The organism is Streptomyces sp. NPDC048392 (assembly GCF_043200575.1).
Taxonomy (GTDB): Bacteria; Actinomycetota; Actinomycetes; order Streptomycetales; family Streptomycetaceae; genus Streptomyces.
Genome location: NZ_JBICYB010000032.1, coordinates 1 through 56249 on the forward strand (window position 1 = coordinate 1; position 56249 = coordinate 56249).

The window sequence follows — 56249 nt, forward strand, 5'->3', positions numbered from 1 at the left end:
GCAGGCACCGATCGCCTACGAACAGCAGTCAGCTCCCCTGACATTTGCCGCATAACGAAACGAACAGGTGTCCACTCATCGGGGACAAGACCCGACCACCACCACCGTGGCCATGGACTTCGGACGGGTCACTCTTGCGGGGCCGGGAGCCGAGCCGGACATCGTGCTGATGCTGTTCGGCACCCCAGGGCAGGACCGGTTCAACAGCATCTGGGACGACCTCTCCCACCGCGCGGCCGGTGCGGTGGTGCTGGTCGACACCCGCCGTCTGGAGGACGCCTTCACGGTCGTGGACTACTTCGAGGCCCGGCACCTGCCCTTCCTCGTCGCGGTGAACCTGTTCGATGCCGCTCCGCGCTACCTGCTCGACGAGGTCCGCCAGGCCCTTCGCCTCGGCGCGCACGTCCCGGTCCTCGCCTGCGACGCCCGCAAGCGCGAGTCCGTCCGCGACGTCCTGTCCGACCTCGTGGCCCATGCCCTGTCCCACCTGCCCGCCTCTGCACACGCCGCCCTCGGAGCCCGCCCATGATTCCCGCCCTCGGCACCCCACCAGCCGACGCCCGCATACACCTGCTGAACCAGCTCGGCATGGACCGACCCGACCCGCAACTGGACGCCCTGGCGACCGAGTTGGCCACCGAGGCCGGAGCGCCGTACGCCATCGTCAACGCGTTCAACCCGGCCACCGGCCACCAGGAGTTCGTCGGCCTGTCGACGCCCCCCGGCAACGGGCTGCCGCAGGTGGAGCGGTCGATGGCCCCCGACTGGGGCTACTGCCCCGAGGTCGCCCGCCGCACCACCGCCCTGGTGCTGCCCGATGTCTTCGCCAAGCCGCGCTTCGCCGTGAACCCCGTCGTCGACCAGCTCGGCATCCGCACCTACGCCGGCGCCCCTCTCATCCACACGCATCCGGACGGGTCGGGCGGCGAAGTCTTCGGCACCGTCTGCTTCGTCGGGCTGGAGCGGATGGACCGGTCCACCGGACAGGCATCCCTCGTGCTCATCAAGCAATACCGCGACCGCGTACAGCAGCTGGTCTACCAGCGCTCCGGCATACCGCTTCCGTAGCCACCGCTTCGCCGACGACACCCGGCCAGGGTGTCCCTTTGGAGGGGAATTCAGTGTCCGAGTCGTTCCTGACCGACCACCACCTGCAGCTCCGAGACGAAGTGCGCGCGTTCGCCGACGAGGTCGTCGCGCCCCGCGTTGCGGACATGGAAGCCAGCCGCGAGATCGAGCACGACCTTGCGGGCGAGATCGCCCGCCGCGGCTGGGTCGGCGCCACGATCGGCAAGGAGCACGGCGGGATGGCGGTCGGCCACCTCGCCAAAACCGTCATCATCACGGAACTCTCCCGAGTGAGCGCCGCGATGGGCGCGATGGTGCAGGCCTCGCAGCTCGGCACCGCGAAGATCGTGCACTTCGGAACCCGCGAGCAGAAGGACACCTGGCTGCCGCGGATCGCCGCCGGAACGTGCCTGCCCACCATCGCGGTCACCGAGGAGATCTCCGGCAGCCACGTACTGGGCATGCAGATGACCGCAGTGCGCGACGGAGACGACTACGTCCTCAACGGCACCAAGGTCTACGTCGGCAACTCCCATGTCGGCGACCTGCACGGGGTGGTGGCCCGCACCGGTGACGGTTCCCGGGGGCTGACCGCCTTCCTCGTGGAGTCCGACCGTCCCGGCCTGACCCTTTCCCCGCCCCAGCCAACCCTTGGTCTGCACGGGTTCTCCTTCGGCGAGCTGGTCTTCGACAACTGCCGCATCCCCGCCGCCAACCGGCTCGGCGCCGAGGGCGACGGCCGGGACGTCGCCTACTCCTCCAGCATCCTGTACGGCCGGCCCAACCTCACCGCCGTGGCCCTCGGGATACACGAGGCCATCCTGGAGACCACCACGGCCTTCTGCCACGAGCGCATCCGCTACGGCAAGCCCCTGCACGAGCTGCCGACCGTCCGGGCCAAGCTCGGCCAGATCCAGTCGCGGCTGATGACCTCCCGGCTCACCGCCTACCACGCGGCGAGCCTCCTCGACCGCCACCGGCCCGAGGACGACGACCCCGAGGAGCACACTGACCTTCCGGTGTGCGACGCCGAGTTGATGAATGCCAAGTACGTGAACACGGAGTACGCGCTGGACTCCGCGCGCACCGCGATGGAGATCCACGCGGCCGCGGGACTGCACACCGACCGGCCCATGGAGCGCTACCTGCGCGACGCGCACCACATCTACGCGCCCGCCGGCACCTCCGACATCCAGCTGCTGCGGCTGGCCGAGACCGCCCTGGGCCTGGCCAAGGGCGACTACTCCCGCCGCTTCACCGGACCGGAGCCCGCCGCCCCCCACCCCGTGACGGCCGTGCCGGCCTGATCCCGCGCAGGACGCCCACCCCCGCGTCCGTCCCCCATCCCTGGAGACTCCCGATGCCCCCGCACACAGTCGCCCCCAGCAGTTCCCTCAGCCTGTTCGACGAGCGCGTCCTGGCTGACCCCTACCCCACGTACGCGGCGCTGCGCGCCACCGGGCCGGCCGTCCACCTGGAGAAGCACGGGGTGTGGGCCGTGCCCGGCTACGCCGAGGTGCAGGCCGTCCTCCAGGACCCGGACACCTTCACCTCGATGGGCGGGGTGGCGCTCACGGAGCAGGCCAACACCGGGTTCCTCGCCGACTCGGTGGTGTCCCGCGACGGTGAGGAGCATGCCCGGCTGCGGCAGGTCCTGGCCCGGCGGATGGGCCCTCGGGCGATCTCCCAACTGCGCGAAGAGCTCTCCGCTCGTGCCCGGCGCCTGGTTGCGGAGCACACCGAGAGCGGCTCCTTCGATGCCGTCGCGCTGTCGAGGCAGATGGTGTGCGACACCATCGGGCACCTGGTGGGGCTTACCGAGCCCGAGCACACCACCCTGCTGGGCGGCACCTTCGATGTGTTCGGTCCCGACAACGACCGCCTGAGCCAGGCCCTGCCGGAGGCCGCCGCGATGCGCGCCGCCCTGGAGCGGGCGATCAGCCGCGAAGCCGTCGATCCCGGTTCCCTGGCGGGCGCCGCGTACGCGGCAGCAGATCGAGGCCGTCTCACCGAGGCCGAGGCCGTGCGGCTGGTCTGCGACTATGCGGCCGCCAGCGTCGACACCACCGTCCTCGGGCTGGCCGAGACGATCGCCCGGCTCGCGATGGACCCCGTGCAGTGGACCCGGCTGCGCAAGGATCCCAACCGGGCAGAGGCGGCCTTCCACGAGGCGCTGCGTCTGGACGCCCCGATACAAGGACGCGGCCGGATCGTGACCCGCACGACCGACCTGGGCGGCATGCGGATCGAGGCCGGTGAACAGGTGTGGCTGCTCTACGGCTCCACCGGCCTCGATGAGCACAAGTGGACGCGGGCCGACACCTACGACCTGGCCCGCCCGTTCGTCGACCGGCATCTGGCCCTGGGCGGCGGCGCGCACCAGTGCCCGGGGGTGTCACTGGCCCTGATGCAGGCCCGCTGTCTGCTGCGCGCGCTCGCGCACCGGTGCACCCACCTGGAACTGGCCGGCGACCCGGTCCGCGCCGTGCACAACACCGTCCGCGGATACTCCAGCGCGCCGGTCACGGTCGAGACCTCCCCCTACGCCGGGGACGCCACGGCGCCCCACGTCACCTTGAGGAGGCCGCGGTGAACTCCCGCGCTTCGGCCGCCTTACCCCGCGAGGTGGACCTCGCCGACCGTCTGCTGCTCCACAGCGGCGCCGCCTTCCCGACCGGCCACGGCCTTGATGCCGTCGTCGTGCCCGAACCCCTGGCCCACGACGCCCTGGACACCCTCGGCCGCCACCCGCTCGACCCGGTGGGGGCCGTCGCCACCCTCGCAGGCGGCTGGGCGTTCTTCGTCCCCTCGCAGTCGGACGACCCCGGCTGGCCCGAGCCGGTCCGCTACCTGAGCGACGGCTCGACGATCACGCTCCCGCCGCCGCCCGGCACCCTCGCGGCGCACGACGACGCCCGGTGGATCCGCTGGCACCCCTGCGGGCGCGTGTTCACCGCTCCCCTGCTCCTTCAACTCGCCCTGCATGCCCTCGGCAGCCGGATCCTCACTTCCTGACCAGGAGCCTCCCGTGCAACCCCTCAGCCTTCCCACCGCCCCCGGCCGGCCCGCCACCGTAGGACGCCCGGCCTCGGACAGTCCGCTCTACATCGCACCCCGCCAGGGCGAGTTCCTGTGCGATGTCACCGTGCTCTTCGACGAGCACGGGCACGTCTACTACGCGGACGAACGCCCCGAGGATCGCGACGTCGACAACATCCTGTGGGAGCGGTGGGGCGGAGTGGCCTCCGGTCCGGTGGCGATGGCCCACCACCACCCCGTCCGGCAGCGCGAAGTGATGGACGCGGCCTTGAAGTGCGCGGTGTGCAAGGGCGAGCCGGACCGTGATGACCGCGGGGTGCTGTGGCTGCTGCACGTGGACGACAACACCCGGGCGACCCTGACGTTCCCCACCGACATCACGACCGCCACCCCCGCAGTGTGCGCCAAGGACGCCGTCCGCGCCCTGGAGGCGTGCCAGGTCCTGCAGCGGGGCTTCATCGCGGTACGGGTGCGGGAGGCGGAGATCGTCGGGGTGCGCGGCACCGTGTACTCCCCCACCGCGTCGCCCCTGCTCGACCAGGACGTGCGCCTCGACGACGACCGCATCCACAGGGTCGTCGCCCGCCAGTTGCTGCGCCAGCTACGCAACGCCGAACTCGACGAGACCACGCTGTCCACGGCCGGCCTGCCCACGCGCACCAGCACAGGCGGGTGCCCGGTCGACATCCCGGGGCCGGTGTGGGGATGACTACGATGCGACAGACGAGCAAGCACGCGCTGTTCGACCTGGACGACACCCTCACCGACCACACGGCCGCGTTCGCCGCGTGGGCCGGCGAGTTCGCCCACTCCACGGGCATTCCGTTGTCCTGGCTGATGCGGGCCGAGAGCCTGCACGCCGGCGCCCGCCACTCCTTCTTCGCCGACCTCAAGGACACCTTCAAGCTCCGGCGGTCCATCGCCTCCCTGCACGCGGACTACCGGCTGCGTTCGGCCGAGCTCGTGCCGTACCGCCCCGAGGTCTGCTCCGCTCTCCAGCAGCTGGCCGATGACGGGTGGGCGCTGGGCGTGGTCACCAACGGGTCGCCCGACGCGCAACGCCTCAAGCTCGACGTCGCCCGTCTCACGCCGTACTTCGGATCGGTGGTGATCTCCGGCGAGTACGGGGTGCGCAAGCCCGACCCGCCCTGTTCCAGGTGGCCCTGGACGAACTGCAGGCCCCGGGCACCGGCGCGGCCGTCATGGTCGGCGACTCGCTCACCGCCGACGTCGCCGGTGGTCAGCTCGCCGGCCTGCAGACCGTGTGGATCTCCCACGGCCGCACCCGACGCCTCGAAGACCCGGTGCCCACCCGCACCGCGCTCGAGGTGGTGACGGCCGCCAACGCGCTGCGAACCCTGGTGTCTCCGCTCGGCGGGGGCGCCCTGCCTCAGCCGGTGGCGACGCCATGACCGGAAAGAACCTCGCCCGGCTGGGCACCTTCGCCCTCGCCTTCGCGGTGATCGTCCTCGCCGCCCAGCTCCCCGGCCCGCACTAGCCCCGGACCGGCGACGGCGCACCTGCCCGCCGCACGGACTGCACCACCCCCGACCGCACCACCCCCCGCCCCGCGGGCATCGAGCCGCACCAACCACGTATCCACCACGGTCCGCCTGCCCCTGGCAGGCCAAGGACCCCTTTCACAGAACGGACTTCCATGACTGGGCGTATCGAGGACTACGCACTCATCGGCGATCTCCAGACGGGCGCGCTCACCCGCCGCAACGGGACGATCGACTGGTTGTGCCTGCCCCGGCTGGACTCGGAAGCCGTACTCGCCGGACTGCTGGGCACCCCCGACAACGGCTACTGGCACATCGGCCCGTCGGTGCCCGAGACCAGCTCGCGCCCTCCGGCCGACCGCCGCTCCTACCGCGGCGACACGCTGATCGTGGAAATGGAGTGGGACACCCCCACGGGCACGCTGCGCGTCACGGACTTCATGCCGCCACGCACAGGCGCCGACGACACGCCGCGTCTGGTGCGTAGAGCCGAAGCCGTCACCGGAACCGTCGACGTCGATGTCGCCCTGTCCTTGCGCTTCGACTACGGCAAGGTCGTGCCCTGGGTTCAGAAGACCGCCGGCAACCGCACCCGCGCGGTCGCAGGCCCCGACGCGGTCTGGCTGGACACCGACGCAGAAAGCCACGGCGAGTCGCTGACCACACGCTCCCGCCTCACGCTCACCGAGGGCCAACGCACCACCTTCACCCTGAGCTGGCAGCCCTCCTACAAGGGCGCACCCGACAAACTCGACATCGACCAGGCCTTCGAGGACACCGAGAAATTCTGGACCGACTGGGTCTCGCACTGCGCCTACAACGGTCCCTACCGAGCCGCGGTCATTCGCTCGCTGATCACGCTGAAGGCACTGACGAACCCGCTGACCGGAGGGATCGCCGCCGCGCCGACCACCTCGCTGCCGGAAGAGATCCGCGGTGTCCGCAACTGGGACTACCGCTACGTCTGGATCAGGGACGCCGCGAAGATCCTCGCCACCCTCATGCAGGCCGGCTACCTCGACGAAGCCCGCGCCTGGCGGGACTGGCTACTGCGCGCGGTCGCCGGCGACCCGGAGAACCTGCAGATCATGTACGGCATCGCCGGGGAACGCGAGATGCCGGAAACGACGCTGGACTGGCTCGTCGGCTACGAGGAGTCGGCACCGGTGCGCATCGGCAACGGCGCCGCCGGACAGCGCCAGCTCGACGTGTACGGCGAACTGATCGGGACCCTGCACCTGGCTGCCCAGTTCGGTCTGGAACGGGACGAGACCAGCAACACCCTGCTGATCAAGCTCGTGGAGTCGGTCGAGACGCACTGGCGTGAGACTGACGCGGGCATCTGGGAAGGCCGTGGCCCCACCCGGCACTTCGTGCACTCCAAGGTGATGGCCTGGGTCGCGGTCGACCGTGCCGTCAAACTCGTCGAGGACGGCCATGCCGACGGCCCCGTCGAGCAGTGGCGGACTCTGCAGGCGACCATCCACCAGGACGTCTGCACCAACGGCTACGACGCTGAACGCAACGCCTTCACCCAGTTCTACGGCAGCAAGAATGTCGATGCCGCGCTGCTGCTCATCCCCCAGGTGGGCTTCCTGCCGGCAGACGACAAGCGGGTCATCGGCACCATCGAGGCCGTCCAGGAGGAGCTCTCCACCTCCGACGGGTTCGTCCTGCGCTACCTGACCGGCGGTGATGCCATCGGCGTGGACGGGTTGCCGGGTGATGAGGGCGACTTCCTCGTCTGCGCGTTCTGGCTGGCCAAGGACCTGGCGATGATCGGCCGCTATGACGACGCACGCGTCCTGTACGAGCGCCTTCTCGGCCTGAGCAACGACGTCGGACTGCTGGCTGAGGAATGGGACTCGAAGCTGCAGCGGCAGGTCGGGAACTTCCCCCAGGGCTTCAGCCATATCGGCATCGTGGAGGTAGCCCTCGAGCTGGAACGCCTTGAGCAGCAGCAGGCGTTGCTCCCCGCGCTGCCGGGGGTCGCCCGATGAGTCTGAATGCCGTCGCTGAGGGCTTACCCCCACGTGATGACGCTTTCGCCGCGGATTCCGTCGGCGGCACCACCGTGTTCTCCAGGGACGTCGTGGTCGTGACCGCCGACCGCGTGGACCGCACCTGCCATAAGGCTCTGAAGTCCCACTATGAGCGCCATCCCGATGTCCCGGTCGTGCTGGTGGCCGACCTCGTCGGCGCTCACGACATCGTCGCTGTCGCGTCGTACGGCGTGGCAGCGGTGGTGCGCACCGCCGAGCTGTACGACAACCCGGACCTCCTCCAGCGCGTGAAGGACCTGGCCGCCGAAGGCGGTCACCGTCTCCCGCCTGGACTGGGGAGGTGCATTCGGACCGCTGCGGCCGAGCCGACGCGTCAGCAGACGCTCGGGCAGCCCGGCATCCTTCTGAAGCCCTTGGAGGTCGACGTCGTGGTCCTCGTGGCGGAGGGGCTGACGCGTATGGGCATCGCCCGACGGCTCGGCCGGACCCCCGAGCAAGTCCGGTCCACGCTCAAGAACGTCTTCAGCCGACTGGGCGTACACCAGCGTGCGGAGGCAGTCGCCTACGCCGCCCGCGCGGGCCTGCTCGGGGCCATGCCCGGGGAGGCACGGTGAGTACTCTGCCCTCGCAGCCGGTACGCGCCGGCGCTCTCGTTGCCCCTTCCACGGCCCCGGCACCCTCGCTGCGCGGCCACCGCAGCTTCCAGGCGTACTGGCTGGGCGAGTCGACGGCCCTTGTCGGCTCGTCCGTCTCCGCGGTCGCGCTCCCCGTGGTCGCGGCGATGGAACTCGCTGCCACCCCGGGGCAGGTCTCCACGCTCGCCTCCGCCGCCATGGCACCCGGGTTCCTCCTCGCCCTGCCCGCCGGCGTCGCGGGCGACCGCTGTTCCAAGAAGCGGCTGATGGTGGGCACCGATCTGGCGGCGGCCGCGGTGGTCGCGGTGGTCCCCATCTGCTGGGCTGCCGGCACGCTGTCCATGCCGGTCCTGTACGGCGTGGCGTTCCTGCTGGGCGCGCTGACGGTGCTGCACCAGGCCGCAGCGATCGCCATCGTGCCCGAGCTGGTGGAACCGGAACTCGTGCCCGACGCCAACGCACGGGTGATGGCGGCCTTCGCCGTCGCGGGATCCGCCGGCACCTACGTCGGGACCGCCGCGGTCAGTCTGCTCGGTGCCGCCCGCTGCCTGCTCCTGGACTCCGCGTCCTACCTGATCAGCGCCTGGTACGCCTCGCGCATCTCCACCGTCCACGCTGACCGGCGTCCGGCCGGGCCGCGCCCCAAGATGATCACGTCGATCCGTGAGGGCACGGCACACGTGCTGCGGGACCCGCTCCAGCGGCCCCTGGTGCTGACGATGGCCTACCACGCCTTCGCCGAGGGCATCGTCACGACCTACTTCGCGTACTACCTGCTGACCGAGCTCGACTACGGCGACACCGGTCTCGGCCTGGTGCTGGGCGCGGTCGGGGTGGGCAGCCTGGTGGGTGCCCTGATCGCGGGCTGGCTGGTGCGCCGGGTAGGACCCGGCGGAGTCCTACTCGTCGGCTTCGCCGCGTACCCGATGTGCGGGATGCCGCTCCTTCTCGCCCGCTCCGGGCACGAGTGGCTGATCGCTCTGGTGGCAGCCAGCGCCGTCAAGGCGGTCGCGGTCACGGCGGCCGCGTCCACACAGAGGTCGCTCCGCCAGCAGCTGTGCCCGCCCCACCTCCAGTCCCGTGTACAGCAGACATCGGTGTGGCTGGTCGCCGGGGCCCGGCTACTGGCCACCGCGGCGGCGGGCGCCGTCGCCGCCGCGGCCGGTGTGTGGGCCGCGCTGCTGACCGGCACGGTGCTCCTCCTCGGCCCCGTGGCCCTGCTGTGGGTCTCCCCTGTCCGGCAGCTGACGGCCATGCCCGGCACCACTACAGCGCCGCCCGAACAGACCAGCAAACCGCGGCATGAGGGAGGGGACCGTGTCCACTGATCGCGGCCGGCTCGACGCCGCCTCTTCCCTCGTGCGGCAAGGCAGCGGCCTCACCAAGCCCCCTCCATGTCCTGTGTCCTCGCCTTGAAGGAACCTCCCGTGACGATCTCAACCACACCGCCCCGCACCGCCGCGCGGCACCAGCGAACGGCCTCCGATCCGCGGCAACGTCCGCGCGCTCAACACCATGGGGACTTGAAGGCGGCCCTCGCACTGCGCGATCTGCCCCTACGCATATCGGTAGCGGTGGCCGGCCTGTTCCTCGCCGTGCGGGTGCCCCTTCCGGGGCTCGGCCCGACCGGAGCGTACGCCGCCTTCCACGACACCTCCGCACGGTTCTGCCCGGTGCGGCCGTGGGATGAGTTCACCGATACTGGGGGCCTGGCATGACCACTGTGCCAACGGCTTTGCACCGTGACGCCGCAGCGTCATGTCTGGGCTTGCTGCAACGCGCGCAGCTGGAGACGGTCCTGCGAGGTGTAGCGGGCGAGAAGCGGGTCGCTCTCTACGTTCTGGTCGGCTTCCGGCAGGACCCCGCTCCCCGTCTCGCCGACGCGCAGGCCCTCGCGACCTGTCGTGGGTGGACGGTCGCGGACCGCACCTTCGACGTCACGGGACCGACCGACCCGGCTACACGACCCCAGCTCGCCCGGCTGCTCGCCGCAGCCCGACGCCGGGAGATCCACTGCATCCTCGCCGCCTCCCGAGTCGACATCAGCGACGACGACAGGGAGTACGAGGCAATGCTCGAACAGATCCGAACCCTGGGCACCGGACTCGCCCTCGCGCGCGAGGAGAACGTCCTGTGACCTCACCAAGACCGCACGCGGCCGCCGTGACGACGCGGAGCCCGGAGTCGAACCCTGCCCCCGAACTCCTCGACCTGCCCGTCATCAAGACGGGCAGGAAGCTCACCGGTACGGCGCGAGAGGAGTTCGCAACGAAGGTCGTGGCCGCCTACCGCACTACGGGCCGCAGGGTCACCGTCTGGGAGATCTGCGAGACGACGAACCGGTCCTACGGCGCCATCCACTCCATCCTGAGCGCGGCCGGGGCCACCAAGCGCGGGCCCCGCATCTCCGACGCGGAAGAGCAGGTGAATTCGTGAACGAGCCCCACCAGTTCGCCCCGGGCCACCCCGCTCTCGCGAAGGACCTGCTGGACCGCGCGCGGCGAGCCAAGGCGCACTGGCGTACACCCGGCGTCGAACGCCTCGGCATGGCATCGGACGCGCTCGCGGCGCTCGCCCAGACCCAGCACGACAACGCCGCCGGGCTGAAGCGGATCGTCGAACGGCTCGGGCAGTGGCCGGGCCGGAGCACCGTAGGGGCGGACGCCTGCCAGGCCGCCGTGGACATCGCCGTACACAGCGACCACAACCCTGCGTTCCAGCGAACCCTGCTGGGTCTGCTGCAGAAGGCCGTGCAAGCCGACGACGCCACCAGCGCCCAGCTCGCCCACCTGCACGACCGCTGCCTCGTCAACGCCGGGCAGGCACAGCTGTACGGAACCCAGCACTGGTACCGCCCCGACGGGCACCTCGAACCGCACCCGATCACCGATCCCGCCCAGCTCGACACCCGCCGGGCCGGCACGGGCCTACCGCCGTACACCGAACAGGCCCGACATCTGCGCGAACGGCACGGGCCGATCGTCTCCTTATCCACTCCCCCTGCGTTCGAACCCGCTCCTGCGCCCGGCCAACGCGCGGCGTGACCGCCTTGCCCTCCGCCCTGGGAGATGACCACGTGTCCCTTGCACAGCCCACCCTCGACAACGAACTGCGCATCGTGCGCTGGAACATCGAGCACAACGGCCGCGGCCGGCACAGAGGGGAAGACCACCGCGACCTGGCCCGCGACATCCTCGCTTCCATCGAACCGCACGTCGTACTGCGCCAGGAGCTGACCGGCGCGTGGGACCGCGGAAAGGCGGACCTGTACGCCGAGGCCAACCGGCTCGGCGGTCTCACCCCGTTCATGGCCGCGCCGCGGGAAGTACGCAGCCGGAACCCGGGCGGCGTGATGGTCGACCCCGCCAGGTTCGTCGTCGACGGCGAGTTCGAACACGACATGCCGTGGAAGCCGATCTGCAATCCGCGCGTCCGCCTCAAGGGCTGCCCGAAGCCGATCGACCTCGCCTCGGCACACCTGTGCCACTTCGACCCGGACCTGCGCGCGACCGAGGCACGGCGGCTCACCACCCTCGCCGACAGCGCCCGCAGTGCCCTGGTGGGGATGGACGCGAACAGCTACCCGCACCGCACGGACCTGGAATCCGTGGCGCTCCCGGACTGGGACAGGGTCGAGGACCGCGTGCACTACCAGCACCGGACCATCGAGCGCGACGGTCGGCGTGTCTCGGACACCCGGCCGGACGAGATCCTCTCCGGCGGCAACCCGGTCTTCACCGACCTCGGCCTGCACGCCGCCACGGTCCTCGGCCAGCCTGGCGCGCTCGCGGCGACGGCGAGTCTGAAGCGCACCGACCAAGGGCCCGCCCAGCGCATCGACCGCATGTACTGCACCCCCGACCTCGTGCCGGCCCTGACCGCCTTCGAGGTCCTGGCGACCGACGACGTGCGAGCGGTCTCTGACCACGCCCTGATCCTCGCGCGATTCGACCTCGACGTCCTTCGCCGAGCCCTCCTGGACCGGGACACCGTCACCGAGATCCTCAACCACCCGCTCACCCGGGCGGCGTGACCGATGTCCACGATGCGAGGCCCGCGCCTTCCATGCCCCGCTTCCCGCTGGCGCACATCGCCGCTCCGCTCTGCCGCCGCCCCTCACCCGAGGAGTGCGCTGAGGACTACGCCTGGTTCTGGGAACGCCTCGCCGACCCGGACCTCCTTGACGGCGCGGTTGGTGTGAAGGTGGACGGCGCCGTACTCCTTGCGGTGCCCGCCGGCGGCAGCCGCCGTGGCAGCTACGTGTCGGTGGGCACTGTGGCCGATGCCGTGCGCGTCTGGGCGGCCCTGCGGGGCCGGCCAGGATTCCCGCGCGTCCGACTTGGCCTGTCGGCCCATCGAGACACCTGCCACACCGTCAACTGGGGGCCGCGCCAGCCCAGGGATGATGCCGAGCGGGGCAGGCACTTCGGGTACGCGCCGTCCGCCATCGACGCCTTCGTCCGCCGCTCGATCCCCGACCGCCCGGCGGCCCAGGTGGGGCACGACCCGCACCAGGACGACGAGCGGTCCTGGGGCCGGGATCCGCTGAAGTCGACGCTCCGCGATCTCGGCGGCTGCCTCACCGTGATTCTGCTGGGCGTTCTGATCACCCTGCTCGTCTCGGCGGCCAAGGTGCACGCCACCGGCCCCGCCCCTATCTCCCCTCCTCTCTCGACGTGGGCACCAACTCTCCCGGTTGGCACCACTTCGCCCTCTCCACTGACCTCACGACGATGGGCGGCGCGATGACGAAGCCGGGATCAGCGAAGGCGGAGCGCAACGAGGTCTTACTCAAGCATCTGGAGACGCTGGACTGGTCCATCAGCGGCTTCGCCCGCCGGATCGCCGCTCGATGCGAGGCCGTCCACCTGCCCTACACGGTGGTCACGAGCACCGTCTCGCGATGGTGCAAGGGCGCGACCCCCAGCGCCGACCTCGCGGCCGCCGCGTGCCATGTGCTGTCCAAGGCCCTGCACCGGGTAGTGACGCCAGAGAGTCTGGGCTGGCCGTCCGACACCGGCCTGGTCGCGGCGCAGTCGCTGGAGTACCTGGACGTCCCTCACGCTGTGCTGATGCTCTCGAAGCTGTGGGCACTGGACGCCATGCGCCGGCGCAACGTCGTCAAGAGCGCATTCTCACCGAGCGTCTTCGGTCCCGCCTCGAGGGAGGCACTTGTCATGCCGGCCGACGCCGTGATCGGTGGTCAGGGGCAGCACAAGGTGAGCGCGGCGGACATCGACCTCCTTGACGAGCAGACGCGGCTGTTCGGCAAGCTCGACTCCCAGCACGGCGGGGGCAAGTTCCGCGGCGCGTTCGCGTCGATGATGGACACGCACGCCACGCCGATGTTGAACGGGAGCTTCTCCGCCCGGACCGGGCGCCGGCTGTACGGCAGCGTGGTGGACGCCGTCCTCGCGATGGCGTCGATGGCCTACGACGACCAGCTTCCCGGTCTCGCCCAGCGTTACGACCTTCAGGCGATGCGGCTGGCCCAGGCGATCGGCGACCGCGCCCGCATCACCCGGGTCCACATCCACCAGGCCCGGTTGGCGGCGACGCAGGGAGGCCAGGCGGATGTGCTCGCACACGCGCGTAGCGCTGTGCTGGCGGCCCAGGGAGCCCTTCCTTTGGTCAGGGCCTACGCGTACGTGACCGAAGCTCGGGCGTGGGCGCTGAACGGTCAGGCGGACCAGGTTGTGGCAGCGGTGAAGCGGGCCCGCGAGTTCTTCGACCGCGCCCAGAGCAGTGTCAGCCCAGCCTGGCTTGAGTGGTTCGACCTGCGCGAGCTGGAAGGGCAGGCGGCGTGGGCGTTCGCCGTCGCCGGCCTGGCCGAACATGGCGCTCAGGCCTTGAAGGAGGCATCGGCCCTTCCGTCGGACCGGACGCGCGACACGGTGGAACTCCTGATCACGGAGGCCGAGCTGGCCCGGCTGCGCGGTGACGCCGCCGAGCACACAGCGGCGGCGAGACGGGCCTCCCAGGCGTCGCAGCACCTGATGAGCCGACGGCTCTCCGAGCGCCTGGACCGCTTGAACGCGGGCGAGCCGTTGCGCGACTTCTGAGCGCCACGCGGACGCCGCAGTGCACCCTGGTCACCCACAAGCGGGAGACGGATGCCGTCTCCTACCGACGTGCAGATGTCGCCCAACGGCTGGAGTACCAGTACCCCCAGGCGCCACCACCCGCACCCGCCAGCCAAGCCCACGGCGACGGCTGGGCGTTGAGCAACGCGCAGCAGGCGATGGTGAGAAGGGCTACGCCGAGGGCCGGGATGCTTGCGAAGCCCAGACGGGTCGGGCGGTCGAGAGTCGCCATGTTTCTACTCTGTCAGACTCACGCCGGCTTCAAGAGCTGTTGCACGCCCCGGAGACCGGGTAGCCGGTAGTCCGTGAGGTAGGAGGGCTTCCACCCAGTGGCGACCGAGAGACCGACGGACCGGTCAGCCCCCGGAAGAGACCGCGGTCGTGGAGGTCGACGAGTCGGCAGGCTCAGCCGCCTCAAGACCAAGTCATCTTGCCGCGGACGTCGCACGGTGCGCGCATTTTGATGACCTCATACGCCGGCCGCGTCCCGACGTACAGCCAGCCCAGGAGCTGTTCATCGTCGTCGATGCCGAGGTACTTGCGGACCTGGAGCGCCTGGACGGCGCCGCCTGTGCGCCAGATCGACGCGAAGCCGTGGCTGTGCAGGAGAAGCGACAAGGTGGTGACCATGCCAGTGGTGGCGGCCAGTTGCTCCCACTCGGGGATCTTCGGGTGGTTGGGCCTGGGCCGGTGCACGATCGTCAGGAGCAGGGGCGCACGCATGGGCTTGCCAGCGGCGCGGCGGGCTTGTTCCGGTGTGGCGGTGGCTTCTGCGAGCGCGTCGCCGAGTCGGCCCCGCTCGTCGCCGCTTACTGCGACCAGCCGCCAGGGGCGAAGCCGCCCGTGGTCGGGTGCGGTGGCCGCGGCCTGGACGAGGCGCTCCAGGTCGGCGGGGCTGGGGGCGGGCTCGGTCAGGCGGGGCGCGCTGCGCCGGGTGAGGACCGCATCCAGGACCGGGTTCGGGGATCGGGTCATCGGATCGCCTTTCGGGCCGGGGCGCGCTCGGGATCGTCATGCGGTGCTGGCGGGGTCATCCGCGGGTCGTCACCGGCCACGCGGCGGAGGATCGGGGCGGTTGCCGCGGTGGTGATGACGGTCATGATCACCAAGAGGGTGAACAGAGGCTCGGTGATGACGCCGGTCTGCAGGCCGATACCCAGGACGACGAGTTCGGTCAGGCCGCGGCAGTTCATAAGCGTGCCGACTGCGGCCGACCAGCGCCAGTCGGAGCCGGTGAGCCGGGCGGCGCCGGCAGCGCCGCCCCATTTGCCGACCACGGCGACGGCGAGGATGGCCGCGCCCCAGCCCCACTGTCCGGTGGGCAGAGCGGAGAAGTCGGTGTGCAGGCCGGCGTCGACGAAGAACAGCGGCAGCAGGAGCGGCAGGACGACGGCGCGGATGCGCGCGGCGCTGCGCTCGACGACCGGCAGGCCGCGTGGGGCGGCGGCTCCGAACAGGAACGCGCCGAAGGCGGGGTGCACGCCGATCTGGTCGGTGGTGTAGGCGCTGAGGCACAGCCCGGCGAAGAGGAGGGCCAGGACGAGTTCGTCGCCGGTGCGGCCGGCGCGCTCGAGCAGGGTGCGCAGCAGGGGGCGTACGAGGGTGAGGCCGACGGCGAAGGCGGCAGTGAGGGCAAAGGTGGCCAGGGCCGACAGGGCGGTGCCGGTGCTGGCCAGGGCGATGGCGGCGGTGAGCAGACACCAGGCGAGGGCGTCGTCGGTGGCGGCGCAGGCCAGGGCAAAGGTTCCCAGGGGCGTGGTCTCCAGGCCGCGGTCGGCGAGGATCCGTGCGAGGACCGGGAAGGCGGTGATGCTCAGGGCGGCGGCCACGAACAGGGTGAACGGCAGCCGCCCGACGCCGTCTGGGGCGAAGTGCGGGTAGAGGGCGGCGGCCAGTGCGGCGCCGAGGGCCATGGGGAGCAGGAGCCCGGTCAGGCTGACCGCAGCGACAGCGCTGCGGGTGCTGCGCAGGCTGCGCAGGTCGAGTTCCAGTCCGATCAGGAACAGAAACGCCAGGAGGCCGAGGGTGCCCAGGGTGGAGGTGACGGGGAGAACCGAGGGCGGCAGGAGGTACTGCTGGACGGGGGGTGCGAGCCAGCCGAGCAGCGAGGGACCGAGGAGGATTCCGGCCAGGATCTCGCCGATGACCGGCGGCTGTCCGAGCAGCCTGACAGCCCGCCCGCCGGCCTGGCAGGCGAGGACCACGACCGGGACGGCGAGAAGCACGGGCAACAGCGCGTCGGACACGACAGCTCCAGAAGTCGGGCGAGAGACCGCACGGGCGGCGCGGCGGCCTGGCGGGGCGGGAACCGGGGGTGGATCAGGCGCGGATCAGTGGCAGGGTGGTACAGCGCAGCGAGCCGGGGATTCGCGTGACCTCGCTGTAGTCGACGGCGAGGACCTCGAGTCCGCGTGCGGCGAGCTGCCCCGCGATGCGGTCGCTGCCGGCGGTGACGATCACGGTGTCCGGAGCGATCGCCAGGACGTTGGCCTGGACGGCGCGCGCTTCTGCGTCGGTGACGTCCACAAGGTCGAAGTGGTTCTCGAAAAAGCGCTGTTCGGCGTGCGGGAAGACGTCCCGGTGAAGGAGAGCGGTGCCGGGCGCGACGATGGTGAAGTGGTCGTCCAGATGGACGATGCCGCGGGTGGCGAAGCGGACCGGGCGGACCTCACGGTCGACGCCGTGGTGGGACAGCGCCCGCTGCAGTGCTGCCAGACCCGCGGGGGACGTCTCTTCGCCGAGGCCGACGAGGACAGTTCCGGTGTGCAGGGCGACGTCTCCGCCCTCGATGGTGCCCTCGTCCAGGCGGGCGACGTGCGGGGCGCCGGTCAGCAGCGGGGTGAGAGCGTCGGCCTCGGGGCGCCGGTGCGTGGCGTTCAGGCGTGCCATGACCAGGAGGTGGTCGATGACGAAGGCGATGTCGCGGGGGTAGTGCTGGACCGGGCAGCCCGGCGCGGCGCCGAGGAGGGTCACCTCGGTGCCGCGGCTTCGGAGGAGGTCGATCAGGGTGTCCTGCTGGGTACGGACGGTGGCCGGGTCGTACGGCTGCCAGGAGCTGGTGGTCTTCTGGCGGGTCAGGACGGGGTGGATGTCGGGACCGTCGAGGTCGGGGGTGACGTCGCTCGCGTAGCGCATGGCGACGTGGCGCAGGGTGCCGTACTCGCTGGTGGCGTGAGGGGTGAGCACGATGGGTCTCCTGGGCGGGGTGCGGGACGGGCCGTCGGAGGTGAGCCGGACGGGGCGCAGACGGTCCCAGGAGGGTGCGGGTCCGGGGGCCGGCAGGGTCAGGGCTGCTGGCCCCCGGAGGTCTCGCGGGTGTCAGCCGACGGGGCTCTTCTTCTGGGTGTCGGGGACCTGGTCCAGCCAGTGCACGGCGTCGCCGCGGAAGGACTGGTTGACGGGGACGAGGTCGTCCCCGGTGGTGTCGTCCAGGGCGGTGACGACGATGCCGAGCTCGGGGACGTCGCTGTCGATCGCCGCGAGGCGGCTGCCGCAGTTCGGGCAGAAGCCGCGCTGAGCCTCGCCCTCGAACGTGGTGTACCAGGTCGGCTCGACGCCGCCTGTCCAGGTGACGTTCTCGGGAGCGAAGCCCGCCCACCACATCATCGGTCCGCCGCCGAGCTTCTTGCAGTGCGGGCAGCTGCAGGTTTCCCTGTCAAGTCCTTGTGTTCACGACTTGTGCCTCCTCAGCATGGTGGCGCGCGGTGGTGGCTGTGGAAGGGATGGGACGGCCACCCAACGGTCTGGACGAGCGGTTCCTGTCAGGTCGACTGTGCCTTGTTCACCGGCGTGATGTAGGCCGCTTCGATGAAATTGATGAACCTGTTCGCGTTCCCGGCGCCGAGCATGTTCCCGATGCGGCGGAACATGTGGCGGGCGGCTCTCAATTCATCACCGACCCGGTGCTCCACTCACCCAGATTCTTCGTAGCCGCCCGGAATTCTCAACGTCCTGGGATGTGGTCTAACGCTTTCGTCTCGGTAGGCGTCGACGGCCAGAATTCGTCTAGGAAGTAGACCAGCACCTTTCTGGACTCGCTCCGGTTGAGCATCCCCTGGACGTCGTGGACTGCCGCGCGGCACTCGCAGAGTTCTCCGTCGTTGCCGTCGAGTGTGGTGACGGCGGCGCCATCCTTCACGGCGGAATTGCTGGAGCCCGTGGCGGAGTTGGTGGCCGTGGTGTCTGCGCCGCAGGCCGTCAGGGCGAGGGCGAGGGCGAGGGTGAGGGCGGCTGCGGCGGCGACGGCGAGGACCGTACGGCGGGGCGGGCGCGTCATCGGTGGTGCGGGCCTTCCTTGGAGGCCGGGTCCGTGCGGTGGTCCCGGTCGGCCGGAGTGGTGGGGGCGGAGGCAGGCGGGCAGCACGCCTTGCCACGGGTGCGGCGGCGCACGATCACGGTGACGGCCGCGGCGGCCAGGAGCACGGCGGCGGCGATCACCCAGGGGCTGGAGAGCCAGGCGCCGATCCCGGCGAGGGCGCCGGCGGCGATCAGGGCGGGAGCGGCGCAGCAGACGATCACCAGCAGGGCGGCGCCGGTCCCGGCGGCGGCCATGCCGGGGCCGGAGCGGTTCGGATCACGCTGCTTGGGGGGACGGGGAGCGGGCATGGCGGTCTGTCCTTGCTGTTCAGGCACGGTCGGCCGACGGGATGCGCGGGCAGCAGTCCAGCGCGGCGGCATTGTCCGCGGCCAGTGAGCGGGCCAGCAGCACCAGGTCGGCCACGCGCGGGTCGCCGACGGAGTAGCGCAGCTTCTTACCGTCGCGGCGGGCGGTGATGTAGCCGCAGTCCGCGAGGCAGGACAGGTGCACCGAGACCCTCGGCTGGGAGATGCCGGCGTGCTCGACGCAGTCCGCGGAGGTGCGCTCCCCGCGCAGGATGAACTCCAGGAGCTTGAGCCGGGTGGGGTCGGACAGGGCCCTGAAGAAGCGGGCGGTGGTGTCCAGGTGGGTGCACGCGATGTCGGTGTGGGCGGCCGGGCCGAGGGATGCGGGGGCGGGGGTGGATGTCATGGGCAGTCCCTTTCCACATGCTTCTATTCGCCTAACCGCATAGTATGGTGACAGTCTGGTATTCGGCAACCCGCATAGAAAACCTGGGGCCCCGTAGCCCGGCCCGCAACGAGGAGGCAGCACAATGACCGGTACGCGTTCCGGATTCGATCTGGCCGTGATCGGCTCGGGCTCGGCGGCGTTCGCCGCCGCCATTGCCGCCCAGAACAAGGGCAGGAGTGTGGTGCTCGTCGAGCGCGGCACGACCGGCGGCACCTGTGTGAACGTCGGCTGCGTGCCATCCAAGGCATTGCTGGCCGCTGCCGAGGCCCGCCACGGCGCCCAAGCGGCGGACCGGTTTCCCGGCATCGCCGCCGGCGCGGGCCCGGTCGGCTTCCCGGCCCTGATCAGCGGCAAGGATGCGCTGGTGGCCCAGCTGCGGGCGGAGAAGTACACCGACCTCGCGGCCGGGTACGGCTTCGAGATCGTCCACGGCTCCGCCGCCTTCACCGACGGGCCTGCCCTTCAGGTGGCGCTGAACGACGGCGGCACCCAGCGCATCGACGCCGACCACTACCTGATCGCCGCCGGCTCCGCCCCGTGGGCGCCGCCCGTCGACGGCCTGGACGAGGCCGGGTATCTGACCTCCACCACCGCGATGGAGCTGGGCCACCTGCCGGAGTCGATGGTCGTGGTGGGCGGCAACGCGGTCGGCCTGGAGCAGGCCCAGCTCTTCGCCCGCCTCGGCACCCAGGTCACCATCATCGAGGCCCTGGACCGGCTCGCCCCGTTCGAGGAACCCGAGATCTCCGCGGCCCTCGAAGCAGTCCTCGCCGAGGAGGGCATCACCGTGCACACCGGCACGGCCCTGGTCGCCGTGCGCCGCGACGAGACCGGCTACACCCTCACCGCCACCAGAGGCGACAGGCCGGACATCGAGCGGCGGGCCGAGCAGCTGCTGATCGCCACCGGCCGCCGCCCGGTCACCACCGGACTGAACCTGGACGCGGTCGGCGTGAAGACCGGGCCGCGCGGCGAGATCATCGTGGACGAATACCTGCGCACCACCGCCGAGCGGATCTGGGCCGCTGGGGACGTCACCGGCCACCCGCAGTTCGTGTACGTCGCCGCCGCGCACGGCACCCTCGTCGCCGACAACGCCCTGGACGAGGCGGAGCGGACCCTGGACTACACGGCGCTGCCGCGGGTCACCTTCACCAGCCCCGCCATCGCCTCGGTCGGAATGACCGACAACCAAGTGGCCGAGGCCGGCATCCCCTGCGACTGCCGCACCCTGGACCTGGCGTACGTGCCGCGGGCCCTGGCCAACCGGGACACCCGCGGCCTGGTCAAGCTCGTCACCGATGCGCGCACCGGGCGTCTGCTCGGCGCGCACGTGCTCGCCGATGGTGCCGGCGACATCATCACCGCCGCCACCTATGCCATCACGGCGCAGATGACCGTTGACCAGCTCGCCCACACCTGGGCGCCGTACCTGACGATGGCCGAAGGGCTCAAGCTCGCGGCCCAGAGCTTCACCTCGGACGTTGCCAAGCTGTCCTGCTGCGCCGGCTGACAGACCGGAGACTGATCATGAACGTGAAGCGGACGCGGCCGATGACCGTCGGTGAGCTCTCCCGGCGCACCGGTGTCCCGGTCAAGACGCTGCGCGAGTACACCGACCTGGGGCTGATCTACACGCTGGGCCGCAGCCCGGCCAACTACCGGCTGTTCACCGCCGATGCCCTGTGGTGCGTGCGGTGGATCGGCGAACTGCGTGGCCTCGGGCTGACCGTCGCCGAGATCCGCGAACTGACCACCGCCTACCTGGAGCGCACCGGCCAGCCGTTCGGCCCGGCGTTGGCGGAGCGGCTGGAGGCGGCCCGAGAGCGGCTGAGGGCCCGCATCGCCACCGCCGAGCAGAGCCTCGCCAGGATCGATGCGTTCGAGAAGACGCACCGCGCCGACCTTGCGGACGCGGGCGGGAGCGGGGACTGCTGGGCGGGCGACCCGAGGGGAGGCAACATCCGGGCTTGACCCTCACCCCGGGGTCAGACCCTACGGTCCAGGTATCGGACACACCCATCCACAACCCCGGAGGGAACCGCCGTGGACACCGACACCCAGCAGTTCGCCACCCGCTTTGTCGCATCCCTCACCAGCTCCCCCGGCCTGCGGATGTGGCTGGTAAGGCCGCTGCAGACGCTGCTGGCCACCGGCGAGCCGGTCACCATCCCCGCTCTCGCCGATCAGGCCGGCCGCCCCGAAGCCGAGATCCGCGAGGCGCTGGCCGCGATGCCGGACACCGAGTACGACGCGGAGGGCCGCATCATCGGCTTCGGCCTCACCTTCAACCCCACCCCGCACCGCTACGAGACCGGCGGCCACACCTTCTACACCTGGTGCGCGCTGGACACCCTGGCCTTCCCCGCCGTCCTCGGCCACACCGCGAAGGTGACCTCCCCGTGCCGGGCAACCGGAGAACCAGTCCGCCTCACCGCGACGCCCGAGGGACCCATCGACGTGGAGCCGACCACGGCCGTCGTCTCCCTGGTCGCCCCCGACGCGCCGACGACCGTCCGCAGCTCGTTCTGTAACCAGGTCCACTTCTTCGCCAGCGCCGACGCCGCGAAGGACTGGCTGGCCGAGCACCCCGACGCGCGGGTCCTGCCCGTAGCCGATGCCTTCGAGGCCGGGCGACCGGTCATCGAGCAGATCCTGGCCGGCAGTACCTCCGACGGCTGCTGCTGACACCGCCAGTGGGCGTGGCCGGGCAGGTGCCCCACACAGCCGCCCGGCCCATCCCCGTTAGCCCCTGTTGTCGGCCGGCACCTCGGTGGTCCCGATGGCCTGTTTGCCGAGGGCGGTGAACTGCAAGGGATGGCCTCGGCCGGCGCGCCGCTGCGTAGATCAAGGACAGGATCAGCACGACTGCGAGCGAACGATCGGACAGGGGTTCGTCTCACCGTGCTGTGCCGTGGGCCGGACAAAGGCCACCGTCAGGAAGAAAGGGACGGGCGAAAGACGAACCTACACCAGTGGACGGGCGGTCAACCGGCCGTGCTGTGCTCGGTCTCCGGCACCGGGGGCAGCCAGTGCACGGCGTTGTCGCGGAAGGACGCGTGAATCGGCACGAGGTCTGGGCCGGTGGTGTCGTCGAGGGCGGTGACGTTGATGCCGATCTCCGGGATGTCGCTGTCGATCGCCGCCAGGCGGCTGCCGCAGTGGTGGCAGAAGGCGCGCTTCGCCTCGCCCTCGAAGGTCTCGTACCAAGTCGGCTCGCTCTCGCCCGTCCAAGTGACCGTCTCGAACCCCACCCACCACATCACCGGAGTGCCGCCTAGCTTTTGGCAGTGCCCACATGCACAGGTGTGAGGGAAAGTTGCCGGACCTCGGGTGGTGAAACGGATGCGGCCGCACAGGCAGCCGCCGGTACGTGCCTCGGCTCCTTCGGCTCCCTGAGCGTCGGCGGCGGGGGTGGCGTTCATCAGGTGATCTCCCGGGCGCAATGGGCAAGTTGAGCCCATCAGTGTGCCATCGCTTCCATGATCGCCAGGACGCTGTTGGCGGCTCTGGCCGCGGGCGCCGATCGCCGAGGCGTCACAGGCCGGGGCGCCGAAACCGTGGCCGAGAGGCGTCCGAGGGCGCGGACGGTCCATCGGGCATCGCGCCAGGGGCACAGTGCCTGTCCGGACCTCCGGGGTGGCGTGCCGAACCCGACGAACTTGTCCGGAGTCTTGTCAGCAGGCCAACCGATGCCCTGCTCAGTGCAGGAGCTTGAGCCCGACCACTCCAGCCACGATCAGGAACAGACAGCCCAGCCGTGCGAGGGTGGCCGGTTCGCCGAGCACGGTGATGCCGTAAGTGGCGGTCCCCACAGCACCAATTCCCACCCACACCGCATATGCGGTGCCCACCGGGATGGTGCGCACCGCATAGGCCAACCCCGTCATGCTCACCACTACGCCCACCAGGAACACCACGGTGGGCCACAACCGCGTGAAGGTCTGGGACCGCTCCAACGCAGCCGCATAGACGACTTCCACCACACCTGCAATGGCCAACGCGACCCAGGCCACCGAACCTCCTTTGACGGCGCCGGTCACATTCCCAGCTCACGGTCGACCTTTGTCCCGGTAGCCCCGACGAGGGCACTGTATCCGCCTCTATTGCGCCGTCACTGCGAGGAGCCAGCGGCCTCCGTGCGGGGCCCCGGACTGGCAGGCGGAAGGATCTGCGTCCCCCTCTGGTCGCGCCGGCAACGGTAGTTTCCGACCAGGGTTCTCCCTCCACCGTTTCATCTGATGAAAGATTCCATCGGATGAAATCGACGGAGGGTGAGCACGGATGATGTACCGAGACGTCTCCGTGCCGGGGCCGCTAGCCTGCGCCTGTGAGCGGACTGCGTCACACCAGCCCATTGAGCTGCGGCTTCAGGTTGGCGAAGGGTCTGACTGCGTCGGCGTGCACCGCGCCCCGCCGGTGATCGTCACGCCCGGTTCCGCCTACGACAGGCTCGGCCTGCCGAGCGAGGCCGAGCGTCCAGCCTGCCTGGTGTCCTCGCCGCAGGCGACGTCATCGACCACACCTACTGCCAGTCCGTCGCTGCGCCTGTGCCGGTACTCGAACACGGCCGTTGCCTTGGACACGCACGAGTTCGCGAAGGTCGGTGCTTGTTAGGCTGGCGCTTAAGATCGGAGACCATGCAGAGGAGGGGCACGCTTATGCGCGACCGTCCTCCTGTCTCCTTCGCGGGGCAGATCGCCACTCTTGCTCGTGTTGAGCCGCTGGAGCGGCGCCCGATCGGTACGAACGGGTACGTGAGCACGTGGGGCGCGGTCATGAGCGTCTGCCCACCGAAGGGCTGCTGAGCCCACCGCCTTCTTGCGCGGAGGCGCACCACCGGCCGGAGGCCGGTGTGCTGTCAGGCCCCTTCGTCCTGCTGGAGACGTCTCTTTCATGTCTGCTGTTTCGCGGATCACTGCTGCCCTGCGCTCGGATGCGGTCAGCGGTTCGCTCCTGATCGGTGCTGCCGTGCTGGCGCTGGTCTGGGCGAACTCGCCCCTGTCCGGCTCCTACGAGTCGCTGCGCTCCTTGACCTTCGGCCCCTCTGCCCTGCACCTCGATCTGTCCGTGGGGACGTGGGCGGCCGACGGGCTGCTGGCGGTGTTCTTCTTCATCGTCGGCAACGAGCTGAAGCAGGAGCTCGTCCACGGCGAGCTGCGCGACCCGCGCCGGGCCGCGCTGCCGATCGCCGCCGCCATCGGCGGTGTCGCCGTGCCCGCCCTGGTCTTCCTGGCTGTCAACGCCACCGCGGGCGGTGAGGCGGCCGGCGGGTGGGGCATTCCGATGGCCACCGACATCGCCTTCGCCGTGGCCGTCCTCGCCGTGGTCGGCCGCCACCTGCCCACGCCCCTGCGGACGTTCCTCCTCACCCTGGCAACCGTCGACGACATGTGCGCGGTCCTGGTGATCGCCGTCGCCTACACCACCGGCCTCGACTTCACGATGCTCGCGCTCGCCGCCGTCGGCCTGCTCGTCTTCGGCTACCTCCAGAACGGCAAGGGCCGGGCCGTGACCCGGGTGCGGGGCGTGGTGCCGGGGTGGCTGCTGTTCGGCCCGCTGGCCGTGGTGGTCTGGGCCCTGATGCACGCCTCTGGGGTGCACGCCACGATCGCGGGCGTCGCCATGGGCCTGCTGATGCGCACCCGTACCCGCGGCGGGGAGACGGTCTCGCCCTCGCACCGGACGGAAGAGGTCCTGCGGCCGTTCTCCTCCGGGATCGCGCTGCCCGTCTTCGCGCTGATGTCGGCCGGGGTCTCCCTGTCCGGCGCCGGCGGCTTCTTCACCTCCACCATCACCTGGGGAGTCCTCGCCGGGTTGCTGGCCGGGAAGTTCGTCGGGATCTTCGGTGCCACGTGGCTGACGAACCGGTTCACCAGCGCGCACCTCAACCCGCAGCTCGCCTGGCCGGACATCGCCGGGATCGCCGTCCTCGGCGGGATCGGGTTCACTGTTTCCCTGCTGATCGCTGAACTTTCCTATACCAGCGAGGCGCACCTGACCGATGCCAAGGGGGCGATTCTGCTCGCCTCCTTCGCCGCGTGTGTGCTGGCCGCCGTGGTACTGGGACGCCGCAGCCGTCACTACGGGCGCCTCGCCCCGTACCACGTGGACGGACCCGAGGATCAGGCGTGGACGCGGGCCTGATCGCCCCGGCCGTGATCGTCGCGGCCCTGGTCGTGCGCACCGCTGTCGCTGAACTTCGCAGCCCCGGCAGCGCCGGCCGGGCCTTCGCCGCGATCTGGGCCACCGCCGCACTCACCCGCCTCGCCGTGCTCCCGCACGCGGGCGGAGAACCGGAGCGGTCATGAACTGGCTGATGGTCATCCTCGGCGCGATCTTCGGTGCCCCCCTGCGCTACCTCACCGACCGCGCCGTCCAGGCCCGCCACGACACCGTCTTCCCGTGGGGGGACCTTCAGCGTCAACGTCGCCGCCTGCGCCGGCCTCGGCTTCCTCACCGGCGCCACGACCGCCACCACCGTCCCCGAAGCGCTACAGCACCTCATCGGCCCGGGCCTGTGCGCGACGCTCAGCACCTACTCCACCTTCTCCTTCGAGAGCCTGCGCCTGGCGGAAACCGGAGCGAAGTACTTCGCCGCGGCCAACGCGGTCGTCAGCGTTTCCGCCGGCCTGGGCGCAGCCGCCCTCGGCGGCGCACTGGCCGGCTCCTTGCTCCAGTGATCGCAGACCGGGGTCACGCGGAGTGTCGGTGGACAACGATGGGCGGGGCAGCGACGCAGGAGGCGGCCCAGATGTGGGCCTCGGAGAGGGTGACGCTGTGGGTCCGCTGTGTAAAGGAGAGAGGCTGTGCCGGGTGCAGAGCAGCGCCGAGGCTGTCAGTCGTGGCGGGCGAGCTTGACAGCGGAGATGAGCAGGATCACGGCCAGCACGGGCATGAGTACCAGGTCCGGGAACACGCCGAGGAGCAGTCCGCCGAGTACTGCCCCGGCGACGGAGCCTGCGGCCATGACCAGGGTGAAGCGGAGGTTGGCGCCGAGGACGGCGAAGCTGCCGTCGCGGCTGTATCGGGCGAAGGCCACCAGCATCGTCGGCAGTGACACCAGCAGGGAAAGGCTTCCTGCGGTCTTGATGTCCTCGCCGAACAGCAGCACGATCGTGGGGATCAGCAGCTCGCCTCCGGCCACACCCATGATCGCCGCGACCACGCCGATGCCGAAGCCGGCCACGATGCCGCTGGGCACCTGAGCCCACAGGGGCAGTGCGAGTGTCCCCAGGGTGGTGGTGTGCGTGACGACCAGCGCAGCGGCCATCAGCACCATCAGCGCCGCCAGGACCTTGTAGAGGGTGGCGGTGCGCATGCGTACCGCCCAGCTCGCTCCCATCCAGGCACCCGCCAGGCTGCCGGCCAGCAGGTTGACGGCGACGGGCCAGCGTGCGGCCACCTCGGCGGCCGGGACCGCTGCCAGCCGGGCGGGCAGCGCGACCAGGACCACGACGAGACTCATCGCCTTGTTCAGGATGACGGCCGAAAGCGCGGCGAATCCGAAGAGGCCGATCAGCAGCGGCAGGCGGAACTCCGCGCCACCCAGCCCGACCATCCCGCCCAGAACGCCGATGGCCGCTCCCGCACCGAACACCACGGGCGCCGGCTGGGTCGAGCGCAGAGAAGCGACGTTGTGGCCAGTAGTCATGACGGGCATCTTCCCTGGTGGCCGCCCCTGTGGCTACGGCGCGACTCCACCTTCGGGGGAAAGCACCGGGGGCACGCTCAGGGTTCGTCCGGTTCTCTGAAAACCGGCATCGCTCCCGAGCCGTCACGCGTTCACCGCATCGTCCCGTGCTGCCGGCGGTGAATATCTGGCAGGGGTCACCGGCGGCAGGCGGCCGTCCCGTCGGTGGACAACGGCGAGGACCCCGGCCGCGGCCGGGGTCCTCGCTATGCGGTAGCGGGGGGTCAGTGGCTGGTGAGTTCGCCGGTGAGCTTGCCGTGGAGGTCGGCGCTGAGGTTGTTCAGGCCGGTGATCTCCACCGTCTTGCCGCGCTGGGCGTATTTGGTCTCGATGGCGTCGAGTGCGGCGACGGAGGAGGCGTCCCAGATGTGGGCTTCGGAGAGGTCGATGATGACCCTGTCGGGGTCGGCGGCGTAGTTGAACTGGCCGACGAGGTCGTTGGAGGAGGCGAAGAACAGCTCGCCGGTCACGGAGTACACCACCGAGGTGCCGTCGGGGTCGGTGATGGCGGAGACGCGGGCGAGGTGGGCGACGCGCTTGGCGAAGATGACCATCGCGGTGACCGAGCCGACGACGACGCCGATGGCGAGGTTGTCGGTCGCGACGACGCAGATCACGGTGATCACCATGACGGCGATCTCCCCCGTGGGCATCCGCTTCAGTGTCTTGGGGGCGATGGAGTGCCAGTCGAAGGTCGCGAAGGCCACCATGACCATGACGGCGACCAGGGCGGCCATGGGGATGTCGGAGACGACCGGGCCGAAGACGATGCACAGCACCATCAGGAACGAGCCCGCCAGGAACGTGGAGAGGCGGGTGCGGGCGCCGGACACCTTCACGTTGATCATCGTCTGGCCGATCATGGCGCAGCCGCCCATGCCGCCGAGGAATCCGGTGACGATGTTGGCGATGCCCTGGCCGATGGACTCGCGGGTCTTGGAGGAGTGGGTGTCGGTGATGTCGTCGACGAGCTTCGCGGTCATCAGCGATTCCATCAGGCCGACCAGTGCCATCGCGAAGGCGTACGGGGCGATCGTCGTCAGGGTGTCCATGGTGAACGGCACGTCGGGGAGACCTGGGACCGGAAGCGAGGACGGCAGGTCGCCCTTGTCGCCGACGGTGGGCACGGCGATTCCGGCCGCGACCGTGATGACGGTGAGGATGACGATGGAGACGAGCGGTGCCGGGATCACCTTGGTGACCTTCGGGAAGAACACCATGAGCGCCAGGCCGCCGATGATCAGCGGGTATACGGCCCAGGGCACGTCGTGCATCTCCGGCACCTGCGCCATGAAGATCAGGATGGCGAGGGCGTTGACGAAGCCGACCATCACGCTGCGGGGCACGAACCGCATCAGCTTCGCGACGCCGAGCGCGCCGAGCGCGACCTGGATGACACCGGCGAGGATCACGGCGGCGATCATGTAGCCGAGACCGTGCTCATGGTTGAGGGGCGCGATGACGAGGGCGATGGCGCCGGTGGCGGCGGAGATCATCGCGCGCCGTCCGCCGACGATGGAGATGGTGACGGCCATGGTGAACGAGGCGAACAGGCCGACCGCTGGGTCGACCCCGGCGATGATCGAGAACGAGATCGCCTCGGGGATCAGGGCGAGGGCGACGACCAGGCCGGCCAGGACCTCGGTGCGCCAGACCTTCGGATCGTTCAGCCAGTCGGGGCGCAGGCCGCGCAGGCGCGCGGCGGGAGTCACAGCAGCAGAAGACAAGGAGATGCGTACCTGTCGTACTCAGGCACACCCCGCCGGCAGGCTGAGGCGTGCGGGAAGGACGCGCAGGGGCCGGACGGCACCCCGCGGACGACCCGCAGGGCGGGCCGGAAGTCATGGGGAGGACGGATGCCGGGCCTGGCGCGGGGCGCCGTCGGCTCACATCCAGGGGCGAAGGGTCACGGCGGGCAGGCGGCGGCGATGGGCGTCATGGGCTCGCGCACGCTTCTCTCCTGCAAGAATCGGGATCTTCGCCGGGGGCGCCATCGGCCCCGGAACGGCAGTAGCGAGGCAGCTGGGCCGCCCTCGCCATTATCAACTCTACCCTAACGTTAGAGTAGAGGCTGGTGGGGTCGCACAGGACGCGGGCCACTGCGACGCGAAGGGCCAGGCACGGACGTGGACGACAAGCACATGCAGATCGGCGAAGTCGCCGCACGGACAGAGCTGTCTCTGCGCACCATCCGGCACTACGAGGAGACCGGCCTGGTCATCCCCTCCGCCCGCTCCCAGGGCGGCTTCCGCCTCTACACCGAGACCGACGTCGCCCGGCTCATGGTCATCCGCCGCATGAAACCGCTCGGCTTCACCCTCGACCAGATGCGCGACCTCCTGGACGCCACCGATCGCCTCGACAGCGGCGAGGCCCTCGATAGCGACGAGCGCGAGAACCTGCTGGACCGTGTGCGCGTCTACGAGCAGGCTGCAATGGAGCAGGTGGAGAAGCTGCGCGTCCAGCTCGCCCGCGCAGAGGACTTCGCCGCCACCCTCGGCGCCCGCCTGGAGCCGAACAGCCTCGCGGCCCTCCCCGAGCCCATAGCGCTACATATTCCGGCTTGACCTTCGAGTCGGGTCGAAGGTTTACCGTCGGCTGTGTGACGAGCTACCGCATATCGCAGCTGGCCGAGCGCTCCGGCGTTCCGGCTACGACGCTGCGCTTCTACGAGGAAACCGGTTTGCTGCCCGCCGACCGCACGCCGTCCGGGTACCGGATGTACGGCGAGGATGCGGTGGAGCGTCTGGCCTTCATCTCCTCGGCCAAGCTCCTGGGGCTGGCCCTGGAAGAGATCCGCGAACTCCTCGACATTCGCGAGGATGGGGTGTGCGCCTCCGTGCGGGCGCGGATGCTGCCGCTGGTCGCGGGCCGGATCGCTGAGACGGACGGCCGGATCGCCGAGCTGCGCGCGTTCTCCGCTCACCTGGCCGGCGTCCACACCGACTTGTCCGGCCCTGCGCCCGCGGGGGCGTGCGGGCCTGACTGTGGCTGCACCACGACCGGCCCGGCGCCGGCGGCCGGGCCGGTGCCGGCGGCCGGGCCGGTGCCGGCGGCCGGGCCGGTGCCGATCACGTTGTCGCCGACCCGTTTGTCCCCGGACGCCGAGTCGTGGCGGGACGCCCCGGTCGCCTGCACCCTCGGTGGCGCCGAGCTGGGCGAGCGCACCGAGCAGTGGCAGCGGCTGGTGGGCAAGGCCGATCACTGTGAGGAGATCGACGACGGCATGTGCCTGACCTTCCCCGCCGGTGCGGAGCTGGCTGGCGAGCTCGCGGCCCTTGCCGCAGCGGAGCAGGGCTGCTGCGCGTTCTTCGACTTCACCCTGCACCTGACCCCGACCGCTCTCCAGCTGGAGGTGCGGGCGCCCGAGTCCGCCGCCGGGATGCTGGCTGACCTCTTCGGAGCACGCGCATGACCGCCTCCCCTCCTCGTCCATCCCGGCCCTGGGGCACGCTCGGTGCCGGCGCGGCCGCGGTCGCTGCCTGCGCAGTGTGCTGCGCGGGCCCGCTCCTGGCCGTCCTGGGCGCCATCGGCGTCACCTCGGCGCTCGGCGCGCTCTGGATGCCAGCCCTGGTGGTCCTGGCCGTGGCCGCCGGACTCGGCATCCTCGTCGTACGGCACCGCCGCCGCACAGCCTCCTGCAGCACGGCACCGGTGTCGGCCGACCTCGGGATGCCCACCGTGGGCCCGCCACCGGAGACGGGCGGCAGTCAGGCCGCTCGCTGAGCGGGAGCCACGGCCGGGCCGAGGACGGTGGCCTGTGAGGATGAGAGCACGCCGCCACGAGGCGGCGCGGCAAGTACGAAGGAGCAGTTCGAGTGTCGCAGCAGCAACCGCAGGGCCTGGTCGAGCGGATGGAGCACCACCAGGTCGCGAACTATCTGGGGGCGATGGCCGCCGGCGGACTGCTCGGCTGGATGGCGCCCGGGCTCGGGCCGGGGCTGGAACACGCGATCAATCCGGTCCTCGGCGCGCTGCTGTTCGTCACCTTCCTCCAGGTCCCCGCCGCCGAGTTGCGGCGGTCGATGCGTGACGGCCGGTTCCTGTCCGCCGCGGTGGTGGTGAACTTCGTGGTGGTGCCGCTGGTAGTCGCCGCGATGTTCGTATTCCTGCCCGCCGACCAGGCCGTACGGCTCGGGGTCCTGCTGGTGCTGCTGTGCCCGTGCGTGGACTACGTGATCGTCTTCTCCGGACTTGCCGGCGGCTCCAGCCGCCGCCTGCTCGCCGCCACCCCGGTGCTGCTCGTCGCACAGATGCTGCTGCTCCCGGGATTCCTGTACCTGTTCATGGGCTCGGAGCTCGCCGACATCGTCGAGATCGGCCCGTTCGTCGAGGCGTTCATCGTTCTGATCGTCATCCCGCTCGCCCTCGCCTGGGGCCTGCAGGCGTGGGCAGCGCGCCGCCCGGCCGGACAGAAGGTCTCCGACGCGGCGACCACCACGATGGTGCCGCTCATGGCCGCCACGCTGCTGGTCGTGGTCGCCTCACAGGTCCCCAAGCTCGGCGACAGGCTGGCCGACGTCGCCGTCGTCGTTCCCTTCTACGCGGCGTTCCTCGTCGTGATGGCATTCGCCGGCAAGACCGTGGCCCGCCTGTTCCGACTGGACCCGCCCGCGAGCCGGGCGATCGTCTTCACCGGCTCAACCCGCAACTCCCTCGTCGTCCTTCCCCTGGCCCTGGCACTACCCGGCGATCTGGCCGTCGCCGCGGTCGTCGTGGTCACCCAGACCCTGGTCGAGGTCCTCGGCATGGTCGCCTACGTCCGCATCGTGCCGCGCCTGGTGCCCGCGAGTCAGCCGGCCGGGGCCGCCGCCCGCTGACCTACGCGTAGAGACGATGCCTCAGCTGGTGATCTGCGTGGCGCACAGTGCCCGGCAGCGGCCCGCGTCCAGTCGCGCCGCGCCGAGCCGAGGGCTATGTCCGTGAGTTCAACACCGCCTTCGCCCCCTGGCGGCGCGAGCCGGCCGTACGCGAGTTCATCCACCGGACCCGCAAGGAACTCGGCGTTGCCGCGTAACGGCCTGCTCTCCCTAATCGCCGGACGGGCGGAGCGGGATGACGTTGTCGGGGACAGGCTGGTCTTGGCCATCGGGTTGCCGGAGGATGAGAACGGCTGCCGCGAGGGCTATCTGCTCCGCTCGATGCCGGGCCTTGGCCTCGGCGGCCCGGGAGTCCTTGAGAGCTCCCTTCAGGCGGACCACCTCTTGACGAAGCCGCCTTTCGACCTCCGGCGCCTGGTGCGTTTCCATACGTACCCGCGCGTAGAACTCCTCCTTGAGGTCGGCGTGGCGCTTTTGCAGCGCCATGCGGTGGACACCGGCCTCTGCGGCGAGCGCGACCGCCGTGAGGCTGCCGTTGGAGCGGGTGGGCTGGCCGGCCAGGAGGCGGTCCATGGCCGCGCGGATGCGGGAACGCTCGTCCTCGTGCTGCTGGTTCATGAGATGGCTTCCTCGGCGGACTGGGCGGCGAAGTCGTGGGCGTCGGCGAGAGCGCGGAAGCGGTCGGCGGTCAGGCGAAGCCGGTCGCCCAGGGGCTGGGGCATCAGGGCTGCCTTCGCATCGAGTCGATCAGCGTGCTCTCGTGCCGCCTGCGCGTGCCTGTCGGTGCGGACCGCGTTGCCGCAACCGAGCTGGCAGGCGAACTGGTTGGGTGCCGTCGCCCCGGGATCCGGGTCGCACAGGGCGGTGTCGCGCTTGAAGGCGCAGATGAGGAAGGAGTCCGGGTTGTCGAAGAGTACGAGGCCGTCGCGTGCGAGGAACTTGGCGGCGGCCTTCGGGGTGGTCAGGGCGCCTTCGAAGGCGGGGATCGAAGTGGCTCCGATGAGAGCTCGTCGAGCGGCGGGACCGGAGATCTTCTCGCCGGCCGCTGCGGCGTCGCGCAACCGCGCTGCGGTCTGCGCGGCGGCGAGAGCGGTCTCGACGTCGAGTTCCCCGTGGAACCCTCGACGCTCGCGGTTGCCGTAGCCGGTGGAGGTGCGGGCGTCCAGGGCGGTGCGCATGTGTCCGTACTGGATGGCGAGGGCGACCAGACCGCCGGGGCGGCGGGCGATGTGCCAGGCCAGCGTTCTGCGCAGACGGCTCAGTCCCAGGTTTCCGTGCGGGTCCGCCGGCACCACTTGGGCGGGCAGGCCCTGGGCGGTGGCCTCCTGGTTGATCCACGACACGAAATTCTCGACGCGGCGGCCCAGGCTGGAGCGCTTCAGCGCCCCGTGATGCTTGCGCTGGCCGACGACATCGTGATGGGTGGAGCTGAACAACAACTCGCCCTGGGGGACGATGCGCTCCAGAACCCGGATGGCGTTCACGACGGGAGTGATCGCGACCCAGGGGACGGCGCGCTCCTCACCAGCGGAGATGTGGTGGCCGTCGGAGTCGCGGACGTTCTTGTAGTGGTGGGATCGGATCAGATGCCGCGGCATGGAGCCGTCCTCGTTGGGTTCCGGATCGGGGCAGCAGCCGGACCGCAGCGATTGGGCCTCCTGGGGGCGCATCCCGGTGAGATACAAGATCACGATGGCGGCGGCGGTGGCCAGGTGCTGGATCAGGATCGGTGTCTCCTCGTAGTCCATGAACTCGCGCCAGGGGCGCCCCTCGATCCGGCCCGTCACCGGCACCGGCATCGGGCTGCGGCCGGGCCGCCGGGCGACGAGCACACGGAGCCCGCGCCGAGTAGCGAAGTCGTGGACCTGGTTCCAGCTGGCTCCCGTGACCGCGGCGACGTAGTGGTGGGCCAAGGTGATGCCGTGCTTTCGGCTCACGGTGGCGGGCAGGAGGGCCCCAGAATCGAGCAGCGGCTGCAGATAGTTCTTGACGGCTGCCAGGCCCCCTCGGGTGCTCGGTGTGGCCTTCACGCGAGCGTGCATGCGGCGGCGCTCGGTCCAGGCGGCCAGGATGTCGTCGGAGAAGTCCTCGACCAGGCGGATCGACCAGGTCAGCAAGGGGCCGATCACGGTCGGGTCCAGCGGCTCGGTCTTGTTCTCGCCGCCCGCCTCTCCCGTCGCGGCCGGCAGGTAGTCGTCGATGCCCTCGCTCTCCCAGGGCGGCTGCGTAATGCCGCAGGGGCTGACGGACAGCTGGTCGAAGGCCCACAGGTCCGAGAGCCAGCGCAGAATCGTCTGGGCGTGATCGCGCGTGCAGCCGCTGGTGCACTTGGCGGCGTACGCCTTCCAGTGCTCCACGGTGCAGTCGCTGAGCTGGGAGACCTCTTGCCGGTCGAGCCAGCGCGCGAACTTCAACCACTGCAGGATGTTGTCGCGCATGCTGATCACGCCGTCGCGTCCCCGGTTCTGAAAGCCTCGTTCCTGTACGTAGGTGGGGCGCAGTTCACCGTTGATCAGGATCCAGATGAGGCGCCTGAGCTCGCTTCGCAGGGAGGCGGGGCACCTCTTCAAATTGATCTTGTGGAGGCTGTCCCCGGGATTGTCGGTCAGCGGTCCCATCGACCAGACGTCGTCGTTGTAGCGGGAGTTGGGGTGGGTGTTGCCGGCGCTGATCCACCGGTCCAGGACCACCGGGCTCTCCGGCCCCGGCAGGGGAAGGATGTAGGGATCGGCCTCGAGGGTCAGAGCTGTCGTCACGGGGCGAGGTCTCCCTTGAGCAGGTGGTCGACGATCATTTGGTCGCGGTCGGTGATCCGGGCCAGAGCGGCGTCCCAGGTGCTCTCGTTGACCTTTGTCCGCAGGTCATCGAGTCGCTGGAGGTGTTCGTCCCATCGCTTGCGCCAGAGTTTCTCCGGCCAGCTGGAGCGGAGCGATATCAACTGGCGGCGCAGGAGCGCGAGGCGTGGGTGGTGGCCGGTGTGGACCCGGGCGTTCTCGCAGGACAGACAGAGCAGGAAGTCGGCACCGCAACCGCCGCTCGGGTCCGGCCAGGGGCTGGTCTCCTCGTCCGCGCAGTCCGCGGTCGCGGTCTCCTGGTGGGCCACGTCGGCCGTGTTCGCAAGACGCCCCTTGAAGGTGTAGTCGCGGGCCTGTTCGTGGGCCTCCTCGGCGCCGGCCGCGATCACGTCCACGGCGGCCTCCTGCACGTTCTCGTCGGGCAGGACGTAAACGCTCTCGTGGGTGCCACGTTTGTGCTGCAGCGGCTTGCCCGTGGTGGTGACGGTGGTCCTGCGAGCGCGTTGGAACGGCGAGCCGATCTTGTGACTCCTCGCCCATACTCGGGCGTCGGCCTTGGACACCCCGAAGCACAGCGGGCCGACGTTCCGGGGCCGGTCCAGATTGGAGTCCACGTCAGTACGGCGCCGGTTGCGCGCGACCATCAGCAGGTCGTGGCCGGGTGACAGGGAGGCGGCCAGGGCTCGCCCTTGCTGCGTGGCTTCCAGAGCCTGGGTGATGAGCCGGCCGGGCGAGTCCGCGCCGGAGTCGGTGTAGTTCTCCGTGTCGAACCAGCGCCCCTCGCCCGAGCGGCGCTTCTCCACCAGTACCTCGTAGGTGACCGTGGCGGGATCTCCCGCGGACGGGGTGGTGACGGGCACGTGCATACGGTCGTAGACCGACAGGTTCCAGCCGTAGCGGTCCGTCATCATCACGGCCAGGGCCGTCAGTTCCGCCCGGCTCAGGAACAGCCGACCCGTAGTCTTCCCGCGGTTCTTTCCGCGCAGCAGCCCTTCGGCTCGGGTGTAGACCGTCCCACTTTTGTCCGGGTATCCGGGCAGTTCGCCCGTGGCGGCGATGTGCTCGAGGGCCACCCCGATCCTCCAGTCACGGCTGTCCGGGGCCAGAGCACCCGCCCGGTAGCGGGCGAGCAGCTCGGTGTTCTCCCGGATCCGCAGCAGCGCGGCCCGGAACTGCCGTTCGGCGGCCAGCAGCACCTGGTCGCGCTCCGACGGCCGGTAGGACTGCTTGGACGGCTTGCCCTTCTTCGGAACGGGGCGGGCCAGTTCCTCTGCAGCCAGGCCCTGCGCCAGCCGCGGCTCGCGCTTCAGTAGCGTACGCATCTTGCCCAGGGCCTCGCGCCCGCCGGGAGTGTCCTTGTGGTTGTTGCGCCAGAGCCGGAGCGTGGCAGAGGTCAGGTCGTCCAGGTCCTCGGCCGGCTGGCCCTGGTCCTTGAGGAACCGGGCGAAGACCTCGATAGATCGCCAATATGACTCACCGCTCGCGTGGCTGTTCCATCCCATGGACTGCGCGGCGAACGCTCGCGCAAGGGAGCAGCGCATCGGCTGGGGCACGGCGATCGCGGCGAAGTCGAAGACGCGCTTGAAACCTTCCTTGTTCACGACGGTGGCCTGCAGTCCGTCGGCGGCTATCCGCTCGGTTGCCTGGAAGTCGGGCGGCGGCAGGACAGCTTTGCGCCCCCGCCCGCTCACGATGCCGCCGCGACGGGCAGGGCGTCGACCAGCAGCTCGATATCCTGGATCCCGGAGGTTTCCCGGGCCAGCTGGGCGAACAGGCCGTTCAGATCCTTCGTCCGGTCCCTCTCGCCGTGCTCGCCCTCGGCATCGAAGGCGAGGATCGACTCCAACTGCATGTGCATGACCGGGTTGAGGTAATGCTCCTTCGTCGTCTCGACGTCCCGGTGCCCCAACAAGGTCTTCACCAGCCACCACGGGTCGCCGTAGAGCCGAGCGAAGTCGCGCCGGTCTGCGGCGGTCAGCCCGTACTTCTTGTCCATGAGCTCGTTCAGCACGATCAGCATGTAGAGCGCCATGGAGTGGCGCGCGGCATGCGGGCTCGCGTACGGGGCCTTCCCCCGTACCGCAGCCGACCTCAGCGGGCGCGGGATCTCTCGCTCCTCCGGCGTCAACAGAGCTTCCTCGCACCGCTGATTGGCCTGCCAAAACACCGTGTTCCATCGGTCCGGCAACATCGGCATGCCCTGCTCGGTCAACCACAGCCACGCCGGCTCCGGACCGAGCGGCCCCTCCACGAACAGCCACTGCCGCTCACGCCAGTCCAGCAGGGTCAACTCCCGTCGGCCTGCCACGCCGTCCCGGTCCACCCAGTGCACGACCGGAGCCCGGCCGTGCGTCACATTCGTGACCAGCCGCATCAGCGGCAGCTCCTCGTAACGGCCCTCCTGCTGGGCACGCTGGATAGCCCACGTCCGCTCGGACTCGCTGTAGGCACCGAGCTGACGCACCGACTCGACCGAGGTGTAGTAGGTGCGGTCACGCTTCGACCGCGACAGGGCGCGAGCTACCTGGCCATGGCAGTAACGTCCAGACCGAAGGCGCCGGGTCGGCACTTCGAACGTCAGCATCGACCCGGCTTCCTGCCGCCGCAGGCCCGAGCTGAGCGCCAGCCCCACGAACGAGGTGTTCCGCAGTTCGGTTCGTCCGTCCCAATCGGGCAACGGCGCGCCGTCGCGGCCAAGTCCTCGCAGCCCCAGGTCTTGCCACAGACCCCAGGTCCGTGGCGTCAGCCACAACACCCGAGAGCTACGCGCGCTTGCCTCCCGGTCCGCGCGACGCCCCACGTCCAACGGGAGAGGACTCACCTTCGCCCATTTGTAGAGCTGGGTCAGCGCGGCTGCCTCCCGGTTCCACTTCGCACCGCCGACTCGCTGCGGATTCAACGGCGAATCAACACGGAATTCCTTGTACGCCCGCAAGTCCGCGTTGGTCGCCGCCCGCCAGTGAATGCCCCGCCGCCAAAGCCACGACAGGAGCAGCCGAATATCCGTCGCATAATTCCGACGCGATTCTCTCTCCAGGTCGCAAAAATCGGGCGAGAGAGTGAACTGCAACAACTCTGCGTCCACGACGAAATCAGGCCGTACAAATACCGGATCACCCGGCCGAAGCCCCACCGCCTCCAGGGCGGCTGGCAGGTTGCGGACCCCCAGCACCCCCTCCTCCGGCAACGGCCCCCACCGCTCCGGATCCGGCACGAACACCAACCACCACTCGTCCATCTGCCACCCCTGTGAGTCCCTTGAACTCACTCAATCATCAGGGAAGCACAGGTGCGGATAGACGGCCTCGCCCTTAACGGTGAAGCGGATCTTTCCGCACAGGCATCCGCCGGATCGCTCCTGGGCGGCGGCGACGATGTCGGGGGTGGCGTTCATCAGTTCATCTCCGAGGCGCGGTGGGCCAGTTGAGCCCACCAGTGTGTCATCCCCTCCGTGATCGTCAGCCAGCCGTCGAGGGCCTGGGGCAGGTCGATGTGGAAGGTTTCACTCTCCTTGATGAACCTCGCCAGGCCCTCGATGTGGGCGGCCTCGACGCTCATGCCGCCGACCTGGGCCGCCTCGTGCTCGTCGTCGAGGTGGAGTTCGTAGTAGTAGTGCAGGGCCTTGAGCTCGCTGCCGCTGCGGCCGATGGTCAGCTCGCCGTAGCGGTTGGTGATGTCGCGCAGGATCTCGGTCTCGGCGATCGCCACGGCCTCGGTGGCGTAGTAGGCGCCCGCGATGTGGCTGGGCATGTGCGAGCCGACCATCCACTGGTGGAGGTTGACCAGCGTCTCGGTCTCGGGGGCGGGCACGTGGCCGTTGACGAGCAGGCCGAGGTCGGAGAGGAGCGCGTTGGTGTAGAGGACGTAGTGCGCGGGCACCTTGCCGCGCTCGCCGCCCTCCTCCAGGTGGTTGCGGCGCAGCTCGTGCGCGAGCTCGGGGCAGTAGCCCTCCACGGCAGTGGCGGCCGCCTTGAGGTACTGGGCGTTGTAGCGGGCGAACACCGAGAGCTCCTCGATGTACATCCGGGCCTGGCGCTCGTTGAGGCCGGCGGCGCCCACCTTCTCGGCGATCCGCGCGTACACCCAGTCGACCAGCGGGGCCAGGTGCGCGGTGGCCAGGGCGGTGCCGGAGGTGAAGTTGCCCAGCAGGGTGCCGTTGACGGCGCTCTGCGTCTCGGGGTGGGCCTTCAGGTAGGCCTGGACGAGGCTGTTGTCGGGTGTCATGCGTCGGCGTCCTTGGTGTCGTCGGAGGGGTGGGGGGTCAGGTGCAGGCCGCCGGTGGCTCCCAGGGCGCGGACGGCCGTCAGGAGCTCGGCGTTGTCGGGCAGGACGAGGGTGTCGCCGCGGTTGAGGGCGGTGACGGTGTCTCGGTCCAGGCCCGCGCTGTCGAGGGTGATCCCCGGCTGGTGGCCGCGCAGCAGGACCTGGGGGGAGTCGCCGTCGTCGAGCATGGTGGTCACCTGGTAGGGGGCGATCAGGCGGATGCTGGCGCCCGGCGTGACCTGCTCGGGGTCGAAGGCGTCCGCGGCTTCCTGGCGGGAGAAGTCGCCCTCGACGAGTTCCCAGCCGCCGTTGCTCAGCAGGGTGGCCCACCGCTGCTCGGCGTGCTGGCGGGCGGCGCCGCGGACGCGGTCGGCGGCGACGGTCAGCAGTTCGCGGCCCACGCCGGCCAGCCGGTCGGCGACGGCGCCGGGCCCGGCGGCCGTGTCCGCCATCGCGGAGGGCTCGTTGAGCGGGTCGTCGGGCCCGTCCCCGGCCAGGGTGGCGAGGACGTCCGGGATGATGCGGCTCTGCAGGATCCGCGCGTACGGGTAGGTGTACAGCGGCATGGCCACCGAGACGGAGAAGGTGTCCTGGGTGCCGACGTGGAAGACCCGGCGGGGCAGGAAGAGGGCGTCGCCCGGCTCCAGCAGGAAGTGCTCGGCCTCCTCCAGCAGCGCGCGGTAGTCGCCGTAGGTGGGCTCCTTGCCGCCGGTGAGCTTCTCGTACTGCTCGGCGGGCCAGCAGTAGAAGTTCTTGGCGTTGGGGCCGAGGTGGACGAGGAAGGCGTCCTCGTAGCCCTCGTGGATCCCGAAGGCGGTGCCCGCGTAGTTCCCGGCGAAGGCGACCTGCTCGGCGCCGCCCAGCGGCAGGCCCCACCCGTCGATGAGGGACTCGAGGAAGGTCCCGAGGCCGGCGGCGAGGGCGGGGCTGACCGTCTCCAGGTTGTTGACGACCAGGGAGAACCGCTCGGCGCCGGCGAGGTCCTGTATCCACGGCACGAAGGCGTCCACGCCCCCGTCCCAGGACGGGGCGGTCAGCGCCTGGGGCACGAGGTCGTCGCGGCGGTCCTCGCCAACGTAGACGCGGGCGTGCGCCTTGATGTCGGTGCCGGCGGCGTGGGCCCGGCGGATGGCCTCGAACCCTGCCAGGACGTCGTCGGGGCCGGCCGCCGTGGCGGGGATGATGCCCTTGAACAGGAAGGGCGTGGTCCGCCCGGTGGTGTGGTCGGGGAAGGCGCCGGTCCAGAAGGTCCGGTCGGGCGGCCAGAGGTAGGCGGTGTCCATCAAGAATCTCCTGACATCGCGGCGGACTGCCGTGTTCGGGGGCGCCGGGCTCAGCTGAGGTAGTCCTCGGGGCCGCCGCGGCGGACGGTGTCGAGGGTGAAGCAGTGGAAGCCGCCGCCGAACAGCCGCCGGTGGCGGTGACGGACCGGGACGACGGTGAACCCCCGGCGCTCCAGGACCTCGATCAGCTCGGGGTACAGGGAGTTGACGACGACGGTGTTCTCGTCGACGGACAGCAGGTTGATGTCCATGTACCGGCTGCCGATGGGGATGACGAAGCCCAGGTCGCTGTAGTCCGGGAAGTTGCTGTCGTCGGTCTCGGGGGCGTAGATCACATCCCAGGACTGCATGGCCTTGGGCAGGTACTTCAGGTAGGCCGGGGAGCGCAGCAGCATCAGGCCGGGACGCAGCGGGACCAGGACGCTGTCGATGTGGTTGTCGGCCATGGCGTCCAGGCGGTGGAACCGCAGGTCGCGGATGTTGTCCCTTAGCCAGCGCAGGGCGAGTTCGTGATTGTGGTTGGCGACGTTGACCAGGACGTCGCGGCCCAGGCGCATGCACTGCGCGCCGTCGAAGACCATCTCCAGGCCCAGGCCCTCGATCGCGCCGGCGCTCTCGCCGTCGGTGGCGCGGCGGACGTCCAGGTTCTGGCGGGTGAAGTAGGCGGTGTCCAGGGAGTCGCGGGCCAGGGCCGGGCGCGGCATGCTCAGCCAGTTCGCCCCGTCCTGGTAGTAGCGGTAGAAGGCGGGCTTGAGCAGGTCGTTCTCGAAGATGCGGGCGCGGACGTGGGGCGCGGTCTCCACGATGGTGTTGCCGAGGACGATGGTCTGGTCGCGGACGTTGAGCGGCGGGGTGGCCCTGGCGTCCCAGTGCGGGGAGCGGATGTCGATGTCCTTGCCGGGCGCCGCGGGCCGCAGGACCTGCACCCCGCATCCGGTCAGGGCCTCGGCCAGGCCGGCGATGTCCTCGTTGAGCTCGTCGACCAGCTGGGTGGGGATCGGGAGGAGTTCCTCCCCCGACGGGCTGGTGTGCTGACCGAGGACGGGGGCGACGTTGTCGTAGAAGAACAGCCGCCACGAGGTGTCGGTGTGGTGGGCGTCGTAGTGCTCGGCGCGGCCGAGGAGGACTTCGTCGAGCCGGGTGAATTCGTCGAAGCTGTTCAGGGCCGGCGGCGAGGCGGGCGCGGGCTGGGGCATGGTGGGCCGCCTCCTCGGCGGCGGGCGACGGCGGGCCCCTGTCTCCGGCGCGCGGGTGCGCGGCCGGGGTGGGCGGTGCCGTACGGGGTTCGAGGTCGGGCGAGGACGAGGTCAGGCGGCCGAGGCGTGCCGGCGCGGGGTGCAGGCGGCGCCGGGGGCAGCGGCGAGCCGGGTGATGATGTCCTCGATCACGCACGGCTGGTCCGGGGTGGCGCGGCGCCTGAAGAAGTAGCCGGAGCACCACGGCACTTCGCCGAAGCGCGGCAGGTGCTGCGCGGCAAGGGCGCGGGCCTCGGGCAGGCGCCGCCAGGGGATCTGCGGGCACCAGTGGTGGATGGGGTGGAACATGTCGTCCAGGTGGCCGCCGAGCAGGTGCCGGGTGAGCCAGTGGGAGGTCCAGCCCCGGGTCTGCAGGAGGACATCGTCGTTCTCGATCAGCCCGGCGTGGTTGCCGAGATCGGTGATCCAGGTGACGACGGGCCGCACCAGGACGAGGGGGAGCAGCCAGTAGAGCAGAAGGTAGGGCACGCCGCCCACGGGCCACAGCGCGGCGACGACGCTGGCCCACAGCACGGCCCGGGTGGCCAGGGCCCGCCAGGTCTCCCCCGGCGCGCGGGTGAGAAGGGTCTGTACCGCGGTCTTCGGCAGCCGCCACAGGGCGTTGCGCACGATGACCTGTAGGACGAAGGCGCGGCGGCTGGGCGCTCGGCCCGCGGCACGAATGTTGCCGGCGCGGTAAGACTGGAACATCGGGTCGTCGTCCGAGCCGAGCTTGGCGTGGTGGACGTAGTGGCTGCTGCGGTAGGGCTCGAAGCCTTCGCCGAGCAGGCCGGTCAACAGGTAGCCGACGATCCGGTTGGCGCGGCGGGTGGCCATGAGCTTGGAGTGCACGCACTCATGGCCGAGATTGGACAGGTGGCGCTGGCGCACTCCGATGTAGCAGACGGCGAACAGAGGGCCGACGACGTGACCGATGAGGTGGCCCGCGATCGCTGCGGCGGCGATCCCCATGAGGTCCCAGGCGACGTCCCACAGGCCGATGGCCGGGCGCCCGCAGAGCTTCTCCAGGTCGGCGATGAGCTGCTGCCCGAGGGCCTTGCGCACAGGGCCGGAGGCTCCGGTGCCGTTGCGGGTCCTGCCGGCGGCGGGGCTGCCCATCAGGTTCTCCAGTCGACGTGGTGCGGATGAAAGGAGGCCGGGCTCCGGCACGCCACCCGAGGGGCAGGCAGCACGGGCAACCTGCCGTTGGGCAGGCGCGCCGGAGCACGACGAAGGGGTGGATCAGCCGCGTGTCAGGCGGCGACGAGGGCGCTGTCCGGCCGCATGCCGGCCTTCAGCGCGGGGGCGTCGGGGCGCATCCCGAGCTTCAGGTCCGCAGCGTCCGGCCGCATGCCGGCCTTCAGCACGGCGGCGTCGGGGCGCATCCCGAGCTTCAGGTCCGCAGCGTCCGGCCGCATGCCGGCCTTCAGGCCGGTGTCCGGGGTCATTCCAGCGGAAGCGGTCATCGAGTTCTCCCTGCTCGGTCGCGGGTGATCCGCGAGTCCGGGTGATCGGGTTATGGAACTGCCGGGCCGCCGGTCGGGTGAGGTGCTGAACCGTCGGCTCGGCACGCCGTGGTGTGGGCGCACGCCAGTGGAGGGGTCGCGCCGGAGCACGTCTCCTCCACCTGTGGAGGAGCGCTGCGTGGCGGTCACGCCGGGCGCTTGGCCAGTCACGCTAGGACTCGACCGAGGAGGGCCGCAACGGCTCTGGCCGTTGCGTCGGTTGCACGGGACCGTTGCGTCACCGTTGCGCGCACACCCCGGTTGACCTGCGAGAACACAGAACTCTGTCCCTGGACGGGCCTCTTTATGGGCCCGTTGGACGCGGGAGGGCAGGCGGGAGGGCTTCTGCTGCTCGTGCGGGCGCGGCTACTTTGTGGCCCCGCCGAGGACCCGAACGACAGCTCGCTGTGGGGCCCGGCTTCCCGCGAACTCCGCCCGAAAACACCGCCTTGAGGAGTACCCGTGCTCAACCCCGTCGTCATGAGGTCCGACCTGCTGTTCAGCCTGCGGGACACCCTCCGCGCCGAGGCCTTCGTCGAGGTGACCACCCCGACCATGCGCAGAGCCGACCTCGGTCCGGGGCGCCGTCTGCCGGTGGACCACGACGGCGGACGGTTCCTGCGGGCGATGATCGGCCCGGCCCTGCGCGTGAACCTGGAGCACCACCGGCGCATCTTCGAGATCGGTGCGTGCTTCCGCCCCGAGAAGCCCGACGAACTGCACGCGCCCGAGTTCCAGATGCTCGACCTCTACGCCGCCGGTGAGGACTTCGACTTCCTCCTGACGCTCGCCGAGAGGCTGATCAGCCCGCACCTCCCGTACGCCCTGCAGCGCGTGTCCGTCGCCGGCCACGTCCGCGACCAGTTCGGCACCGACCTGCGCCGCGAGCCCCTCGGGGACCTGCCCGCCCAAATGGCCGCCCACCTGGGCATGAGCGCGGACGTGCCGTTCAAGACAGTGCTCGGGCAGTACGTGGAACGCGAGGTGGAGGTCCAGAGCACCGGCGCCGCGCTGTTCCTGACCGAGTACCCGGTCGGCGGGGACGAGCCGTGCGCCCGCCTGGCACCCGGCACCACGACCGTCCTCAACCGCTTCGAGGTCCTGGTCGACGGCATCGAGGTCGTCCACGGCTACGAGGACGAGCCCGACGGAGCCGCGTTCGTCGACCGGGCCCGCGCGGTGGACCTGTACGACGACGAGCAGGCCCTGGCCAGGGAGGCGATCGACTCGGGACGCGTGCCGGCCACCAGCGTCGGACTCGGCATCGGCATCGAGCGGCTGTGCATGGCCGCCTCCGGCGTCAAGGACATCAGCGTCTTCCAGCCCTCGCTCCAGTTCTGACCACCAGGTCACCGTCCGGAAGGAGTAGCGATGGACCTGTCGCTGCGCCCGCTCGACGAGAACGGCTTCGGCGCCGTCGTCGACGCCAACCTCGCCATCCACGCCGAGAGCCTCGCGCCCCAGCTGGCGGCGGCCCTGCATCAGCACCGGCTGCTGATCGTGCCCGGCCAGCACCTGACCCACGCCGACCTGCTGACCGTCGCCTCCTGTTTCGGGACGGTGGACACCAGCGTCGACCGCCGGTACGCCGTCGGGGGCTTCCCTGGCCTGACCGTCATCAGCAACATCGTCGAGGCCGGCAAGCACGTCGGCGTCTACGACGGGGACAACGAGGAGGAGTGGCACGCCGACAACAGCTTCAAGCCCCAGCTCACCTCGGCGACGATGCTCTACTCGGTCATCACCCCTCAACGCGGCGGCGAGACCCGCTTCGCCGACGCGACCCGCGCCTACGCCGGCCTCCCCCCGGCGGTGCAACAGCGGATCGAGGGGATGCGCGCAGTGCACTCCATCGAACAGCTCGGCGAGCTCCAGAGCCAGGCCAGCGGAGGTCAGTCGTCGATCGCGGCCGGGAGCCTGGCCGCGAGCCCGGAGGTCGTACACCCGCTCGTCCTGACCCACCCCGTAACCGGCGCCCGCTCCCTGCTGCTCGGCTCCATGGTGATCAGCGGCATCACGGCGCTCGCCGAGCAGGAGAGCCGCGCGCTGCTGGAGGAACTGCTGGAGCACACGACGAGCGCGCCCTACGTCCACAGCCACCGTTGGAAGCAGGGCGACCTGGTCGTGTGGGACAACCTCGCCACCCTCCACACCGCCTCCCCCTGCGACAGCTCCCGCCACCGCCGGCTGCTGTACCGCGCCGCCGTCCGATAGCCGAAAGCCCTCGGGTTCATACCGCCGGATGACCTGCGGCGAGAACACGAGGTTGCCCCCGTAGCCGGCCCTAGGGTGTGCCCATGACCGCGAAGGTTCCCCTGAAAGAGACCGCTCTCAACGCCGAGCGCATCGCCCGCATCGGCCGTGAAGTCCACGCCGCATGCCCCGAGTTCGACGCAGACGCGTTCGTGACGTCGGTGATGGCGGACATTCCCCGGCTCGAGCTGGGCGCCCGGATCGCCCGGACCGGCGAGGGCCTGCACACCTACCTTCCGGTCACCGGCTCCCAGGCCCTCGACGTGCTGCTGCGCTCCCTGCCGCCGACCCCGGAAGCGGCCGGCGTGCCGAACGACTTCGGCCTGCACACCTACTCGCCCCACTCCCATTTCGTGGCGCGCTACCTTCGCACCGGCGAGTACCTGGACCAGGCCCTGGCCGCTCTCGCGCGTCTCACCCGGTACTTCTCGGCAGAAGTCGCCGCGCGGCACTTCCTCAACGACTTCCCCGAGGAGACGATGAAGGCGGTCGACGCCTGGGCCCGCGACGAGGACTACCGGACCCGCCGGCTCGCAAGCGAAGCCACCCGTCCGCTGCTGCCCTGCGCCCCACGCATCTCCCTGCCGGCTGACGCGGCACTGCCCGTACTCGAACAGCTCTACAGCGACTCCAGCACCTACGTCCGCACGTCGGTCGCCAACCACCTCCACGACCTGTCCGATACGCAGCCGGACCTGGTACTTGCCACCCTTCAGCACTGGAAAGACTCCGGTCGCACTGCCGACAAGCACTTCACCTTCATCGCCCGGCAGGCCCTGCGGAGCAGGCTGAAGAAGGGCTGGCCGGCTGCGTACGCCTTCCTCGGCTACGCCCACGACGCACCGATCGACCTGTCGCCCCTCACTCTGGAGCGCACCGAGCTCGCCGACGGCGACACGCTCAGCTTCTCCGCCACGCTGACCACCACGGCGGCCGCCCCCGTGCACGTGATGTTCGTGATCTCGTCAACGACACCGACCGGCAAGCCGCGAGAGAAGGTGTACTTCCTGCTGCGTGCCACCGCCGAGCCCCACAGCGAACTCCAGCTCACGAAGGCCCATGTGCTGCGGTCGACGGCCACCGCGAAGCTGACACCCGGCGCCTACTCGATCGCCCTCCAGGTCAACGGGCGCCGATTCCCCGCGGCCGCCTTCACCGTCCTCACTCCCTGACCACTCCCCTCCCCAGCCCGGCCGACCCAGACCCTCCCTGCTCAAGGCAGCGCCCTCCGCGCCGCTGCCACCCCATCCATGCGCGCACTACGACCGCACGCCCGGCAAGAACGCGGATGGCGAAGAGAACTGGCTGACCCAACTACCCGGCGCCCCCACGCCTGCGGGCGCCGTCCCTGGAAGCGTCTGCATGATCCAACTACGCGAAAGTGAGATACGAGCCGAATGGCTGACTCGCCACTCCTCTTACCGGCGGACCGGCAGCTGCGTGTGGGCAGCTACAACCTCCTCAACGGCGGCCAGGAGCGCTGGGAGGACCAGGTCCGCCTGCTGGGCAGCCTGAACCTGGACGTGCTGAACCTCCAGGAGGCCAAGCACTGGGACCAGAAGGGCTCCGAACGCGTGTACGCAACCGCGCAACGGCTGGGGATGCAGCCGCTGCTCGCACGGTCGCGCAGTCACGGATGCCACCTCGTCACGTACTACCGGTGGCCGCGGGTGCAGTGTCTGGGGTCCTCCCCCGACGGTGCATGCGGCAACTTCCACCACACCGTCCTGCGAGCCCGGTTGCGCGTCACCGGAGTCAGGGAGCCGGTCGTGCTCCTTCACACCCACCTCGACCCGTTCAGCCCGCAGGACCGGCTGGCAGAAGTCCAGTGGCTGACCGAGCACGCCGGCGCACGCACCCTGCTGGCCGGAGATCTCAACACCCCCGGCGCCGACGACGAAGAGCCGGAGGACTGGGACCTGATCCCGGCGCACCAGCACTCCGGGCACCGCCTCATGCTGCCCGACGGCTCATACGGCGGCACAGACCGCCGGGCGATCCGCGCGCTCATGCACGCCGGCTTCGTCGACCCGCCCGTCCACCTCGATCAGCCCATCCCACGCACCGCGGGCCACCTGCGTCCGGAGTAGAGGTGGGACCACCGAGCCGACCATGTCCTGCTCTCCCCCGCGCTCGCCCCGGCGCTGTACTCCTTCGAGGTACTCGACGACACCGTCACCCAGCAGCTGAGCGATCACCTCCCGGTCATCGTCACCCTCGACATCGCCCGCATGTGACCCCGCCGGGTGGGCCGGCCGAACATCCGCTGTCCTGCCGGGCCTCTCGACATGCGGGCCCCGACATGAGCCTCGGCGTTTCGGCCAACTGCGCGAAGTATCTGCACCCGTAGACGCCAAGGGTCGGTGCATCCCGCAGCCGCCGCCGCGCGCTCAATTCCGGGGTTCCCAGCTCGACTGAAACACAGGTGTTCGAAATCCATGTCGGGTCGTTGAGCTTCACGACCCAGCCGCAGCGACCGTCTAGGGGGACCACGTTGACCTCGGCCGCAACGAACAACCAGCAGAACTCAGCGCCTCCTCCACCCCCGCCGGCAGAGATCACGTACAGCGGGCAGTACTCCGTCAACCCGCTCGCCGAGGTCTCCTTCCGACGGATGTGCGCGCAGATCCCTGCCGTCCTGGGCCGAATCGCACGGCTGTCATGGCGAACCGACCGGCGGGCCGTGCAGCTCCTCCTCGGCTGCCAGGTAATCACCGGCGTCGCGGCCGCCGTACTGCTGGCCGCCACCGCCCGCGCCATGGCACCGGTCCTCGGAGACGGCACTGCCGGTGAGCGGCTGCGCGGCGCACTGCCGGCGCTGATGGTGGTGGCGCTCGCCGCCGCACTGGCACGCGCGGCGGGGGCGGTCGCCACGTACGCCGAGCGGCGGATCACTCCGCGGTTGACCACGGAGACGGACACCGCCCTGGTCGAGGCGGTGTGCCGGGTCGAGGCCTCCGCATACGCCGAAGGTGGCTTCTCGGACCGGCACGAGGCGGCCGAGATGGGGGTGACCCGCACGCACGTGATGATCACCGACGCCCAGCGGTTCTTGTCCGCGCTGATCCGCATGGTCACCGCCGGCGGAGTGCTGTCGGTGCTGAACCCGTGGATGCTGCCGCCGCTCCTGCTCGCGGTGCTGCCGGCCGGCGTCGGCGCCGTGCTGACCGCCCGGGTCGACTACGAGATCCACTACGCCAACATCGCCGACCGCAACGTGCGCGGCATGATGCGCTGGTGGGCGACCGAGTCGAAGTACGGCGACGAGGTCCGCGCCAACTCGATGACCGACTACCTCATCTACTGGTACCGCGCCCTGCCCGACCGGTGCGACCGGCGCACCCTCGCCGCCGCCCCGCGGACCCTGCGGATCGCCCTGCTCTCCGCACTGGCCGGCGGCGTCTTCCTCGTCGCAACCTGGGGCGCGCTGGCGTGGCTGGCGGTCTCCGGGCGGATCGAACTCGCGGTCGCGGCGACGGCGGTCATCGCCGTGCAGACCACGCTCGCCGCGCTGTCCCAGGTGGTCATCAACGGCGCTGCGGTCTTCCACACCAGCCTGTACCTGAGCGACATGCAGGCCTTCCTCGACGACGCCGCCGCCCGCGCCCCCAAGCGCGGTTCCCGCGCGCACGCCGCGCCGACCCAGGAGATCCAGCTCGATGAGGTTGTCTACCAGTACCCCGGCAAGGACAAGCCGGCCGTGGACGGCGTCTCCCTGACGCTGCGGCGCGGCCAGATCCTCGCGATCGTCGGAGCGAACGGCTCGGGGAAGTCCACCCTCACCCGGCTGCTCACCGGGATCTACCTGCCGGACAAGGGCAAGGTCACCTGGAACGGCACCGACCTCGCCGAGGTGGACCCCGCCACCGTCTGGGCCGACACCGGCCTGGTGCCGCAAATCTTCGCGCAGTGGCCCCTGCGAGTCCGCGAAAACGTCACCCTCGGCCAGCCCCGCACCCACGACGACGCCCCCGTGTGGGAAGCCGTCGACGCGGTCGGTCTACGCGAGGCCGTCGAGGACCTCCCCTCGGGCCTGGACACTCTTCTGGCCCGTGACGTCTTCGGTGGCTCGGAGCTCTCCGGCGGACTGTGGCAACGCGTGGCGTGTTCGAGGGCCCTGTACCGGCGCCCGGGGCTGCTGATCCTGGACGAGCCCACCTCCCAGATGGACCCGCGCGGCGAGCACCAGATGTTCGAGCAGATCAAGGCCATCGCCGCCGACCGCATCACGATCGTGGTCACCCACCGCCTAGAGAACACCAAGATCGCCGACCACATCATCGTGATGGAGCACGGCCGGATCACCGAGCAAGGCCGGTACGACGACCTTGTCCACGCCGGCGGCACCTTCGCCGAACTCCTGGAACTGTCGCAGGACCGCTGATCCGCCTCACCCGCTCGTCCCCCCTGCCCCGGCGGCACGGGCCCCCTCAAGGAGAACCTCGTGCCACCATCCCTCGCCGCTGCCGACCCCTCCACCTCCCGCTCCTCGTACGCCGCGCACCCGAGCACGAGGTGCACGGCGTGACGCAGACCAAACCCCTGCCCACCACCGTGCAACGCTGGGCGGAGCAGCGAACCGGGCCGGTCGTGGCCGTACGCGACGCCTCACACGACTGGCACCGCTCCCGGGTGTGGGAGCTCACCGGCGTTAGCGGGGCCCGCTGGTACGTGAAGGTCTCGCCCTCGGTGAAGTTCTTCACCCGTGAGACCAGGGCCTACCGAGGCGTCGTTCCCGCGCTCGGGCACAGCCGGGCGCCGCAGCTCCTCGACAGCCGCGCCGACAACCTGGCGTTGCTGCTCACCATGGCGCCCGGAGCTCCGGCCCCGGGCATGGGCCTCACCTCCGCCGCGTGGCGAGCCGTGCACGCGCAGGCCGGCATGCTGTGCGCCCGGCTCCACGAAGCCGGTGCACTCGATCCCCGCGACCGGGCGGAGGCCGCAGCGTCGTTGGCGGCCGCGGCCGACGGTGCGGAGAAGTACCTGGGACGGGCCGGGGACCGGCTCACCGAGGACGAGCAGCACCTGGTGCGCGACTACGCGGCCCGGCTCCGCCGCGTGGGACCGGTGCCGCTCGGCTACATCCACGGCGACAACCGGAACCTTCATTAGGCAAGTCGTGTGTCGGGTTTGAGGGTGTCGGCTTCGCGAACCCGCAACCGCTCCGCGGCGACGAGCCGCCCGGCACGCACGGCTATGGCCAAGCGGCCCGACCTCCGTTCAAAGAGGGCTGGAGTCAGGTGTTCCAGGCTCCCTGGGCGGCAATGTGGACAGGGTTTACTGCTGACCGTTGACCACGTGCCTCACCGAAATGTTCGAGGAACGACTTTCGTCGGTTTGTCGTACGCCCACTCTGACGGAGGGGCTGATACACGTCAGTTCCACAGAGACTCCCTTCGTGTTGGGACTGCCACCATTAGAAGTGGCCCCAGGGGCGGTCTAGTAACGGTGGGAGATCGTTGTGCTTCCGGAAGTCCAGGGCAGAGCACGCCTTCCACCTACTGGAGCGGGGCCTCGGCGACCTGCTGCGCCGCCCGCACTGACGGCAGGTGCCCGACGGGGCACCGCAAAGCGTGCCTCTACCGGTCGGTCAGCCGAGAAGGTGCCGACGCCCCAAGGCCAAGGGGCGCGGGCGGGCGCCTGGCCTCGGGGCGTGCGGCCGCGGCACCGGGTCGCACGGGGATACGAGCGCCGGTCCGCGAGGCAGCGCGTCACCGGTCTCTTCCGTGGCGCTGCCCACGTCAGCATACCCTCACGTGGTGTCACTGATGGACGTACTAGCGATGGCCGCGATCAGGGCTGCCGCACTGGTGGTGATCGGGACTTTGATACGAGCGAAGTCTCGACCCTCACGTAGGAGTAGTGTTCTGAGTGGTCGGCCCCCCATGCCCGGTGGACGGCGCCGACAGGACCATGCCGCTCAGCCGATTGGCTGCCGCGTCGGTGCCGTTCACCTGGCACCCGACATGGAGGGGTGGCCGGGGAGTGCTGTGCCGATAGACCTGCCCAGTGGCCTTCACCGGCATTCAGATGCTGCCATATGGGCAAGGCTGGAACTCGAAGGTCCCACGTTGACGCCCTCTGTGCACCTCTTGACTCTTGCAATACGTTAGAGATGGCGGCCAAGGGGTGTTCGTCGGTCCCGCCTCGGGCCACAGAGGCGGGGCGGGAGTACGCCACCCTGGAGGCCGCCACCGGCCGTGGCCCGCGAGACCGCCGCACTGCCCTGTCATGCAGGTTTCGCGGCCCGGCTCAGCCGCACGACCAAAGCTGGTCCCCGCGAAGCTGGAGTGAGCCGTTCGCCAACGGGCCGTTCGCCGTGCCCTTAACTCGCCCGATCACCGGGACCGGGCCACAAGTCGCGTTTCGCACCGAAGTCCTCAACGCGGCGGCGACCACAACTGGCGCCCGCGAACCGATCTGCTTATGTGTCGGCTGGGTCGCCCCACCAGGCAGTGCACGTGGCTGCCCTGTGGTGCGGCCGACACTGATCGAACTTTCGGCCCGTCGTCGACAACTGCCGGGTACAGGTCCGACTCTGTCTTGACGTGAAGGCTTCCGCGTAAGCGTCGACGTGCCTCTGTAGAAACACCCACTGCCACCGGCCGTGAGTGCGCACGACTACCTGGCAACTCTCACCTTCCGTTAGAGTAATAGCGCTCGTCGACACTGTCGGCCTGCTTTCAACAGCCGTTCCCGGGCCGTGGCGGAAGTTGCGCCAGCCGCTGCTCGGGGACGGCGCCGAGGCCGCCGTTGGGCCGCCCCGGTCACGTCGCGCCGCCCGGGTCGGCGTGTTCGTCGACGTCGAGTTGGGGTAGGCAGAGCGCCCTCGCGAACATCTCCAGTGCACACAGGTGGCAAGGTTCCCGCGGGCCTGTCCGACAACCATTGCTACACGCCACTCTGTCAGGCCGGGTCGGACCTTTGGCTCCTGACCGCCAGCGGCTGAGCGCCCAGGAGAGCTCATGCTCCAACTCGCCGACGTCAGTGAGAGGGTGTTTGAGGTCGACGCCGCCGAACGCACCGCTGATGGGCAGATTGTGCTGGAACGCAGTGATCAGCACGGACGGCGCGAGCGCGGCCGTTACAGCTGACTTCCGCAGCCCTCCGCCGGAACCTGGTGGCGATACCCGCCTCGCAGCCCAGGGGATGGACGGGGCCCTCGAAGAATCTGTTGACTGGCCAGGCCACTGCGAGCCGGTCGTTACCTCATTGATGTGGCGACGTGGCGGCCGCAGAGGCTCAGCGGTCTGGGAGATCATCCGGTGCAAACCGGTGGCGCAGCGTGGCGGCGAAGTCTTCGGCCATCTCCAGCCGGGTCCGCAAGGTCTCGCAGCGTGCGTCGACGACCTTCCGGTAGAAGTCCAGGCGCTCGCGCGGCCGTTCAAGTTCGTGCCGCTCCGGCGGGGCCTTGCCCGCGTCGGCGAGTCGGTCGATGAGCTGCAGCAGTTCCCGCATCTCCTCCAAGGGGAAGTCCAGCGGCTTCATTTGGCGGATCGCCAACAAGCGCTCGACGTCGGACTCGGTGTAAAGCCGGAAGCCGCCCTTGCTGCGAGCCGAGGGGATGACCAGGTCCACTTCCTCGTAGTGGCGGATGGTGCGCAGTGACAAACCGGTCCGCTCGGCCACCTCACCGATCTGCATGTGCCGTTCACCCATCGTTACGCTCTCTCTTCCTGTCATCCGCCATGTTTCGGAAGTGCGCAGCCGATCCGCGTGCATGACATCAACCACAGGTCCACGGCTCGCTTCGCCTGTGTTTCGTAGGGTCAGATGCAGCCACTCTGCCCTCACGTCAGGGTAGTATCGGCGTGTTCGCCTTCACTGTCGAGCACACGGTAGAGGCGATCCTGCCGTAGTAATGGGTGCCACGACCGACCCGGGACGGTGCCAGGCTTCGGGCAACGGCCTCCGCCCGGCAACCAGAGGTCGCCGTCGCGGCGAGCCGCACTTTCCGATCACGGACTTGGACAGGAGCGGTCTCTCTCCCCCCGACGGGTCGGGCCGGGGACAACCACCATGACTCGGGCCCAGTCCGTGTCATTCAACGCCGCTTCCCCGCCGACAACGAAGCGGCCGGAAGGAGAAGCTCTGAGCCGCACCGTCAAGCCCGCCCAGACGCCCGCACAATCCACGACCGCCTCCGCCGGCCCGTCCGGGGCGCATTTCCACGGCTGGCGAATGGTGGCCTACTGCGCCCTGGCCATGGCGATGACCGCGCCCGGTCAGACCACCGGCGTCTCGGTCTTCATCGACCCGCTCATCGACGATCTCGGTGTCAGCCGGACCCAGGTCTCCACCGCCTACCTGACCGGTACCCTTGTCGGCGCCTGTGCGATGCCGCTGGTCGGCCGGGCGATCGACCGCTACGGCCCCCGCCGCGTGATAGCGGTCGTCGGTGCCGCGTTCGGTGCGATCCTGCTCGGCCTGTCCTTCGTCACCGGGCTCGTCGGTCTCACCGCCGGCTTCATCGGTGTCCGCATGGCCGGGCAGGGTGCGCTGTCCTTGGTGGCTACCACTACGGTCGCCTACTGGTTCGACCGGCGCCGGGGCCTGGCCCTGGGCGTCACCAGCGCGATCGGCACCGCCGGGATTTCCCTCGCGCCGGTCGTGGTCGAACGCCTGGTTGCTGCGGAGGGGTGGCGTCAGGCATGGGCCATTGAAGGCATCGCGGTCTGGGCGGTCGTCCTTCCGCTCGCCTTGCTCGGCATCCGGAACCGGCCCGCCGACCTGGGGCAGTACGTCGAGGGCACTGCACCCGCCTCCGGCACGGCCGACGCGCCTCTGACGGGCTGTCCGCTGCGCGCAGCGCTGCGCACCGGCATCTTCTGGGCCGTGGTCGCCTGCCTTGCCGCCAGCAGCATGCTCACCACCGGCCTGAACTTCCATCAGGTCGCGCTGCTCGGCGAACGCGGCCTCACAGCCGCCGAGGCCGCCGCCAACTTCCTTCCGCAGACCGCCGCCGCACTGGTCGTCACTCTCGCCGCCGGCGCTCTCATCGACCGGCTGCCGCCCAAGGTGGTGCTCATCGCTGCGATGAGCATCCTGGCCTGCGGCGTACTCGCCGCTCGCTTCGTCGCCCCCGGCTGGACAGCCATCGGGTACGGCATCCTGCTCGGTGCCTCGAACGGCCTGCTGCGCGCCGTCGAGTCCGCTACCCTGCCCCGCTACTTCGGCACGGCTCACCTCGGGGCCATCCGCGGCAGCGCCCACACCATCACCATTGCCGCCAGCGCCTTCGGCCCGCTCGCCGTCTCCCTCGGCCACGACCTCACCGGGCACTACGGTCCCGCACTCGTCGTGCTCGCCGCCCTGCCGATCGCCTCCGTAATCGCCATCCTGCTGGCAAGGACCCCACGCACGGACACCGCGCCAGGCTGACCGAGGGATCCGTTCCACGATGGCGGTCCGCCCCAGCGCCTTCAGGCGGCCTGGAGGCGCTGGGGCGGACCGCCGGTTCCGCTACCGCCCTCATCCTCACCGGGACCGATCCTTCGGACGCCGCGTTCAGCGGACCGGGGCACGCTCAGGCGTGCCTGCGCACCACCGGTACGACTCTGCCGGAGGACGGTGGTCCCTGGGCCAGGCGTTCGGTGCGCCCAGCGCATTAGGGCCATCAGCCGTCTCGACGACGCAGCCGGTGCGCCCTAAGCGCGCTGGCGCCATGACGTCACGGTCTCGACGGCCCTCGGGGCTTGCTGCGCGCCGAGTCGGACCCAGTACGTCCGGTCCGCCAGCGCCAGCCGCACGAAGCCGGCGGGAGCGTACCAGGGCGCCGTCGCACGGACGCGCGGCAGTAGCTCACTGTCGATCTCTACGCCGTAGCTGGTCAGGAGCGTGAGCCGGGCTCCGCGGATCCGGAGCCTGCCGGCCCGGGTCCGTGTGCGCCACCAGCCTCTGCGGATGGCGAGCCCGTCCGCCTCGAAACTCCGTCCGGTCATGGGGCACTCCTTCGCCTGTGCTGGACGGCGGTGGACTGCAGCGCTATGGGCGTGATGATGGCGTAACCCCGACACGTACGCGCGCGCAGGCGTGGCTCGACCGCAGGGCCAGTGCCGCGAGGGCGCGCTTGTCCAGGCGATGTCCCGCACTGCCCGCCTGTCCCTGCCCGTATACCCTACTCTAACGTGACAGTAGATTCGATGCGGATGTGTGAACCGGAGATGGCCTTGACGGACCTGCAGACACGGGACGAAGAGCAAGAGCGGCAGTACCTGGCTGAGACGGTGCGTCTTCTGGAGCGGGAACGGGAGCGGCTCGGTGACTCCATCGAGCGGACCGCCAAGGAGATCCAGGAGCACAAGGAGTTCATGTGGGAGAACTGGCGTGACATGGACTTCGCCGAGAAGGCGGCCATGCGCACCGAGGTCAACACCTCCGTGGGAGTGGGCGACGGCGTCGTGACGGTGCGCCGGCACATCGAGCGCCTCCTGGAGTCGCCCTACTTCGGTCGCGTCGACTTCCACCCGGCGGACGACGGGAAGGGCAAGGGCCACTACATCGGCGTCCACGACTTCTCGGATCCGGACACCCAGGAGATCCTCATCCACGACTGGCGGGCCCCGGTCTCCAGCCTGTACTACGACTTCGAGCTGGGCGTTGCTCACTTCGAGGCACCCACCGGCACCATCCACGGGACGATCACCGGCAAGCGCCAGTACAAGATCACGGGCGATCACCTTGAGTACATGCTCGACAGCGCGCTGACCATCGGCGACGAGGTGCTGCAGCGGGAACTGAGCCAGTCCGCCGACGACCGGATGAAGAACATCGTCGCGACGATCCAGCGCGAGCAGAACGAGGTGATCCGCAACGAGACGGCGAAGGTGCTGATCCTGCAGGGAGTCGCGGGCTCCGGAAAGACATCGATCGCCCTGCACCGGGTGGCGTTCCTGCTCTACCGCTTCAAGGACTCCCTGTCGTCAGACAACGTCATGATCCTTTCTCCCAACAAGGTCTTCGGTGACTACATCGCCAACGTCCTTCCCGAGCTGGGGGAGGAACAGATCGCGGAGATCGACT

60 protein-coding genes and 2 pseudogenes (1 of these 62 running past the window's edge) are annotated in these 56249 nt (G+C 70.1%); 36 read left to right on the forward strand and 26 right to left on the reverse strand.

The genetic code is table 11. From position 1 onward, the window contains the following. The first annotated feature begins 67 nt into the window (after positions 1-67). The 17 genes and pseudogenes from ACGFYH_RS29775 to ACGFYH_RS29855 all read left to right on the forward strand — a co-directional run bounded on the left by ACGFYH_RS29775 (position 68) and on the right by ACGFYH_RS29855 (position 14309). The gene (locus tag ACGFYH_RS29775; RefSeq protein WP_393806273.1) at positions 68-529 is read left to right on the forward strand and encodes an ATP/GTP-binding protein; all 462 of its coding nucleotides are present in this window, start codon (positions 68-70) and stop codon (positions 527-529) included. Then, complete coding sequence (locus ACGFYH_RS29780) at positions 526-1068, forward strand: GAF domain-containing protein (protein ID WP_393806274.1); 543 nt, start codon at positions 526-528, stop codon at positions 1066-1068. The genes ACGFYH_RS29775 and ACGFYH_RS29780 overlap by 4 nt, the downstream gene beginning before the upstream one ends. Before the next feature lie 53 nt (positions 1069-1121). Beyond that, on the forward strand, positions 1122-2375 hold the full coding sequence (locus ACGFYH_RS29785) for an acyl-CoA dehydrogenase family protein (RefSeq protein WP_393806275.1): 1254 nt from the start codon (positions 1122-1124) through the stop codon (positions 2373-2375). Positions 2376-2428: 53 nt separating this feature from the next. Further along, a complete protein-coding gene (locus ACGFYH_RS29790) occupies positions 2429-3661 on the forward strand; it encodes a cytochrome P450 (protein WP_393806276.1) in 1233 nt (410 codons plus the stop codon). After that, positions 3658-4083 carry a hypothetical protein gene (locus ACGFYH_RS29795; protein WP_393806277.1) on the forward strand — a complete coding sequence of 142 codons (426 nt, stop codon included), beginning with the start codon at positions 3658-3660 and terminating at the stop codon, positions 4081-4083. Before ACGFYH_RS29790 ends, ACGFYH_RS29795 begins: the two co-directional genes overlap by 4 nt. A gap of 13 nt (positions 4084-4096) precedes the next feature. After that, complete coding sequence (locus ACGFYH_RS29800) at positions 4097-4816, forward strand: hypothetical protein (RefSeq protein ID WP_393806278.1); 720 nt, start codon at positions 4097-4099, stop codon at positions 4814-4816. Between the two features lie 5 nt (positions 4817-4821). Continuing rightward, positions 4822-5196: pseudogene (locus ACGFYH_RS29805) on the forward strand (HAD family hydrolase); the annotation flags it as partial. Between the two features lie 68 nt (positions 5197-5264). Continuing rightward, complete coding sequence (locus ACGFYH_RS29810) at positions 5265-5519, forward strand: HAD hydrolase-like protein (RefSeq protein WP_393806279.1); 255 nt, start codon at positions 5265-5267, stop codon at positions 5517-5519. 245 nt (positions 5520-5764) lie between these two features. Then, the gene (locus ACGFYH_RS29815) at positions 5765-7609 is read left to right on the forward strand and encodes a glycoside hydrolase family 15 protein (RefSeq protein WP_393806280.1); all 1845 of its coding nucleotides are present in this window, start codon (positions 5765-5767) and stop codon (positions 7607-7609) included. Between the two features lie 74 nt (positions 7610-7683). Further along, positions 7684-8226 carry a LuxR C-terminal-related transcriptional regulator gene (locus ACGFYH_RS29820; RefSeq protein WP_393806281.1) on the forward strand — a complete coding sequence of 181 codons (543 nt, stop codon included), beginning with the start codon at positions 7684-7686 and terminating at the stop codon, positions 8224-8226. Beyond that, entirely contained in the window at positions 8223-9575 is a 1353-nt protein-coding gene (locus tag ACGFYH_RS29825; protein WP_393806282.1) for an MFS transporter, read from the forward strand. Before ACGFYH_RS29820 ends, ACGFYH_RS29825 begins: the two co-directional genes overlap by 4 nt. 440 nt (positions 9576-10015) lie before the next feature. Further along, positions 10016-10384, forward strand: coding sequence for a recombinase family protein (locus tag ACGFYH_RS29830; protein ID WP_393806283.1), 369 nt, complete (start codon positions 10016-10018; stop codon positions 10382-10384). Beyond that, the gene (locus tag ACGFYH_RS29835) at positions 10381-10683 is read left to right on the forward strand and encodes a helix-turn-helix domain-containing protein (RefSeq protein ID WP_393806284.1); all 303 of its coding nucleotides are present in this window, start codon (positions 10381-10383) and stop codon (positions 10681-10683) included. The genes ACGFYH_RS29830 and ACGFYH_RS29835 overlap by 4 nt, the downstream gene beginning before the upstream one ends. Continuing rightward, positions 10680-11291, forward strand: a complete 612-nt coding sequence (locus tag ACGFYH_RS29840; RefSeq protein ID WP_393806285.1) for a DUF6624 domain-containing protein — start codon at positions 10680-10682, stop codon at positions 11289-11291. The genes ACGFYH_RS29835 and ACGFYH_RS29840 overlap by 4 nt, the downstream gene beginning before the upstream one ends. A gap of 32 nt (positions 11292-11323) precedes the next feature. Continuing rightward, positions 11324-12280 (forward strand): endonuclease/exonuclease/phosphatase family protein, encoded by a 957-nt coding sequence (locus ACGFYH_RS29845; RefSeq protein WP_393806286.1) that lies wholly within the window; start codon positions 11324-11326, stop codon positions 12278-12280. Positions 12281-12312: 32 nt separating this feature from the next. Then, positions 12313-12996, forward strand: coding sequence for a DUF6302 family protein (locus ACGFYH_RS29850; RefSeq protein WP_393806287.1), 684 nt, complete (start codon positions 12313-12315; stop codon positions 12994-12996). After that, a complete protein-coding gene (locus tag ACGFYH_RS29855; protein ID WP_393806288.1) occupies positions 12981-14309 on the forward strand; it encodes a transcriptional regulator in 1329 nt (442 codons plus the stop codon). The genes ACGFYH_RS29850 and ACGFYH_RS29855 overlap by 16 nt, the downstream gene beginning before the upstream one ends. A 61-nt stretch (positions 14310-14370) precedes the next feature. Here ACGFYH_RS29855 and ACGFYH_RS29860 read toward each other — a convergent pair whose 3' ends face one another. The 9 genes from ACGFYH_RS29860 to ACGFYH_RS29900 all read right to left on the reverse strand — a co-directional run bounded on the left by ACGFYH_RS29860 (position 14371) and on the right by ACGFYH_RS29900 (position 19338). Further along, positions 14371-14562, reverse strand: coding sequence for a hypothetical protein (locus ACGFYH_RS29860; RefSeq protein ID WP_393806289.1), 192 nt, complete (start codon positions 14560-14562; stop codon positions 14371-14373). Between the two features lie 182 nt (positions 14563-14744). Further along, the gene (locus ACGFYH_RS29865; protein WP_393806290.1) at positions 14745-15305 is read right to left on the reverse strand and encodes a nitroreductase; all 561 of its coding nucleotides are present in this window, start codon (positions 15303-15305) and stop codon (positions 14745-14747) included. Next, positions 15302-16576 carry a cation:proton antiporter gene (locus ACGFYH_RS29870; protein WP_393806291.1) on the reverse strand — a complete coding sequence of 425 codons (1275 nt, stop codon included), beginning with the start codon at positions 16574-16576 and terminating at the stop codon, positions 15302-15304. The genes ACGFYH_RS29865 and ACGFYH_RS29870 overlap by 4 nt, the downstream gene beginning before the upstream one ends. Positions 16577-16649: 73 nt before the next feature. Continuing rightward, entirely contained in the window at positions 16650-17516 is an 867-nt protein-coding gene (locus ACGFYH_RS29875; protein ID WP_393806292.1) for a dimethylarginine dimethylaminohydrolase family protein, read from the reverse strand. A 132-nt stretch (positions 17517-17648) separates the two neighbouring features. Further along, complete coding sequence (locus ACGFYH_RS29880; protein ID WP_393806293.1) at positions 17649-17936, reverse strand: GFA family protein; 288 nt, start codon at positions 17934-17936, stop codon at positions 17649-17651. 155 nt (positions 17937-18091) lie between these two features. Next, complete coding sequence (locus tag ACGFYH_RS29885; protein ID WP_393806294.1) at positions 18092-18241, reverse strand: hypothetical protein; 150 nt, start codon at positions 18239-18241, stop codon at positions 18092-18094. A 32-nt stretch (positions 18242-18273) separates the two neighbouring features. Further along, positions 18274-18606 (reverse strand): hypothetical protein, encoded by a 333-nt coding sequence (locus ACGFYH_RS29890; protein ID WP_393806295.1) that lies wholly within the window; start codon positions 18604-18606, stop codon positions 18274-18276. Then, positions 18603-18935, reverse strand: a complete 333-nt coding sequence (locus ACGFYH_RS29895; RefSeq protein WP_393806296.1) for a hypothetical protein — start codon at positions 18933-18935, stop codon at positions 18603-18605. The genes ACGFYH_RS29890 and ACGFYH_RS29895 overlap by 4 nt, the downstream gene beginning before the upstream one ends. Before the next feature lie 19 nt (positions 18936-18954). Continuing rightward, on the reverse strand, positions 18955-19338 hold the full coding sequence (locus ACGFYH_RS29900) for an ArsR/SmtB family transcription factor (RefSeq protein WP_393806297.1): 384 nt from the start codon (positions 19336-19338) through the stop codon (positions 18955-18957). A 124-nt stretch (positions 19339-19462) separates the two neighbouring features. Here ACGFYH_RS29900 and merA point away from each other — a divergent pair, with 124 nt between their 5' ends. The 3 genes from merA to merB all read left to right on the forward strand — a co-directional run bounded on the left by merA (position 19463) and on the right by merB (position 22068). After that, on the forward strand, positions 19463-20893 hold the full coding sequence (merA, locus tag ACGFYH_RS29905) for a mercury(II) reductase (RefSeq protein WP_393806298.1): 1431 nt from the start codon (positions 19463-19465) through the stop codon (positions 20891-20893). 17 nt (positions 20894-20910) lie between these two features. Further along, on the forward strand, positions 20911-21354 hold the full coding sequence (locus ACGFYH_RS29910) for a MerR family transcriptional regulator (RefSeq protein WP_393806299.1): 444 nt from the start codon (positions 20911-20913) through the stop codon (positions 21352-21354). A gap of 72 nt (positions 21355-21426) precedes the next feature. Next, entirely contained in the window at positions 21427-22068 is a 642-nt protein-coding gene (merB, locus tag ACGFYH_RS29915) for an organomercurial lyase MerB (protein ID WP_393806300.1), read from the forward strand. A gap of 299 nt (positions 22069-22367) precedes the next feature. On the opposite strand, the gene ACGFYH_RS29920 is transcribed toward merB, so the two are convergent. The 3 genes from ACGFYH_RS29920 to ACGFYH_RS29930 form a co-directional block, all read right to left on the reverse strand. Next, positions 22368-22634 carry a GFA family protein gene (locus ACGFYH_RS29920; protein WP_393806301.1) on the reverse strand — a complete coding sequence of 89 codons (267 nt, stop codon included), beginning with the start codon at positions 22632-22634 and terminating at the stop codon, positions 22368-22370. A 447-nt stretch (positions 22635-23081) separates the two neighbouring features. After that, positions 23082-23396, reverse strand: coding sequence for a DMT family transporter (locus ACGFYH_RS29925; RefSeq protein WP_393806302.1), 315 nt, complete (start codon positions 23394-23396; stop codon positions 23082-23084). Between the two features lie 426 nt (positions 23397-23822). Beyond that, entirely contained in the window at positions 23823-23966 is a 144-nt protein-coding gene (locus ACGFYH_RS29930; protein WP_393806303.1) for a hypothetical protein, read from the reverse strand. Positions 23967-24276: 310 nt separating this feature from the next. Between ACGFYH_RS29930 and nhaA the strand changes: the two genes are divergently transcribed. The 3 genes and pseudogenes from nhaA (at position 24277) to ACGFYH_RS29945 (ending at position 26063) form a co-directional block, all read left to right on the forward strand. Next, the gene (gene nhaA / locus ACGFYH_RS29935; protein WP_393806304.1) at positions 24277-25527 is read left to right on the forward strand and encodes a Na+/H+ antiporter NhaA; all 1251 of its coding nucleotides are present in this window, start codon (positions 24277-24279) and stop codon (positions 25525-25527) included. After that, positions 25512-25691, forward strand: coding sequence for a hypothetical protein (locus ACGFYH_RS29940; protein WP_393806305.1), 180 nt, complete (start codon positions 25512-25514; stop codon positions 25689-25691). The genes nhaA and ACGFYH_RS29940 overlap by 16 nt, the downstream gene beginning before the upstream one ends. Beyond that, positions 25688-26063 (forward strand): annotated as a pseudogene (locus tag ACGFYH_RS29945) (fluoride efflux transporter FluC). Before ACGFYH_RS29940 ends, ACGFYH_RS29945 begins: the two are co-directional and overlap by 4 nt. 155 nt (positions 26064-26218) lie before the next feature. On the opposite strand, the gene ACGFYH_RS29950 reads toward ACGFYH_RS29945, so the two are convergent. Together ACGFYH_RS29950 and ACGFYH_RS29955 are read right to left on the reverse strand one after the other, a co-directional pair. Continuing rightward, positions 26219-27034 (reverse strand): TSUP family transporter, encoded by an 816-nt coding sequence (locus ACGFYH_RS29950; protein WP_393806306.1) that lies wholly within the window; start codon positions 27032-27034, stop codon positions 26219-26221. Positions 27035-27297: 263 nt separating this feature from the next. Further along, positions 27298-28800, reverse strand: coding sequence for a SulP family inorganic anion transporter (locus tag ACGFYH_RS29955; RefSeq protein WP_393806307.1), 1503 nt, complete (start codon positions 28798-28800; stop codon positions 27298-27300). Positions 28801-29199: 399 nt separating this feature from the next. Here ACGFYH_RS29955 and ACGFYH_RS29960 point away from each other — a divergent pair, with 399 nt between their 5' ends. The 4 genes from ACGFYH_RS29960 to ACGFYH_RS29975 all read left to right on the forward strand — a co-directional run bounded on the left by ACGFYH_RS29960 (position 29200) and on the right by ACGFYH_RS29975 (position 31893). Beyond that, positions 29200-29640 carry a MerR family transcriptional regulator gene (locus ACGFYH_RS29960; RefSeq protein ID WP_393806308.1) on the forward strand — a complete coding sequence of 147 codons (441 nt, stop codon included), beginning with the start codon at positions 29200-29202 and terminating at the stop codon, positions 29638-29640. 35 nt (positions 29641-29675) lie between these two features. Beyond that, positions 29676-30488, forward strand: coding sequence for a heavy metal-responsive transcriptional regulator (locus ACGFYH_RS29965; protein WP_393806309.1), 813 nt, complete (start codon positions 29676-29678; stop codon positions 30486-30488). After that, complete coding sequence (locus ACGFYH_RS29970; RefSeq protein ID WP_393806310.1) at positions 30485-30799, forward strand: hypothetical protein; 315 nt, start codon at positions 30485-30487, stop codon at positions 30797-30799. The genes ACGFYH_RS29965 and ACGFYH_RS29970 overlap by 4 nt, the downstream gene beginning before the upstream one ends. Positions 30800-30927: 128 nt before the next feature. After that, complete coding sequence (locus tag ACGFYH_RS29975; RefSeq protein WP_393806350.1) at positions 30928-31893, forward strand: arsenic resistance protein; 966 nt, start codon at positions 30928-30930, stop codon at positions 31891-31893. A gap of 210 nt (positions 31894-32103) precedes the next feature. Here ACGFYH_RS29975 and ACGFYH_RS29980 read toward each other — a convergent pair whose 3' ends face one another. From ACGFYH_RS29980 to ACGFYH_RS30025, 10 genes are all read right to left on the reverse strand, one after another. After that, positions 32104-32511: a hypothetical protein gene (locus ACGFYH_RS29980; protein WP_393806311.1), complete on the reverse strand. Its 408-nt coding sequence runs from the start codon at positions 32509-32511 to the stop codon at positions 32104-32106. Beyond that, on the reverse strand, positions 32508-34649 hold the full coding sequence (locus ACGFYH_RS29985) for an integrase (RefSeq protein ID WP_393806312.1): 2142 nt from the start codon (positions 34647-34649) through the stop codon (positions 32508-32510). The genes ACGFYH_RS29980 and ACGFYH_RS29985 overlap by 4 nt, the downstream gene beginning before the upstream one ends. Further along, positions 34646-36379 carry a hypothetical protein gene (locus ACGFYH_RS29990; RefSeq protein ID WP_393806313.1) on the reverse strand — a complete coding sequence of 578 codons (1734 nt, stop codon included), beginning with the start codon at positions 36377-36379 and terminating at the stop codon, positions 34646-34648. The genes ACGFYH_RS29985 and ACGFYH_RS29990 overlap by 4 nt, the downstream gene beginning before the upstream one ends. Beyond that, on the reverse strand, positions 36376-37926 hold the full coding sequence (locus ACGFYH_RS29995) for an integrase (RefSeq protein ID WP_393806314.1): 1551 nt from the start codon (positions 37924-37926) through the stop codon (positions 36376-36378). The genes ACGFYH_RS29990 and ACGFYH_RS29995 overlap by 4 nt, the downstream gene beginning before the upstream one ends. Before the next feature lie 30 nt (positions 37927-37956). Continuing rightward, positions 37957-38082, reverse strand: a complete 126-nt coding sequence (locus ACGFYH_RS30000) for a hypothetical protein (protein ID WP_267881977.1) — start codon at positions 38080-38082, stop codon at positions 37957-37959. After that, entirely contained in the window at positions 38082-38912 is an 831-nt protein-coding gene (locus tag ACGFYH_RS30005; protein WP_393806315.1) for a DUF3865 domain-containing protein, read from the reverse strand. Before ACGFYH_RS30005 ends, ACGFYH_RS30000 begins: the two co-directional genes overlap by 1 nt. Continuing rightward, entirely contained in the window at positions 38909-40234 is a 1326-nt protein-coding gene (locus ACGFYH_RS30010) for a JmjC domain-containing protein (protein ID WP_393806316.1), read from the reverse strand. Before ACGFYH_RS30010 ends, ACGFYH_RS30005 begins: the two co-directional genes overlap by 4 nt. Before the next feature lie 50 nt (positions 40235-40284). Then, on the reverse strand, positions 40285-41430 hold the full coding sequence (locus tag ACGFYH_RS30015; protein ID WP_393806317.1) for an inosamine-phosphate amidinotransferase 1: 1146 nt from the start codon (positions 41428-41430) through the stop codon (positions 40285-40287). 111 nt (positions 41431-41541) lie between these two features. Next, positions 41542-42588 carry a fatty acid desaturase family protein gene (locus tag ACGFYH_RS30020; RefSeq protein ID WP_393806318.1) on the reverse strand — a complete coding sequence of 349 codons (1047 nt, stop codon included), beginning with the start codon at positions 42586-42588 and terminating at the stop codon, positions 41542-41544. A gap of 134 nt (positions 42589-42722) precedes the next feature. Next, positions 42723-42935: a hypothetical protein gene (locus tag ACGFYH_RS30025; RefSeq protein ID WP_393806319.1), complete on the reverse strand. Its 213-nt coding sequence runs from the start codon at positions 42933-42935 to the stop codon at positions 42723-42725. Positions 42936-43436: 501 nt separating this feature from the next. Here ACGFYH_RS30025 and ACGFYH_RS30030 point away from each other — a divergent pair. The 7 genes from ACGFYH_RS30030 to ACGFYH_RS30060 all read left to right on the forward strand — a co-directional run bounded on the left by ACGFYH_RS30030 (position 43437) and on the right by ACGFYH_RS30060 (position 52321). Further along, positions 43437-44315: an amino acid--tRNA ligase-related protein gene (locus ACGFYH_RS30030; protein ID WP_393806320.1), complete on the forward strand. Its 879-nt coding sequence runs from the start codon at positions 43437-43439 to the stop codon at positions 44313-44315. 30 nt (positions 44316-44345) lie between these two features. Next, complete coding sequence (locus ACGFYH_RS30035) at positions 44346-45188, forward strand: TauD/TfdA dioxygenase family protein (protein WP_393806321.1); 843 nt, start codon at positions 44346-44348, stop codon at positions 45186-45188. A gap of 83 nt (positions 45189-45271) precedes the next feature. Further along, positions 45272-46399: a DNA alkylation repair protein gene (locus tag ACGFYH_RS30040; protein ID WP_393806322.1), complete on the forward strand. Its 1128-nt coding sequence runs from the start codon at positions 45272-45274 to the stop codon at positions 46397-46399. A 225-nt stretch (positions 46400-46624) separates the two neighbouring features. Continuing rightward, on the forward strand, positions 46625-47317 hold the full coding sequence (locus ACGFYH_RS30045; protein ID WP_393806323.1) for an endonuclease/exonuclease/phosphatase family protein: 693 nt from the start codon (positions 46625-46627) through the stop codon (positions 47315-47317). Between the two features lie 404 nt (positions 47318-47721). Further along, positions 47722-49611 carry an ATP-binding cassette domain-containing protein gene (locus tag ACGFYH_RS30050; protein ID WP_393806324.1) on the forward strand — a complete coding sequence of 630 codons (1890 nt, stop codon included), beginning with the start codon at positions 47722-47724 and terminating at the stop codon, positions 49609-49611. 140 nt (positions 49612-49751) lie between these two features. Further along, the gene (locus tag ACGFYH_RS30055) at positions 49752-50339 is read left to right on the forward strand and encodes an aminoglycoside phosphotransferase (protein ID WP_393806325.1); all 588 of its coding nucleotides are present in this window, start codon (positions 49752-49754) and stop codon (positions 50337-50339) included. 1853 nt (positions 50340-52192) lie between these two features. After that, the gene (locus ACGFYH_RS30060; RefSeq protein ID WP_393806326.1) at positions 52193-52321 is read left to right on the forward strand and encodes a hypothetical protein; all 129 of its coding nucleotides are present in this window, start codon (positions 52193-52195) and stop codon (positions 52319-52321) included. A 148-nt stretch (positions 52322-52469) separates the two neighbouring features. On the opposite strand, the gene ACGFYH_RS30065 is transcribed toward ACGFYH_RS30060, so the two are convergent. Continuing rightward, entirely contained in the window at positions 52470-52886 is a 417-nt protein-coding gene (locus ACGFYH_RS30065; RefSeq protein ID WP_393806327.1) for a MerR family transcriptional regulator, read from the reverse strand. Between the two features lie 522 nt (positions 52887-53408). On the opposite strand from ACGFYH_RS30065, the gene ACGFYH_RS30070 reads away from it, so the two are divergent. Further along, complete coding sequence (locus ACGFYH_RS30070) at positions 53409-54608, forward strand: MFS transporter (RefSeq protein ID WP_393806328.1); 1200 nt, start codon at positions 53409-53411, stop codon at positions 54606-54608. Positions 54609-54874: 266 nt separating this feature from the next. On the opposite strand, the gene ACGFYH_RS30075 is transcribed toward ACGFYH_RS30070, so the two are convergent. After that, on the reverse strand, positions 54875-55168 hold the full coding sequence (locus ACGFYH_RS30075) for a hypothetical protein (protein ID WP_393806329.1): 294 nt from the start codon (positions 55166-55168) through the stop codon (positions 54875-54877). A gap of 228 nt (positions 55169-55396) precedes the next feature. On the opposite strand from ACGFYH_RS30075, the gene ACGFYH_RS30080 reads away from it, so the two are divergent. Then, positions 55397-56249, forward strand: the 5' portion of a protein-coding gene (locus ACGFYH_RS30080) for a HelD family protein (protein WP_393806330.1). It continues 1301 nt past the right edge of the window; 853 of the gene's 2154 nt are visible here — the first part of the coding sequence; the start codon lies at positions 55397-55399; the stop codon falls past the right edge of the window.

Coding starts and splice junctions, on each gene's coding strand:
- ACGFYH_RS30070 (WP_393806328.1), top strand. CDS start 53,409: ATGGTGGCCTACTGCGCCCTGGCCATGGCGATGACCGCGCCCGGTCAG.
- ACGFYH_RS29815 (WP_393806280.1), top strand. CDS start 5,765: ATGACTGGGCGTATCGAGGACTACGCACTCATCGGCGATCTCCAGACG.
- ACGFYH_RS29950 (WP_393806306.1), bottom strand. CDS start 27,034: ATGACTACTGGCCACAACGTCGCTTCTCTGCGCTCGACCCAGCCGGCG.
- ACGFYH_RS30075 (WP_393806329.1), bottom strand. CDS start 55,168: ATGACCGGACGGAGTTTCGAGGCGGACGGGCTCGCCATCCGCAGAGGC.
- ACGFYH_RS29895 (WP_393806296.1), bottom strand. CDS start 18,935: ATGCCCGCTCCCCGTCCCCCCAAGCAGCGTGATCCGAACCGCTCCGGC.
- ACGFYH_RS30040 (WP_393806322.1), top strand. CDS start 45,272: ATGACCGCGAAGGTTCCCCTGAAAGAGACCGCTCTCAACGCCGAGCGC.
- ACGFYH_RS30010 (WP_393806316.1), bottom strand. CDS start 40,234: ATGGACACCGCCTACCTCTGGCCGCCCGACCGGACCTTCTGGACCGGC.
- ACGFYH_RS29970 (WP_393806310.1), top strand. CDS start 30,485: ATGACCGCCTCCCCTCCTCGTCCATCCCGGCCCTGGGGCACGCTCGGT.
- ACGFYH_RS29860 (WP_393806289.1), bottom strand. CDS start 14,562: ATGGCGACTCTCGACCGCCCGACCCGTCTGGGCTTCGCAAGCATCCCG.
- ACGFYH_RS29790 (WP_393806276.1), top strand. CDS start 2,429: ATGCCCCCGCACACAGTCGCCCCCAGCAGTTCCCTCAGCCTGTTCGAC.
- ACGFYH_RS29850 (WP_393806287.1), top strand. CDS start 12,313: ATGCCCCGCTTCCCGCTGGCGCACATCGCCGCTCCGCTCTGCCGCCGC.
- nhaA (WP_393806304.1), top strand. CDS start 24,277: ATGTCTGCTGTTTCGCGGATCACTGCTGCCCTGCGCTCGGATGCGGTC.
- ACGFYH_RS29890 (WP_393806295.1), bottom strand. CDS start 18,606: ATGACGCGCCCGCCCCGCCGTACGGTCCTCGCCGTCGCCGCCGCAGCC.
- ACGFYH_RS30045 (WP_393806323.1), top strand. CDS start 46,625: ATGGCTGACTCGCCACTCCTCTTACCGGCGGACCGGCAGCTGCGTGTG.
- ACGFYH_RS30000 (WP_267881977.1), bottom strand. CDS start 38,082: ATGAACGCCACCCCCGACATCGTCGCCGCCGCCCAGGAGCGATCCGGC.
- ACGFYH_RS30060 (WP_393806326.1), top strand. CDS start 52,193: ATGCTCCAACTCGCCGACGTCAGTGAGAGGGTGTTTGAGGTCGACGCC.
- ACGFYH_RS29780 (WP_393806274.1), top strand. CDS start 526: ATGATTCCCGCCCTCGGCACCCCACCAGCCGACGCCCGCATACACCTG.
- ACGFYH_RS29855 (WP_393806288.1), top strand. CDS start 12,981: ATGGGCGGCGCGATGACGAAGCCGGGATCAGCGAAGGCGGAGCGCAAC.
- ACGFYH_RS30035 (WP_393806321.1), top strand. CDS start 44,346: ATGGACCTGTCGCTGCGCCCGCTCGACGAGAACGGCTTCGGCGCCGTC.
- ACGFYH_RS30065 (WP_393806327.1), bottom strand. CDS start 52,886: ATGGGTGAACGGCACATGCAGATCGGTGAGGTGGCCGAGCGGACCGGT.
- ACGFYH_RS30015 (WP_393806317.1), bottom strand. CDS start 41,430: ATGCCCCAGCCCGCGCCCGCCTCGCCGCCGGCCCTGAACAGCTTCGAC.
- ACGFYH_RS29880 (WP_393806293.1), bottom strand. CDS start 17,936: ATGATGTGGTGGGCGGGCTTCGCTCCCGAGAACGTCACCTGGACAGGC.
- ACGFYH_RS30025 (WP_393806319.1), bottom strand. CDS start 42,935: ATGACCGCTTCCGCTGGAATGACCCCGGACACCGGCCTGAAGGCCGGC.
- ACGFYH_RS29910 (WP_393806299.1), top strand. CDS start 20,911: ATGAACGTGAAGCGGACGCGGCCGATGACCGTCGGTGAGCTCTCCCGG.
- ACGFYH_RS30020 (WP_393806318.1), bottom strand. CDS start 42,588: ATGGGCAGCCCCGCCGCCGGCAGGACCCGCAACGGCACCGGAGCCTCC.
- ACGFYH_RS29980 (WP_393806311.1), bottom strand. CDS start 32,511: ATGAACCAGCAGCACGAGGACGAGCGTTCCCGCATCCGCGCGGCCATG.
- ACGFYH_RS29995 (WP_393806314.1), bottom strand. CDS start 37,926: ATGGACGAGTGGTGGTTGGTGTTCGTGCCGGATCCGGAGCGGTGGGGG.
- ACGFYH_RS30005 (WP_393806315.1), bottom strand. CDS start 38,912: ATGACACCCGACAACAGCCTCGTCCAGGCCTACCTGAAGGCCCACCCC.
- ACGFYH_RS29900 (WP_393806297.1), bottom strand. CDS start 19,338: ATGACATCCACCCCCGCCCCCGCATCCCTCGGCCCGGCCGCCCACACC.
- ACGFYH_RS29975 (WP_393806350.1), top strand. CDS start 30,928: ATGGAGCACCACCAGGTCGCGAACTATCTGGGGGCGATGGCCGCCGGC.
- merA (WP_393806298.1), top strand. CDS start 19,463: ATGACCGGTACGCGTTCCGGATTCGATCTGGCCGTGATCGGCTCGGGC.
- ACGFYH_RS29865 (WP_393806290.1), bottom strand. CDS start 15,305: ATGACCCGATCCCCGAACCCGGTCCTGGATGCGGTCCTCACCCGGCGC.